Origin of the sequence: Proteus sp. TSJ240517, from assembly GCF_047921575.1 — a bacterium.
Lineage (GTDB): Bacteria > Pseudomonadota > Gammaproteobacteria > Enterobacterales > Enterobacteriaceae > Proteus.
The window spans coordinates 1-57,671 of record NZ_JBLRMH010000012.1; the positions used below are offsets into that span (position 1 = coordinate 1).

52 protein-coding genes and 1 tRNA gene (1 of these 53 running past the window's edge) are annotated in these 57,671 nt (G+C 37.4%); 32 read left to right on the top strand and 21 right to left on the bottom strand.

Going from position 1 to position 57,671, the window contains the following annotated elements; all coding sequences use genetic code 11:
• Nucleotides 1–163: 163 nt before the first annotated feature.
• The 11 genes from ACNARN_RS17365 to agaR form a co-directional block, all read right to left on the bottom strand.
• Complete coding sequence (locus ACNARN_RS17365; protein ID WP_198620901.1) at nucleotides 164–1,225, bottom strand: glycoside hydrolase family 88/105 protein; 1,062 nt, start codon at nucleotides 1,223–1,225, stop codon at nucleotides 164–166.
• A 17-nt stretch (nucleotides 1,226–1,242) separates the two neighbouring features.
• On the bottom strand, nucleotides 1,243–1,998 hold the full coding sequence (gene kduD, locus ACNARN_RS17370; RefSeq protein ID WP_109371232.1) for a 2-dehydro-3-deoxy-D-gluconate 5-dehydrogenase KduD: 756 nt from the start codon (nucleotides 1,996–1,998) through the stop codon (nucleotides 1,243–1,245).
• A gap of 78 nt (nucleotides 1,999–2,076) precedes the next feature.
• Complete coding sequence (gene kduI, locus ACNARN_RS17375) at nucleotides 2,077–2,907, bottom strand: 5-dehydro-4-deoxy-D-glucuronate isomerase (protein ID WP_109371234.1); 831 nt, start codon at nucleotides 2,905–2,907, stop codon at nucleotides 2,077–2,079.
• Nucleotides 2,908–2,950: 43 nt separating this feature from the next.
• Complete coding sequence (gene nagA / locus ACNARN_RS17380; RefSeq protein WP_416304770.1) at nucleotides 2,951–4,120, bottom strand: N-acetylglucosamine-6-phosphate deacetylase; 1,170 nt, start codon at nucleotides 4,118–4,120, stop codon at nucleotides 2,951–2,953.
• Nucleotides 4,117–4,551, bottom strand: coding sequence for a PTS galactosamine/N-acetylgalactosamine transporter subunit IIA (gene agaF, locus ACNARN_RS17385; RefSeq protein ID WP_109371238.1), 435 nt, complete (start codon nucleotides 4,549–4,551; stop codon nucleotides 4,117–4,119). The genes nagA and agaF overlap by 4 nt, the downstream gene beginning before the upstream one ends.
• Before the next feature lie 99 nt (nucleotides 4,552–4,650).
• Nucleotides 4,651–5,541 carry a PTS system mannose/fructose/sorbose family transporter subunit IID gene (locus ACNARN_RS17390; RefSeq protein ID WP_109371240.1) on the bottom strand — a complete coding sequence of 297 codons (891 nt, stop codon included), beginning with the start codon at nucleotides 5,539–5,541 and terminating at the stop codon, nucleotides 4,651–4,653.
• Nucleotides 5,531–6,298, bottom strand: coding sequence for a PTS N-acetylgalactosamine transporter subunit IIC (gene agaW, locus ACNARN_RS17395; protein ID WP_099074752.1), 768 nt, complete (start codon nucleotides 6,296–6,298; stop codon nucleotides 5,531–5,533). Before agaW ends, ACNARN_RS17390 begins: the two co-directional genes overlap by 11 nt.
• Nucleotides 6,299–6,345: 47 nt before the next feature.
• Nucleotides 6,346–6,840, bottom strand: coding sequence for a PTS N-acetylgalactosamine transporter subunit IIB (gene agaV / locus ACNARN_RS17400; protein WP_109371242.1), 495 nt, complete (start codon nucleotides 6,838–6,840; stop codon nucleotides 6,346–6,348).
• A 24-nt stretch (nucleotides 6,841–6,864) separates the two neighbouring features.
• On the bottom strand, nucleotides 6,865–8,055 hold the full coding sequence (locus tag ACNARN_RS17405) for an SIS domain-containing protein (RefSeq protein ID WP_160230601.1): 1,191 nt from the start codon (nucleotides 8,053–8,055) through the stop codon (nucleotides 6,865–6,867).
• A 12-nt stretch (nucleotides 8,056–8,067) separates the two neighbouring features.
• A complete protein-coding gene (kbaZ, locus tag ACNARN_RS17410) occupies nucleotides 8,068–9,348 on the bottom strand; it encodes a tagatose-bisphosphate aldolase subunit KbaZ (protein ID WP_109371246.1) in 1,281 nt (426 codons plus the stop codon).
• Between the two features lie 53 nt (nucleotides 9,349–9,401).
• The gene (agaR, locus tag ACNARN_RS17415) at nucleotides 9,402–10,181 is read right to left on the bottom strand and encodes a transcriptional repressor AgaR (protein WP_075673686.1); all 780 of its coding nucleotides are present in this window, start codon (nucleotides 10,179–10,181) and stop codon (nucleotides 9,402–9,404) included.
• A gap of 535 nt (nucleotides 10,182–10,716) precedes the next feature.
• Here agaR and ACNARN_RS17420 point away from each other — a divergent pair.
• The 7 genes from ACNARN_RS17420 to ACNARN_RS17450 all read left to right on the top strand — a co-directional run bounded on the left by ACNARN_RS17420 (nucleotide 10,717) and on the right by ACNARN_RS17450 (nucleotide 18,280).
• A complete protein-coding gene (locus ACNARN_RS17420; protein ID WP_198620899.1) occupies nucleotides 10,717–11,952 on the top strand; it encodes an anaerobic sulfatase maturase in 1,236 nt (411 codons plus the stop codon).
• Between the two features lie 40 nt (nucleotides 11,953–11,992).
• Entirely contained in the window at nucleotides 11,993–13,603 is a 1,611-nt protein-coding gene (locus ACNARN_RS17425) for a sulfatase (protein ID WP_416304771.1), read from the top strand.
• Between the two features lie 55 nt (nucleotides 13,604–13,658).
• A complete protein-coding gene (locus ACNARN_RS17430) occupies nucleotides 13,659–15,134 on the top strand; it encodes a DUF2264 domain-containing protein (RefSeq protein ID WP_198620897.1) in 1,476 nt (491 codons plus the stop codon).
• Between the two features lie 114 nt (nucleotides 15,135–15,248).
• Complete coding sequence (locus ACNARN_RS17435) at nucleotides 15,249–16,103, top strand: tagatose bisphosphate family class II aldolase (RefSeq protein WP_198625879.1); 855 nt, start codon at nucleotides 15,249–15,251, stop codon at nucleotides 16,101–16,103.
• Nucleotides 16,100–17,071: a sugar kinase gene (locus ACNARN_RS17440; protein WP_198630339.1), complete on the top strand. Its 972-nt coding sequence runs from the start codon at nucleotides 16,100–16,102 to the stop codon at nucleotides 17,069–17,071. The genes ACNARN_RS17435 and ACNARN_RS17440 overlap by 4 nt, the downstream gene beginning before the upstream one ends.
• Nucleotides 17,052–17,693, top strand: a complete 642-nt coding sequence (locus ACNARN_RS17445) for a bifunctional 4-hydroxy-2-oxoglutarate aldolase/2-dehydro-3-deoxy-phosphogluconate aldolase (RefSeq protein WP_198620895.1) — start codon at nucleotides 17,052–17,054, stop codon at nucleotides 17,691–17,693. The genes ACNARN_RS17440 and ACNARN_RS17445 overlap by 20 nt, the downstream gene beginning before the upstream one ends.
• Before the next feature lie 5 nt (nucleotides 17,694–17,698).
• Nucleotides 17,699–18,280 (top strand): DJ-1/PfpI family protein, encoded by a 582-nt coding sequence (locus ACNARN_RS17450; RefSeq protein WP_198620894.1) that lies wholly within the window; start codon nucleotides 17,699–17,701, stop codon nucleotides 18,278–18,280.
• Between the two features lie 85 nt (nucleotides 18,281–18,365).
• Here the strand turns inward: ACNARN_RS17450 and ACNARN_RS17455 are convergent, their stop codons facing one another.
• Nucleotides 18,366–20,072 carry a phospholipase gene (locus ACNARN_RS17455; protein WP_416304772.1) on the bottom strand — a complete coding sequence of 569 codons (1,707 nt, stop codon included), beginning with the start codon at nucleotides 20,070–20,072 and terminating at the stop codon, nucleotides 18,366–18,368.
• 454 nt (nucleotides 20,073–20,526) lie between these two features.
• On the opposite strand from ACNARN_RS17455, the gene ACNARN_RS17460 reads away from it, so the two are divergent.
• Complete coding sequence (locus ACNARN_RS17460; protein WP_109371264.1) at nucleotides 20,527–21,159, top strand: LexA family protein; 633 nt, start codon at nucleotides 20,527–20,529, stop codon at nucleotides 21,157–21,159.
• Nucleotides 21,160–21,795: 636 nt separating this feature from the next.
• Nucleotides 21,796–22,533, top strand: a complete 738-nt coding sequence (locus ACNARN_RS17465; RefSeq protein ID WP_416304773.1) for an ankyrin repeat domain-containing protein — start codon at nucleotides 21,796–21,798, stop codon at nucleotides 22,531–22,533.
• Between the two features lie 147 nt (nucleotides 22,534–22,680).
• Here ACNARN_RS17465 and ACNARN_RS17470 read toward each other — a convergent pair whose 3' ends face one another.
• The gene (locus tag ACNARN_RS17470; RefSeq protein WP_198620892.1) at nucleotides 22,681–22,974 is read right to left on the bottom strand and encodes a helix-turn-helix domain-containing protein; all 294 of its coding nucleotides are present in this window, start codon (nucleotides 22,972–22,974) and stop codon (nucleotides 22,681–22,683) included.
• A gap of 773 nt (nucleotides 22,975–23,747) precedes the next feature.
• Between ACNARN_RS17470 and ACNARN_RS17475 the strand changes: the two genes are divergently transcribed.
• Nucleotides 23,748–24,896, top strand: coding sequence for a type I restriction endonuclease (locus ACNARN_RS17475; RefSeq protein ID WP_198620891.1), 1,149 nt, complete (start codon nucleotides 23,748–23,750; stop codon nucleotides 24,894–24,896).
• An 82-nt stretch (nucleotides 24,897–24,978) separates the two neighbouring features.
• Here the strand turns inward: ACNARN_RS17475 and ACNARN_RS17480 are convergent, their stop codons facing one another.
• Nucleotides 24,979–26,394, bottom strand: a complete 1,416-nt coding sequence (locus ACNARN_RS17480) for an NAD(P)/FAD-dependent oxidoreductase (protein ID WP_100160198.1) — start codon at nucleotides 26,392–26,394, stop codon at nucleotides 24,979–24,981.
• Between the two features lie 1,192 nt (nucleotides 26,395–27,586).
• Between ACNARN_RS17480 and ACNARN_RS17485 the strand changes: the two genes are divergently transcribed.
• Entirely contained in the window at nucleotides 27,587–27,895 is a 309-nt protein-coding gene (locus ACNARN_RS17485; RefSeq protein ID WP_198620889.1) for a helix-turn-helix domain-containing protein, read from the top strand.
• A 147-nt stretch (nucleotides 27,896–28,042) separates the two neighbouring features.
• Here ACNARN_RS17485 and ACNARN_RS17490 read toward each other — a convergent pair whose 3' ends face one another.
• Together ACNARN_RS17490 and ACNARN_RS17495 are read right to left on the bottom strand one after the other, a co-directional pair.
• Complete coding sequence (locus ACNARN_RS17490) at nucleotides 28,043–28,582, bottom strand: hypothetical protein (RefSeq protein ID WP_198620888.1); 540 nt, start codon at nucleotides 28,580–28,582, stop codon at nucleotides 28,043–28,045.
• A gap of 551 nt (nucleotides 28,583–29,133) precedes the next feature.
• A tRNA-Arg gene (locus ACNARN_RS17495) sits at nucleotides 29,134–29,210 on the bottom strand.
• Nucleotides 29,211–29,399: 189 nt separating this feature from the next.
• Between ACNARN_RS17495 and folD the strand changes: the two genes are divergently transcribed.
• The 4 genes from folD (at nucleotide 29,400) to ACNARN_RS17515 (ending at nucleotide 32,761) form a co-directional block, all read left to right on the top strand.
• Nucleotides 29,400–30,272, top strand: coding sequence for a bifunctional methylenetetrahydrofolate dehydrogenase/methenyltetrahydrofolate cyclohydrolase FolD (gene folD / locus ACNARN_RS17500; protein WP_099074709.1), 873 nt, complete (start codon nucleotides 29,400–29,402; stop codon nucleotides 30,270–30,272).
• A 3-nt stretch (nucleotides 30,273–30,275) separates the two neighbouring features.
• Nucleotides 30,276–30,488 carry a ribosome-associated protein YbcJ gene (ybcJ, locus tag ACNARN_RS17505; protein ID WP_109371317.1) on the top strand — a complete coding sequence of 71 codons (213 nt, stop codon included), beginning with the start codon at nucleotides 30,276–30,278 and terminating at the stop codon, nucleotides 30,486–30,488.
• 650 nt (nucleotides 30,489–31,138) lie between these two features.
• The gene (gene fruK, locus ACNARN_RS17510; protein WP_196533997.1) at nucleotides 31,139–32,080 is read left to right on the top strand and encodes a 1-phosphofructokinase; all 942 of its coding nucleotides are present in this window, start codon (nucleotides 31,139–31,141) and stop codon (nucleotides 32,078–32,080) included.
• A gap of 237 nt (nucleotides 32,081–32,317) precedes the next feature.
• On the top strand, nucleotides 32,318–32,761 hold the full coding sequence (locus ACNARN_RS17515) for a hypothetical protein (protein WP_109371321.1): 444 nt from the start codon (nucleotides 32,318–32,320) through the stop codon (nucleotides 32,759–32,761).
• An 89-nt stretch (nucleotides 32,762–32,850) separates the two neighbouring features.
• On the opposite strand, the gene cysS is transcribed toward ACNARN_RS17515, so the two are convergent.
• Nucleotides 32,851–34,242, bottom strand: a complete 1,392-nt coding sequence (gene cysS / locus ACNARN_RS17520; RefSeq protein WP_198620840.1) for a cysteine--tRNA ligase — start codon at nucleotides 34,240–34,242, stop codon at nucleotides 32,851–32,853.
• Between the two features lie 375 nt (nucleotides 34,243–34,617).
• Between cysS and ppiB the strand changes: the two genes are divergently transcribed.
• The 7 genes from ppiB (at nucleotide 34,618) to ACNARN_RS17555 (ending at nucleotide 42,375) form a co-directional block, all read left to right on the top strand.
• Entirely contained in the window at nucleotides 34,618–35,112 is a 495-nt protein-coding gene (ppiB, locus tag ACNARN_RS17525) for a peptidylprolyl isomerase B (RefSeq protein WP_036934689.1), read from the top strand.
• A 12-nt stretch (nucleotides 35,113–35,124) separates the two neighbouring features.
• Nucleotides 35,125–35,847, top strand: a complete 723-nt coding sequence (locus ACNARN_RS17530; RefSeq protein ID WP_100160151.1) for a UDP-2,3-diacylglucosamine diphosphatase — start codon at nucleotides 35,125–35,127, stop codon at nucleotides 35,845–35,847.
• A gap of 134 nt (nucleotides 35,848–35,981) precedes the next feature.
• A complete protein-coding gene (gene purE / locus ACNARN_RS17535; protein WP_196533995.1) occupies nucleotides 35,982–36,503 on the top strand; it encodes a 5-(carboxyamino)imidazole ribonucleotide mutase in 522 nt (173 codons plus the stop codon).
• Nucleotides 36,500–37,567: a 5-(carboxyamino)imidazole ribonucleotide synthase gene (purK, locus tag ACNARN_RS17540; RefSeq protein WP_198620841.1), complete on the top strand. Its 1,068-nt coding sequence runs from the start codon at nucleotides 36,500–36,502 to the stop codon at nucleotides 37,565–37,567. The genes purE and purK overlap by 4 nt, the downstream gene beginning before the upstream one ends.
• A 123-nt stretch (nucleotides 37,568–37,690) precedes the next feature.
• The gene (locus ACNARN_RS17545) at nucleotides 37,691–38,968 is read left to right on the top strand and encodes a CynX/NimT family MFS transporter (protein WP_416304774.1); all 1,278 of its coding nucleotides are present in this window, start codon (nucleotides 37,691–37,693) and stop codon (nucleotides 38,966–38,968) included.
• Nucleotides 38,969–39,010: 42 nt separating this feature from the next.
• Nucleotides 39,011–40,036, top strand: a complete 1,026-nt coding sequence (locus tag ACNARN_RS17550) for a mechanosensitive ion channel family protein (protein ID WP_109371333.1) — start codon at nucleotides 39,011–39,013, stop codon at nucleotides 40,034–40,036.
• A gap of 176 nt (nucleotides 40,037–40,212) precedes the next feature.
• Nucleotides 40,213–42,375, top strand: coding sequence for an ornithine decarboxylase (locus ACNARN_RS17555; protein ID WP_198620842.1), 2,163 nt, complete (start codon nucleotides 40,213–40,215; stop codon nucleotides 42,373–42,375).
• Between the two features lie 87 nt (nucleotides 42,376–42,462).
• Here ACNARN_RS17555 and ybbP read toward each other — a convergent pair whose 3' ends face one another.
• Both ybbP and ybbA read right to left on the bottom strand, forming a co-directional pair.
• Nucleotides 42,463–44,904, bottom strand: a complete 2,442-nt coding sequence (ybbP, locus tag ACNARN_RS17560; protein WP_416304775.1) for a putative ABC transporter permease subunit YbbP — start codon at nucleotides 44,902–44,904, stop codon at nucleotides 42,463–42,465.
• Nucleotides 44,901–45,587: a putative ABC transporter ATP-binding protein YbbA gene (ybbA, locus tag ACNARN_RS17565; protein WP_416304776.1), complete on the bottom strand. Its 687-nt coding sequence runs from the start codon at nucleotides 45,585–45,587 to the stop codon at nucleotides 44,901–44,903. Before ybbA ends, ybbP begins: the two co-directional genes overlap by 4 nt.
• Here ybbA and tesA point away from each other — a divergent pair.
• From tesA to ACNARN_RS17590, 5 genes are all read left to right on the top strand, one after another.
• Nucleotides 45,558–46,187 carry a multifunctional acyl-CoA thioesterase I/protease I/lysophospholipase L1 gene (gene tesA, locus ACNARN_RS17570; protein WP_109371341.1) on the top strand — a complete coding sequence of 210 codons (630 nt, stop codon included), beginning with the start codon at nucleotides 45,558–45,560 and terminating at the stop codon, nucleotides 46,185–46,187. The genes ybbA and tesA overlap by 30 nt on opposite strands.
• A gap of 50 nt (nucleotides 46,188–46,237) precedes the next feature.
• Complete coding sequence (locus ACNARN_RS17575; RefSeq protein ID WP_416304777.1) at nucleotides 46,238–47,023, top strand: SDR family oxidoreductase; 786 nt, start codon at nucleotides 46,238–46,240, stop codon at nucleotides 47,021–47,023.
• A gap of 84 nt (nucleotides 47,024–47,107) precedes the next feature.
• Nucleotides 47,108–47,965, top strand: coding sequence for a co-chaperone YbbN (locus ACNARN_RS17580; protein ID WP_196533989.1), 858 nt, complete (start codon nucleotides 47,108–47,110; stop codon nucleotides 47,963–47,965).
• 37 nt (nucleotides 47,966–48,002) lie between these two features.
• Nucleotides 48,003–48,926: an SPFH domain-containing protein gene (locus ACNARN_RS17585; RefSeq protein ID WP_088494787.1), complete on the top strand. Its 924-nt coding sequence runs from the start codon at nucleotides 48,003–48,005 to the stop codon at nucleotides 48,924–48,926.
• A gap of 2 nt (nucleotides 48,927–48,928) precedes the next feature.
• On the top strand, nucleotides 48,929–49,417 hold the full coding sequence (locus ACNARN_RS17590; RefSeq protein WP_160230618.1) for an NfeD family protein: 489 nt from the start codon (nucleotides 48,929–48,931) through the stop codon (nucleotides 49,415–49,417).
• On the opposite strand, the gene cueR is transcribed toward ACNARN_RS17590, so the two are convergent.
• Nucleotides 49,371–49,784, bottom strand: coding sequence for a Cu(I)-responsive transcriptional regulator (gene cueR / locus ACNARN_RS17595; protein WP_109371351.1), 414 nt, complete (start codon nucleotides 49,782–49,784; stop codon nucleotides 49,371–49,373). The two genes, ACNARN_RS17590 and cueR, sit on opposite strands and share 47 nt — an antisense overlap.
• Nucleotides 49,785–49,916: 132 nt before the next feature.
• Here cueR and copA point away from each other — a divergent pair, with 132 nt between their 5' ends.
• Nucleotides 49,917–52,859, top strand: coding sequence for a copper-exporting P-type ATPase CopA (copA, locus tag ACNARN_RS17600; protein ID WP_198620846.1), 2,943 nt, complete (start codon nucleotides 49,917–49,919; stop codon nucleotides 52,857–52,859).
• Nucleotides 52,860–53,029: 170 nt separating this feature from the next.
• A complete protein-coding gene (locus ACNARN_RS17605; protein ID WP_198620847.1) occupies nucleotides 53,030–54,343 on the top strand; it encodes a TULIP family P47-like protein in 1,314 nt (437 codons plus the stop codon).
• 117 nt (nucleotides 54,344–54,460) lie between these two features.
• Here the strand turns inward: ACNARN_RS17605 and ACNARN_RS17610 are convergent, their stop codons facing one another.
• Nucleotides 54,461–54,622, bottom strand: a complete 162-nt coding sequence (locus tag ACNARN_RS17610; RefSeq protein ID WP_416304778.1) for a hypothetical protein — start codon at nucleotides 54,620–54,622, stop codon at nucleotides 54,461–54,463.
• A gap of 551 nt (nucleotides 54,623–55,173) precedes the next feature.
• Between ACNARN_RS17610 and ACNARN_RS17615 the strand changes: the two genes are divergently transcribed.
• The 3 genes from ACNARN_RS17615 to ybaK form a co-directional block, all read left to right on the top strand.
• Nucleotides 55,174–56,412 carry a YadA C-terminal domain-containing protein gene (locus tag ACNARN_RS17615; protein WP_198620848.1) on the top strand — a complete coding sequence of 413 codons (1,239 nt, stop codon included), beginning with the start codon at nucleotides 55,174–55,176 and terminating at the stop codon, nucleotides 56,410–56,412.
• Between the two features lie 118 nt (nucleotides 56,413–56,530).
• Entirely contained in the window at nucleotides 56,531–57,340 is an 810-nt protein-coding gene (locus tag ACNARN_RS17620; protein WP_349443387.1) for a TraB/GumN family protein, read from the top strand.
• Between the two features lie 34 nt (nucleotides 57,341–57,374).
• On the top strand, nucleotides 57,375–57,671 hold the 5' portion of the coding sequence (ybaK, locus tag ACNARN_RS17625) for a Cys-tRNA(Pro)/Cys-tRNA(Cys) deacylase YbaK (RefSeq protein ID WP_198620850.1). Its footprint extends 183 nt past the window's final position; 297 of the gene's 480 nt are visible here — the first part of the coding sequence; it begins with the start codon at nucleotides 57,375–57,377; the stop codon falls past the right edge of the window.

The window sequence follows — 57,671 nt, forward strand, 5'->3', positions numbered from 1 at the left end:
CAATAAGAGGTAACAAATTACTGTTACCTCTTATTTTATTAAATTAAATATAAAAAAAGCCGACCCCTATTTTTGGTCGGCATCCTAATAAGGAAAATATTACACGGAAGGCATAATAGAGCGTGTAAAAAAACGAAGCGTCAATATCAAGGGTCTAGCTATTTCACGAAAGTTTTAACACTTCACTCCCTGCTAATAAATAAGCACCAGCACCATAATCCATATTATGTTCAAACTTCACTTCACGAGGGTTAAATGCCGGAAGTTGAACCCAGCCTATCATGCCATTGTCATGAATACAGGTTTGTAATGCCGCCCATGCTCTATTTAATGCAGGAAAATAGACTTCTTTCTCTAATACTCCCTGATTAATTCCCCATGCTAGCCCATAACAAAATAGCGCTGTTGCTGAACTTTCAGGCGCAGGGAAATTATCAGGATCTAATAAACTGGTTCGCCAAAAACCATCTTCATGTTGATAATCTAGAATGGATGTCGCTAATTCTTTAAACAGTACAATATAGCGTTCACGACCATGATAATCATCAGGCATATATTGAAGAATACGAGGAACTGAAGCTAAAACCCAGCCAATACCACGGCTCCAAAATACTTTTTCACCGTTAGCTTCACGCATTTCATTTCCGTGACCATCAGGGATATAGCGATGATCACGGAAAATAAGCCCTGTTTCAGGATCACGTAAATGCTCAATCGCATCCCAATAAGCTGTGTGCATATAATCTAAATAACGTCGCTCACCCGTTATTTCTGATAATGCAGCAAACCCTGGAGGGGCCATAAAGAGCGCATCGCACCACCACCAATCTTCACGACCCGGCTTAGGATCATTAAGCATAATGTCGAATGCTTTAATGGTTGGCTCAATCACTTCAAGTTGCTCAAACAGCGGACTTATGGCGAGATAAGCTTGAGCACAGACATGATCATCCGCAAAACGTGCATTTGGTCCTGTTCGAAATCCTGTATGCAACGTGTAATTTAACACACCATTAAGATACTCTTCGTCTTGCGTTGCCTGCCATGCAGCACTTACGCAACTCCATAAAACACCGCGTTCCCAATCCGTATCCTTTATAAAACGAGTTTTACCACTACGGCGGCGAACACTGCGAACTTGATTAGCCGATTGGTAACGATACACTCGCTTCATATTTTGCAATACGATACCTTTTTGCAAAGCCTCTGTATTAGCGTGTTCCATCCTATTTCTCCATGAATTTAACGAGCTAACCAACCACCATCAACCGCAATTGTGTATCCATTAACATAATCACTGGCTTTAGAAGCTAAGAAAATCGCAGGACCTGCAACGTCTTCTGGGGTTCCCCAACGTCCTGCAGGAATACGTTCTAAAATAGCTGCATTACGTGCATCATCAGCACGTAAAGCAGCCGTATTATCTGTTGCCATATAGCCCGGAGCAATCGCATTAACGTTGATGTTGTATTGAGATAACTCGGTCGCTAATGCACGAGTTAATCCCATCACCGCAGATTTACTTGCTGTGTAAGAAGGTACACGAATACCACCTTGATAAGAGAGCATAGAGGCAATGTTAATTATCTTGCCACCCTCTCCTTGTTTCACAAATTGGCGGGCAACTTTTTGTGATAAGAAAAACAGTGTTTTCTGGTTAATATCAATAACATCATCCCAATCTTTTTCACTAAACTCCAAAAGATCTTCTCGACGAATAATGCCTGCATTATTGACCAGAATATCAAGACGGCCCATAACTGAAACCGCTTCATCTACCACAGCTTGTAATCCATCTTGTTTCATTAAATTTTGTGTAATGTAATGAAAACGACGACCCAATGCTTCGACTTGCTGACGCGTTTCGGGTGCATCTTGAATACCGACACCCACAATATCAGCCCCAGCTTGCGCTAAACCAACGGCCATACCTTGCCCTAGCCCTGTATTACAACCTGTGACAATGGCAACCTTGCCACTTAAATCAAATAAATTCATATCAGTAACCTCTCAGATGTGGCCTTATAGCCACACCTTTTTTATCTGTAGGGTAAGAAAAAATGTGACTATTCGTGGTTATTTCAGATCTTTCATTGCAACGTGATCCATATCGTGGAATACCTGATTTTCACCGACCATTCCCCAAATAAAGGTATAGGACGCAGACCCCACACCTGAATGGATTGACCAACTAGGGCTTATCACCGCTTGTTCATTACGAACCACTAAATGACGGGTTTCGGTTGGCTCTCCCATATAATGGAAAACGACATTGTCATCTTTCATATCAAAATAGAGATACACTTCCATACGGCGTTCATGGGTATGACATGGCATGGTGTTCCATAAACTACCAGGCTCAAGAACGGTCATGCCCATTGATAATTGACACGTTGGTAACACTGAAGGGTGTAAGAATTTATAGATAGTACGAACGTTACAGTTTTCTACATTACCAATTTTTTCTGGCGAAGCTTGTTGTTGCGTAATTTTACGCGTTGGATAAGTATGATGAGCAGGTGCGCAGTTCATATAAAAACGCGCTGGCGTTTCTACAGAATCACTGGTGAATTCAACAGATTTTGCGCCCATTCCGATATAAATGGCTTCACGAGGGCCAATCTCAAACACTTCTCCATCAACAATCACTTTACCTGCGCCACCAATATTAATGGCACCTAATTCACGTCTTTCCAAAAAGAAATCAACGCCTAATGCTTTACCTGCCATTAATGCTAAAGGTTGTGTTGTAGGAACAATACCGCCAACAATAATACGATCTATATGGCTATAAGTGAGATTCATTTCCCCTTCACAGAATAGGTTCTCAATCAGGAACTCCTTACGAAGCCCTTCTGTATCAAGCCTTTTAGCGTGTTCACTATGAATTGGCTGACGAATTTCCATTATAAATACCTCATTTTTACTGATGGGAGCATAAGCCAAAAGGCTATACATTTTCCCCGGATACAGAGTAAATATGATTTCCTCTGATGAATGTATCGGTGAGATGAAAACACTCATCCACCACAGCAAAGCTGGCTTGTCGACCCGCTTTGATATAACCCAATTGATCGCTGATACCGAGATATTCGGCAGGAATTGCACTCGCCATTTGTACCGCTTCCCATTCGGGCACATGCGCTAGTTGCACCATATTTCGCAATGCACTATCTAGGCTACAAGTGCTTCCCGCCAAAGAGCCATCTGCGGTTTTTGCCTGACCTTGAGTCACACTGACCGTTTGTGCGCCCAGTGTGTAATCACCATCAGGTAAACCACCCGCACGCATACAATCAGTAATTAAGGCAAGCTGCTGATATCCTTTCATGCGATACGCCAATTGCATCATGACAGGATGAACATGAATGCCATCAGCAATAAGTTCAGCTAAAACATTGTGATACAACACTGCACCACAACATCCAGGCTCACGATGGTGAAGCCCTGTCATACCGTTATATAAATGCACGCCACAATCAGCACCATGCAAAAATGCATCTGAAGTTTGCTCATAAGTTGCCGCGGTATGCGCCACACTTGGCTTAATACCTCGCTTGACCAACCAATCAATCGCCTCCATAGAGCCTTGTGCTTCAGGTGCAACAGCGACACGCAATAGCGTATCTCCCGCACTTTCGAGTAATGTTTCTAGCTCTGAAATTGTCGGCGCTTTGAGATATTTAACAGGGTGAGAGCCTCGATGACGCTCTGTAAAATAAGGTCCTTCTAAAAAGCTCCCAAGTAACAATGCACCCGAAGTTTGTGGCGTTGATAAGAACTCACGCACTTGTGATAACGCGTCACGAATATCCTCCATAGGCGCGGTAACGGTTGTACCCACCCATGCAACGACGCCCGTTTTAACAAGCGCATCCGCAATGGTTTGTAACCCTTGTTGAGTAGCATCCATTACATCCGCCCCTTCACGGCCATGAATATGAATATCCACAAAACCAGGTAATAACGATTTCCCTTTTAGGCGAATAATAGGGCAATCTGTCGGTGCCTCTGTGGTGATTGATTCAATATTTTCACCCTTAACACGGACATAACAGAGATAGCGAATACCTTCTGGCGTAAAGGTTCTATCGGCTAAAATGGCATATTGCTGACTCATAAGCCGTCTTCTTCATCAGCATCATTACTGTCTATTTGAGCCAATTGCTCGCGAATATCTTGAATACTGTCTTGACCAATTTCTCGTAGCGTTTGCACTAGTTCTGAGGTTGAACATCCTTCTCGTTCAAAAGCTGCATTCACAATCATGGGTAAATTGACCCCAGCTAACACTTCAACTGCGGGATTTTGCATCATAATTGCCATGGCACGATTACAAGGGGTTCCACCGGGTAAATCGGTTAAAAAGAGATATTGCTGGCATGACATTGAGTCGATCGCTTCACGCATTTTTTCTTCAAGCTCATCAGGAGAGATTGACTCAACAAAATCGATAAACGCGATATCTTCTTGTTCGCCTGCAATAGCCTTTACAGCAGAAGCCATGCCTGAGGCAAAATTAAGATGTCCTGAAACAATAAGACCTATCATGAGTGACTCCTTGCGGGCAGCAGAAGGCTCTCCTGCCCGTTTATAGCAAGTTAATAATGTATTTCGACTGACAATAACGGCGGTGAAAAAGGCTCTCTGTTATAAGAATCCTAATACGTGACCGATAACGCCAAAGGCTAAAGTTGAGAAAATCAATACCGGAGGTTTACCCCAAAAACCGGTGCTTTTAACCATTTTGTACATCAGGAAAACTAAGCACAGAGGCAGTAAATTCGGCATAATTTTGTCAAAGAGCGCGGTTTGTAATTCAACCACCTTCCCTCCCAGCTCTAGCGAGGCGGTGGTTTGCACCTTGATAAAGGTCGCGGAGAGCGCACCAATGACAAAGATCCCCATAATATTGGCGGCTTTAGCCAGTTTTTCAGTGGCATCACTCATATTGACCATCGCCGCCGTACCTGCGCGATAGCCCATGAACATCAGCCCGAAATACACTAAAAAGTGCACAATTTGGTATAAAAAGAAGAAAACAAAAGGCCCTGCAATTGATCCTTCCATTGCAATGGAAGCACCTAATGCTAATGTCAGTGGCATTAAGGTCATATGGTCAATAGCGTCACCAATGCCCCCAGTTGGCCCCATGCCTGCAACTTTCATCACGTTAACAGTAGAAGGTTTCTCTTTGTTTTCTTCCATTGCAACGGCTGTTCCTAATAGGAAGGTAAACAGCTTTGGACTTGCATTAAAAAACTGTAGATGGTTTTTTAATGATGTTGCATAGTCACGTTTGTTATTTCCGTGAATTTTTTTCAATGCTGGAATAATTGAGAACGCAAACCCACCACCTTGCATACGTTCAAAGTTGAAGTTACCTTCCATAAACAAGCCACGGAACGCACACTTCCAGAGATCGCCCTTAGTGATAACTTTTCTGACAGTGGTATCTTGGTATTCATCAATGCCATCAATCAAAGAACCCGTTTCTGGTTTATCCTGCGTTTTCAATGCGGTGCTGTTATCAGATACCATCTTCGAAATCCTCATTCTGCTGACTTGAATTTTTGTTATTACCACTAAAGAAGAAGTAAAGTGCTGCGGCTGACGCGCCTAAAATAGCGACCGCCATAATTGGAAGTTTCAGATAAGTCGTCATCACGAAGCCAATAAAGAACACACCTGCCACTTCTTTTGACCACATGATTTTTAGCAACATGGCGAAACCAATTGCAGGAACCATTTTCGCGCCAATACCTAAGCCTTCTAGCAAGACTTTTGGTGTATTTTCATCAATCCATTGAGCAGCATGTTCACCGAAATAAACCGTAACAAAAGCAACCAAAGCATAGAGTAATGAACGCACCGTAATCGTGATGATCAGTAGCCGTGAAATACCCGCTGCATCGGCTCTTTCTGCATATCTATCAGCTTTTCCCATGGTGAAAGCGGTTACAGCAAAGAAACCAATCACGAGCATTTGCATTAACACAGCAATAGGCATCCCAATTCCCATCGCAACTTCTGGTGATTGTTTTGTCATTACCGCAAAAGCAACCGCAGCGATTGTCCCTAATGTCACATCAGGTGGCTGAGCACCCGCATTGGGAACTAGTCCTAACCATGCGAGTTCTAACGTTGCACCCGCAATCAATCCAACCTGCATATCCCCCATAATCAGACCCACAACAGGCCCTGTGATTAATGGTCTGTGAATATTTAATGCAACGTCATACTTATCTATACCGCAAAAGAAGGCCCATAAAGCCACTAAAGAAGCTTCAAAAATCATAAATAATCCTCAAACCTGCTAATGCAGGTTTTTTGCTCAGGAAATTATCAGGCTGATGCGAGTGCTAACACATCAACAGGTGTCTGATCGGGAGTGTTTTGAATTGTGCAAGTCACACCATTTGCAACGAGCCTTTTAAACGCATCAATGTCTGTTTCATTGACTGACACGGTTTTCGCAATTTGGCGTTTCCCTTCATGAAAATGCATATTGCCAACATTACAATGAGTAATAGGCACGCCCCCTTCCACTAAACGGGCAACATCTGTCGGGTTATTACACAAAACAAAAATTTTCTGACGAGGTGATGCTTTACTAATAACATCAATGGTTTTTTGAATAGAGAAGAAGCGAACAGCATATTCACCACCAGCTGATGCCTTCATTCCAGCTTGCATAAATGCGGCATTGGGGCCTTCTGCTGCGTCATCATTAGCCACTAAAATCAGGTTTGCTTCCGTATGTTTACCCCATGTAATGCGGATTTGACCATGGAGTAAACGTTCATCAATGCGGGTCCAGACAATATTCGGTGTGTTCATGATTAGCTCTCTTATTATATTTTATTAATTTAAAGCAGACTGTGTGTCTTCTGTTTTAAGTGAGAACGGATAAATTGTGACGCCTTGTACAACACGGTTGATTTCTCCTGTCGGAGACGGGTTATCAGGCGTATTCCCTAGTGCAATGGAACTGTGAAATGCGAATGATTGCGCCAACATCAAGTATGGGAACAATAGCGCCACATCTGAACAGTTCTCTAGCGCAGGAATATAAACAAAACTCTCTTTTGAGAAAGTATTATCATTTCGTGCGGTGATCGCGATCACCTTACCTGATGCATTATCGTGAATAACCTCTCGTAATAAGTCAGTCTCATATTGACGAGTGTAAGGATCATTAGAGAAAAACATCACCACTAAAGTTTCTTTATTTACGATAGACTTAGGGCCATGTCGAAAGCCTAATGGAGTATCAAAACTAGCAACCACTTTACCTGCAGTTAGCTCTAACATTTTTAAAGCAGCTTCTTGTGCTAATCCTTGTAATCCGCCACTTCCTAAGTAAATAACTCGTTTAAATTTACCAGCGTATTTTTCGCGGATAATTTGATTCGCTTTATCAAACTGCGCTTTATAATCACTAAAAAATGGCGCGATTGAGTCACTAAAAACGTTATCACCTAAAAAGATGGTCACAGCCGCCATCATCATGGATGAAAAGCTAGAGGTCATCGCTAAAGAGCGGTCGTTTGATTCTTCTGGCATCAATAATGCCAATGCACTGCGGTTGTTTTGACAATACTCATAAAGTTTGCCATTTGGATTACACGTCAGTACTAAGTGATAACATTGTGATAGGCATTCAGTCGCAACATCTAACGCCGCCACACTTTCAGGGCTATTACCTGAACGTGCAAAAGAGATTAGTAATGTTGGAATGTCTTCCGCTAAATATTCTTGTGGATCAGCCACTAAATCAGTGGTTGCAATTGCATCTACTCGACGTTTTGTATGACCACTTAAAATGGGTGCTAACGCTTTTCCAGCAAAAGCAGACGTACCCGCACCGGTTAAGATAATTCGCGCATAAGGCAGTGAGAGCGCTTTATCTAAAAAGGCTTGGATCTCAGTACGATTTTCTTTCACTGATAGCCATGTTTTTTTCCAACATTCTGGTTGTTGCTCAATTTCTTTCGCAGTCCAAAATGCATTCAGTTGCTCTAATTGAGCGGTCTGATAACTTAAATATTCCATGGTTTCCCTCAATTAATGGACATAGCACGCATCGGCATAAACCGATAACACATCACGTATTTTCGCAATAACAAAAGATTCAGGTGATCCGTCAATCATGCCTTCTCTAAATTGGGTAAATTGATAAGGCAGATATTGGCTCAATAACGGCAATGGAATTGGTTTAACGGATAAGTTATCCATCAGTGTGTCGATGGCGGCATTAATTTCAGCATCAGGCCAGTAATAACGAATGCGATCACTAAAACTATAGACTCGAGCAAAGGCTTGTTGACGTTCATCACCATGATAGTATTTTTGCCAAAACCCTGGCTCACGGCACATCAGTTGTTCCATTTTTTCACGCAATTTAGAGCACTGATCTTGAGGGAATAATGTTTCTTCAATCGAGCAGAGTGCGTATAAACCTTCACGCATAGCAAAGGTTAAGGCAGGCCCAACTTTTAAAATGGCAAAATGGTCATGAACTAATTGTTTATAAGCCTCTTTGGTTTGGTAGTCCGTAGAGTGTGCTTCAAAAACAATGTGAGAATAATCGTTCACCACTTGGCTTAATGCCTGTGCTTTTTCAGGCTGGTAATCAATGATGCCAGTGTGATCAAACTCAACACCAGGTTGAACCACTAAACCAATCACGCGCTCCCAACAGTCAGAAACGCCCGCCTTTTGAAAAGCTTGGCGGTGACACTCTAATGTTTTACGCGCTGCGTCTGGTGAAGTTACTTCAACGGTATCAAGTTCTTCGGCAGCACCACCTGGAACGGGCACTTCTGTACCAACAACATAAACAATGTCACTAGAACCAAATGTTTCTTTTGCGGTATTTTCTGCAATCACCGCAAGACGTGCTGCGCGAGAGGCCACAATTTCGTCTGTTAACGGGATAGGATCATCAGCACAAGACATACTGCAATCAAGATGGATTTTTTTGAAACCTGCGGCAACATAATGTGCAATCAACACGTCTGCATTTGCCATCGCTTCTTTGGCATTAAGATGTTGCCAACGATTAGGCCCTAAATGATCACCACCAAGAATAAGTTTCTCGATAGGAAAACCTACTTTTTCAGCCTGTTCAATGACGTATTGGTAAAAATCAGCGGGGGTCATTCCCGTATAACCACCAAACTGATCAACCTGATTAGAGGTGGCTTCAATTAGCAGAAAGGAATCATTATCCAGCGCTTGTAATAGAGCTGCTTCTATTACTAAAGGATGGGCAGAACAAACAGAATAAATACCATTCTGTTTGCCTGATTTATGTTGCTGAACAATCTTTTCTAAAGGATGCATTAAATACTAACTCCATAATCAACACCGGCGGTGTTGCTAATGGAGTTAGCAAATTACGATGCCTTATCGTCGACGATAATCACTTCGATTTTGTGCTCTTTCAGTTCCTGAATATACTCTTCAGGGATACCTGAGTCGGTCACTAATATATCAATATCACCAAACTCTCTGATCATATGACAGCTGCGTTTACTGAATTTCGTAGAATCTGCAACCGCAATAATCGTTTCTGAGATATCACACATTAAACGGTTAAGACTGGCTTCCTGTTCATTGTGTGTGGTGATACCAACACGTAAATCGAATCCGTCAACACCTAGAAATACCTTATCAAATCGATAATTTCTAAGGCTATTTTCAGCTTGTGAGCCTGAAAAAGACAACGCACTTTTTCGCAATACACCACCGGTCATTAATACTTCCACACCTGAGGTATTTGCTAACTCCATTGCGACATCCAGACCGTTAGTCATGACCACTACATTTTCGCGCGACTTTAAATGTGTCGCGATTTCGCGAGTAGTTGTCCCCGAGTCAAGAATGACGGTGTCTCCATCCTTTATCAGCGTTGCGGCAGCTTTCCCGATTAATGTTTTAATGCCCGCGTTTTGCCCACGTTTTTCGTGGATACTCAATTCGGCAATAAATCCCGTATTAGGAATTGCTGCACCATGAGAGCGAACGATATAACCATTTTTCTCAAGAAAACTTAGATCGCTGCGGATAGTGACACTTGAGACTTTAAATAATTCAGCGAGATCTTCGACTCTGGCTTTACCTTGTTGGTTTACCATATCGAGGATTTCCATACGCCTCTCAACTGCCGCTTTCACTTTCGTCTCCTTACGAAACCAAAAGACTTTCTTTCGATTGGTTTCGAATGTAGTTTACTACGCCAATTTTTACCGACAATGCAAAAAAACAAAACTTTTGATCTCTTTCACAAAGTTTCGAATCATCATCGATTACTTACGATTATTTTCGTGTAGCTTCAATAATAGCCTTGAGGCCGCCAGTTTCCAATAAATAAAATGATATAACGCAACGCTATACTTATGATCACACCATATATAGCTAGATAAAACACAATAATATAGATTTAATATCACACAAACACACAATAAACAGCCTTAAACTCCATGTCATGCATTTCTTTTCGAAAAACAAATCAAAATAAATAGCTCAAATAGTCAATAAAACATGAAATAGTATCGAATCGAAAGTATTTTAATCGAAAATTTAAGTTCTCATCTTTCGAAATTAACTTTCATTTACTTTCGATATTTCGTATTTGTGATTTTAATCTCTTTTGTTTTGATAAATTTTACGTAATGTAACAGGATAAAAAAGAAACTCAGGAAATGACGAATGGCATTAAATCAACCTGCTTATTTTCATATGATGGCAAAACCCACAAGCTACCACTGTAATATTAAGTGTGAATACTGCTTTTATCTGGAAAAAGAAAATATTTTTCAAGATGAAGAAAAAGAGACAGGTCATACCGTCATGCCTGATGGTGTCCTTCGTCGTTATATTAAAGACTATATACAGTCACACAGTGGCGACCAGGTTGATTTTTCTTGGCAAGGAGGAGAACCAACACTTGCTGGATTAGCCTTCTTTGAGCAAGTCGTTAAATACCAAAAGCAATTTGCTAACGGCAAGACAATTACAAATAGCGTACAAACCAATGCAATCGCCATTAATCGCCAATGGGCACAATTTTTTGCGGATAACCATTTTCTATTAGGCGTTTCCATCGATGGTATTGAAGCAGTTCACGATAAATATCGTATTTCAGTCAATGGTAGCCCTACTTTTGAACGAGTAAAGCGTGCAATTAAGCTACTAAACGAATATGGCGTCGAATTTAATACACTCACAGTAGTTAACGACCAAAATTGGAATAAAGGAAAAGAAACCTACCAAGCCTTAAAAGAATTAGGTTCAACATTCTTTCAATTTATTCCCATTGTCGAAGTCGATAGACGCTTTCCTCATACTCATGGCGGACATTATGCCCCTGGCCCCAATGCACAACTGGCCCCATTTTCTGTTCCAGCCGAAGGCTACGGACAATTTATGACAGAAGTGTTTAATGAATGGATACGCCAAGGCGATATTGGAAAAATATATATTCGTTTATTTGATAGCTTATTAGGCACATGGATGGGATATCCTGCATCAACATGTATTCAATCGAAAACCTGTGGTCAGGCGTTAATCATTGAGGCAAATGGTGATGTTTATTCTTGTGATCACTATGTTTATCCCGCCAATAATTTAGGCAATATCCATCAAAATAGCCTTGCTCGCTTAGCAACATCAAAACAGCAACAGCGCTTTGGTCAAAATAAATACGATAAACAAACCAGCCTTTGTAAACAGTGTGAAGTGCAAAGCTTATGTTATGGCGGTTGCCCTAAACATCGCATTATTGCTATTGAAGGTGAAAAACATCGTCATAACTACCTATGCCGTTCCTATAAACAAATATTTCATCATACAGCGATAGGTATGCAGTTAATGCAGCAATCTATTTCACGAGGAGGTCTCGCCAGCGATGCACTTCCCGCAATGAAAAAAAACTACATAAAGTAGCCCTATTTTTATTTTATCTTGTTTATTCTGGAGACAATTCGTGACCTTACCTTCTGTTAGAAAAAGCTTACTCGCTGGGCTCATTGCTACATCGTGTTTAAGTGCCCCAATATCTGCCAATGCAGGTGGAACACCTGAAAAACCGAATGTGCTGTTGATCGTGATGGATGATTTAGGCACCGGACAGCTTGACTTTGTGCTAGATACCTTAGATGTGGATGCGTTAGCACAAAGACCGACACCTCCTCGTTATGAAGGAGATATCAACAAAATGGTAGAAGCTGCACGCATTGCCATGCCCAATGTCAGCGATATGGCGGTAAATGGCGCAAAAATGACTAATGCATTTGTTGCACACCCTGTTTGTGGTCCTTCTCGAGCAGGTATCTTTACTGGGCGCTCTCCTGCAAGCTTTGGTACTTACAGTAATGACGATGCTATTTTAGGTATTCCAAAAGATATCAAACTATTGCCTTCACTTTTCCAAGAAAATGGCTATGCCACCGCCAGTATTGGTAAATGGCATAACGCAAAAGTTATTCGCAAACCGAAAATTAATGAAAGTAAGCAAACTCGTGATTATCACGACAATATGATCTCAACGCCAGAAGCGGGTTATGCCCCTCATGAACGAGGTTTCGATTATGACTTTAGCTATTACGCATCAGGAGTAGCTTTATGGAATTCACCTGCATTTTGGCGTAATGGTGTCAATGTTCCTGCTCCGGGTTACACCACTCATCTTTTAACGGATGAAACCCTAAAATTTATTGATGAACATAAAGATAAACCTTTCTTTATCAATCTTTCATATAGCGTTCCCCATATTCCATTAGAACAAGCTTCTCCTGCTAAATATATGGAGAAATTTGATACAGGAAATGTTGAGGCAGATAAATACTTTGCTGCATTAAATGCAGCCGATGAAGGTATTGGTCAAATTATTGCGAAATTAAAAGAAAATGGTGAGTTAGAAAATACACTGATCTTTTTCTTATCGGATAATGGTGCTGTTAATGAGTCACCAATGCCAATGAATGCGATGGATAGAGGCTTTAAAGGGCAAATGTTTAATGGTGGCGTTAGAGTACCTTTTATTGCTTATCAACCTGGCACTATTCCAGCTGGAACAAAAAGTGATGAGATGATCTCCGCACTTGATATTTTACCGACGGCACTACAAACAGCAGGTATTGCGATCCCTGACAATCTAAACGTTGAAGGGAAAAATATCATGCCTTTACTTAAAGGTGAAACAACAAAGTCCCCGCATAACTATCTTTATTGGGCCGGCCCTGGTACTAAACATTATAGTGAAGAAAACCAAGAGTTTTGGCACGGATATCACCAATGGATAACCTATCAACGTAAAACACCGCCTACAAATCCTAATTTAGAAAAACTCTCTAAAGGTGCTTGGGCTGTACGTGATGGTGAATGGGCGCTCTATTTTTATGATGATGGAAAAAATCATCCTCAACTTTTTAACGATAAAAAAGATCCTGCTGAATCAATCGATCTTGCTAAACAAAATCCACAAAAAGTGGCAGAGCTAAAAAATGCGTATTACCAGTGGATCAAAGATAAGCCAAAGCCCGTTCTTTGGGGACAAGATCACTATCAAATACTAGTGGATTCTGCAAAACCTTAATATTCAACTTCCGTTCTGTTTCGCAAGGATGCGTCTTTTTTTCTGAGATACGAAAATGGCTATTGAAATTGCATCTTCAGCACGTCCCAAACTCCCTTATGAGCACCCAAACGTAGAAATCTACCAACGCTTATTTAAGGAAAATATCATTCGACGATTAGTCAGAAAATCAGCTTATCGTCGCTATGATAAAACGATCACTGACTTTTTTAATGATGAAAGTCAGTCGCTTTTCTCTTTATGTGAAATGCTGACACAGTATGTCACACAGGCTTTTCATCATTACCAAGTCTGGGGTTACTCTCATGCTTATTATCCCGGAAGTCCAGGGCAACAAACGGCAAGAACGGATGCTCTTGAAGGTGTTAGCAGGGTACTTCCTCTACTTGCAACATGGATAGTTAGCAGCAAGAAAAGTACATTGATGGGATTAAATCATCAAGCTTTCAACTTACCTTTAATGATCAAACAAAGCTTTATTCATGGCACTGATCCACTTCATAAAGGATATTGGGGGAAACTTGAAGATTACGATCAACGAATTTGTGAAGCATCTGATTTAGCGCTCACTCTTTGGATAAGCCGTGAATGGGTGTGGGATACATTAACACCCGCAACACAACAACAAATTATTACTTGGTTTGAGCAAGTTAATCACTGTGAAATTGTTGATAATAACTGGCATTTCTTCCCTCTTACCGTCCAATTTGTCATTAAAGCACTCACAGGGAAAGACACGATTGCCCATTGGCGATATGAACGATTAAAAGAGTTTTATGTTGGTGACGGATGGTTTCGTGATGGAGCAAAAGGTAATTATGATTACTACAATGCGTGGGGCTTTTACTATTCATTGTATTGGTTAACGCAAATTGATCCTCAATTTGATACAACATTTATTACTCAATCACTTAATACCTTTAATCAGCATTACCTTTATTTTATGACTCCCAAAGGTATTCCTTTCTTTGGTCGAAGTGCCTGCTATCGCCTTGCGGTTTCTGCTCCATTATTAGCGGGTGTCGATTTACATTGTCCTTCAGTAAAAGTAGGCGAGGCAAAACGCGCCTTTGAAAGCAGTTTACGTTATTTTATTTCTCAAGGGGCATTAAAAAATGGCGCCCCGACTCAAGGCTTATTTACTCACGATCCTCGTTTAGTTGATAACTACAGTGGACCTGCCAGTAGTTTTTGGTCATTACGTGCCGTGATTATTGCGCTTTATTGTGCTGATCGTATCAATTTATGGCAAACACCTTCACTTCCATTACCTATCGAAAAAGATAACTTTCGTTTCGAAATTCCTGCTATTCAAGCTTTAGTGACTGGAGTGAAAGCAACACAAGAGGTAAACGTCATTTTTTGCGAAGATTATACAACTCAGCAAACACCATTAACCCGCCGTTTAGAAAAACAAACCTTAGCACAAAAAGTCGCTGAAACCGTGATAGGACAGTCAAGACGACCGAAAAATAATTTATTACGCAAAGGGATCACCAGTTATAGCTCTAAAATGGCACATTTTTTCTAATCACCTTTCATTTGCTTTCAGTGCGAAGGCAATAAAAATGTGATTTAGATCTTTTACCTTTCTATTTCTTTCGTTTATTATAATTCGTAATTAAACGAAAGATGAGAGGCAAACATGTATCTGGTTTCTACTCGTAATATGCTCAATAAAGCACAGCGTGAAAATTATGCTGTGCCTGCTTTTAATATTCATAACTTGGAAACCATTCAAGTTGTGATGGAAACAGCCGCTGAGATGGCATCACCTGTTATCTTAGCGGGTACACCAAGCACGTTTGCTTATGCAGGTAGTGATTATTTGATCTCTATTTGCCAGCAGGCCGCAGAACAATATCGTATCCCTGTTGCCCTACATTTAGATCACCATGAAGATATTCCTGATATTTGTCATAAAGTCATTTCTGGTGTGCGATCTGCCATGATTGATGCCTCTCATTTTCATTTTGAAGAAAACATTCGTATCGTTAAAGAAGTGGTTAATTTCTGCCATCATTGGGATTGTACCGTTGAAGCTGAATTAGGTCGTTTAGGTGGGCAAGAAGACGACTTAGTCGTTGATGCTAAAGATGCGCTTTTCACCGATCCTGATTCAGCAGTACAATTTATCAAAGCAACGGGTATTGATTCATTAGCGGTTGCAATTGGTACCGCGCATGGCATGTACAAACATGAACCTCATCTCGATTTTGATCGTTTAGCCATTATTCGCCAAAAGACTGACATTCCTTTAGTTCTTCATGGTGCATCGGGTATTCCTGATGCCGATGTACGCCGTTGTATTGATTTAGGTATTTGCAAAGTTAACGTTGCAACCGAACTGAAAATTGCTTTCTCTGACGCTATCAAGCAATACTTTTTAGATAACCCTGATGCAAGTGATCCTCGTCATTACCTTGTACCAGGCAAAGCCGCAATGAAAGCTGTGGTTGCAGATAAAATTCGTGTCTGTAAAAGTGATGGAAAACTGTGAAAACCAATAAAACTGTCGCCATTATTGGCGAATGTATGATAGAGCTGAGTGGTCAACCGTTCTTACCACAACAACAACGTTTTGGTGGCGATACACTGAATACCGCACTCTATTTATCGCGACTATCGCCTTCATTACATCCGCTTTATATGACAGGACTAGGCACTGATACTTACAGTGCCTTAATGCAGAAAGCATGGGAAAACGAGGGGATAGACTGCCAATCTGTTATTACTATTCCCGAAAAACTTCCTGGTCTATATGCTATTGAAATTGATGCTCATGGTGAGCGCAGTTTCCACTATTGGCGAAATGATGCTGCCGCACGTTATATTGCGACCGATAAGCGTTTTTTAGACAGTTTCGATGCGCTTCCTGATGATAGCGTCATTTATCTTAGCGGTATTTCTCTTGCTATTTTAACGCATGAAGGAAAAATCGCTTTACTCACCTTATTAGCGCAACTTAAACAGCGTGGAATGACGCTCATTGTCGATTCTAATTATCGACCACGTTTATGGGATTCAATACCTCATGCACAAGAGTGGTTTGAAAAGCTGTATCGCATTAGTGATATTGCTTTAGTCACTGGTGATGATGAGCAAATACTTTGGCAAAAACCAGCGCTGACAGAACAAGACATTACACAACGCCTTCATCAATGGGGTAATCAGAACGTCATTGTCAAATTGGGTGCTAATGGCGCTTACTGGTCTGATGGCAAAAATGCTGGCTATGTTTCTCCCAAACCCATTGATTCCGTTATTGATACCACCGCCGCAGGTGACTCTTTTAATGCTGCTTTTATTGCTGCTTGGCTACAAAATCAAAGCCTATCGACCTGCTGTTTATGGGGAAATACCTTAGCTGGACTCGTCATTCAACACCATGGCGCCATCATTCCTCATGAAATTACTGATTCATTCTACACACTAATCAAGGATAACCATGACACAGTCAATTGTTGATACTCTTTCATCACTGAAAGTGATCCCCGTGATCCAAATTAATCGCGCTGAAGATGCAATCTGGCTTGGTGAAATTCTAACCCAAAATCAACTACCTGTTGCTGAAATTACCTTTCGTACACCGGCAGCAGCCAAAGCCATAAAGCTAATGCATGAGCACTTTCCTGAGCTTATTTTATGTGCAGGAACAGTATTAACCGCACAACAAGCTGATATGGCAAAAGAAGCTGGAGCAAGCTTTGTTATTTCTCCGGGTTATAACCCAAGTACCGTTGATTACTGCCTTAATAACGGCATTGATATTGTGCCAGGCATTAATAATCCAAGCCAAGTCGAAGTTGCTCTTGAAAAAGGCTTAACCTTACTTAAATTCTTCCCTGCAGAAGCCTCTGGCGGTGTAAAAATGCTAAAAGCATTAGCGTCACCTTACGCCCAAGTCCAATTTATGCCTACAGGCGGCATTAGTTTAAATAACGTGAGTGATTATCTTGCTATTCCACAAGTTGTTGCTTGTGGAGGAAGCTGGATTGCCACAGCAGATACCATTGATAAACAAGATAAAGAAACCATTGTTAATCATATTCAAAGTATCCACTCATTACTAAAAACACATAAGGGATAAATAAAATGAAACAGGTTGCCGTTTTATTAGCTGATGGATTTGAAGAAGGTGAAGCTGTTGTTTTTATTGATATCATGCGCCGTCTTGATATTCATGTTGATGTACTTTCTTGCATGGATAGCTTGGTATTAAATACTTATTTTGAAACTAAAATCAGTGCTGATTTCCTATTAGCAGATAAATTCACACATAGCTATGACGCAATAATGATGCCGGGTGGCCCTAAAGGCACAGATCGTTTATGCGCTAACGAGCAAGTTATTCAATTTATTAAGCGCCATATTGCTGAAGATAAATATATTTGTGCACTGTGCTCTTCTGGTGCCAAAGTATTAGCGGCACATCATCTTCTTGAAGGTCGTAATTACAGTACTGGCGATAAATTAGCAGATAAATACGATGATGGTCATTATCTTGATCAAGATGTTGTGGTTGATGGAAAGTTTATCAGTGCAAAAGGATTAGGTGTAAGTTTTGAATTTGCCTTTACGGTGGCTAAGTATTTATTAAGCGACAATACAGAAAAAGTAGACTGGCAAGCCAATCATATTTATTTCAAACACTGGCCATTAGATTATCTTAAATAAATACGTTATTTTATATTTAAATAAAAAGGGGATTAACTCCCCTTTTATATTCAATCACTTTTATGACTAAATGAGTTGATTAAACTTATTTATGTTTAAAAGCGTGAGGTTCAGAATAACGCCATAATTTATCCCAATACTCTTCAATAAATGTCCTTACGGCTTCTTCGCCTTCAACAAGATAGTTAAATTCTGACAAATACCCTGGGTACATATTATCGGAACCAACAATATACAATTCATCATCAATAATAGTCACTTTTGCGTGGTTTCCCGGTGCAGGAGCGACTTTAGGGTAAATACCGCTCGCATTAACCAATGACCAGAATGGGTGACCAATATCTCCTTGTTTCGGTGGATCTTCGCTTAGTGGTGCTTCTTTTAGTGTGGCGGTATAAGATGATTCATCTGCACCAGGCCATTTATAAGTTTTACCTTCCGTTTGTAGTGCTTTTGGCACTTTATCGGTAAAGAAGAATGGCGCTATTTTAATACGACGTAATGCTGATTCACGAATTTTATCAGGATCAGGAATAACGGCATCTGTATCAACATCATGAGTCAGATAATATTTAAATAATTCAAAGGTTCTTTGTGCTCCAGAGCCAAATGAATATTGGTCGCCATTAGCACCGGCGGCGGCATCTAATAGTGAAACAACAATTTCAACTTCTAACTCTGGATTTTTTAATAACGCTTCAATTATCCAATGGCAGACAGGATGATCTTTCCATTTTTTCTTCCATGCACTCACTACATCTTGTTGAGACATACGAATTTTTTTCTTAGCATTTTTTATAAGGTATTCCTTCATTTTCTCGGAACCTTTCTTATAATCAACTCGCATATCAGGCCCTTCCCAATATTTTCCTACAGAGAAAATACGGTCAGTTTTGAAAAAGCCTTCATCTGGCGATTGAGCTAAGTTTTGTTCATTTTTCTTTTTAATTTCTCTTAATACACTGCTCTTTGTTAATGGATCGATAATCTTATAGCTTGCTTTTTTAGCGACCCATTCATTTTTTTTACTATCAAAATATTCTTTCGTAATTAAATCGTTACCTACATCCCACATTTTATTTAAAAATAATTGGGAATGAAGTGCTGATTCGCCAATAACCTTAACAGAAACATCATGAACTGGTGGATAACTTTTAAAAAGATCCATATTTAAATTATGACCACCAACGAAAGCTTCACAACCATCAACAGCAATAATTTTTGTATGGTTCCATGTCATTCGAGTATCTAATTCAGAAATAAAATCTTCAGGTAATACTTTTTTTTCTAACGAGACTTTTAGACCATCAATAATACGATAAAAGCGACCAATCCAAATATCTGGAATACATTCCCAATATTTTCCGCGTTCTTTGATTAATTCAATAAGATCTTTTTTCAATGCCAGATATTCAGGCGTTCCACTAAAATAGTATTTAACACCATTTAATAAAACTGTTGGTGTCTGTGCAAATAAAAATCGAATTTGTGTGCGATCTTTACGTCCTTTCTTTTCAGAAAAAGATTTATCAATTGCAGCAAGAATAATTTTACGCCACTCTTCATCAGGGGCATTAAGTGATGAAATATCACAGCGATACAGCATTTTATCTAAGATAGATGTAATGGCTTGTTCAAACTCAGCCTCACGCTCTATCGCTTTTGGCATAATTTCTTTACCAAATGGCATTCCCCATACATGAGGCGTATCAAAAATCTTCACATAGTTATTTTCAGATGTTTCATTGAAAAAACCTTTTAATTCTTTTTTTAATCCATCAATAAGTTTCATAATATTCCTTTATTTTAAAAATAGGGCGTCCATATTATTTAAATAAACATTTAAATAATTAGCGCTTCAATTAATATAGATAGAATGTTTTCATTCCTAAAAAAGCATCACTTATCATAAACATGATGATTTAATATAAATTCAATTATTTTTTATAACGACCACCGCCTCCTTCCGCTTAAAAAGACCAAACCAGAAATTTATATTTTAGGCATTATTAATAATAAAACCATTCTTATTTAGAATAGTAATCTAACAATAAATAATTGTTATTATTAAACTACAAAACTAGTTATATCGATATTTATTAGCCTATAAATGATTCCTTATAAATTATCATTTTTTGATTTACTCTTTTTTAGATAAGTTATTTAACAGGTATAACTGTATTAAATAACAGGTTTATCTGTTTGTCAAATACAGTTTTATCTGTATTATTTTAATAGGGGGAAACATGAGTCTTGCAAATAGAGTTAAATCCAGAAGAGATGCCTTGGGGCTTACTCAGACTGAAGCAGCTGAAAAAGCTGGCATCAGACAACAATCATGGGCTTCAATAGAAGATGGTTCAACAAAAAAACCTCGTAATATTATTAGCATTGCAAGAGCTTTAGAGTGTGATGCCGGTTGGTTAATGATGGGTGATAATATTCAACCTGTTCATGATATCAATACGAAAAAATTACCACTAATAAGCTACGTTCAAGCGGGAAACTTAGTACATAGTGTTCCTATTACAGATTGTGATGGTGAATTTGAGTATATTCTGACAGATCAAGAACTCTCACAAAGTGCTTTTGCATTAAAGATAGAAGGAGACTCAATGGAACCTGATTTTAAATCAGGAGATGTAATCATTGTCGATCCTGAGATAAAACCACATCCGGGAGAATTTATTGTTGCGGCTAATAATGAAAGAGAAGCAACATTTAAGAAATATAGACCAACTCGTATTGATGCTAATGGCAATGAACATTTTGAACTTGTGCCATTAAATAGTGATTATCCAACACTTAGCAGTGAAAACACGCCATTAATGATCATTGGTACGATGATTGAGCATCGTATTTATCGTCGTAAACGATAACGATTATTCCCAAAAATAACTCCAATAATAACTAGCTCAATTATTGGGGTTTATCTCAAAAAACAGTTTTATCTGTTTTTACTCTCTGGAAATTTGACTAAAACTTTATGGATAGAAACCATCCAAGGTTCTATAATAAGATTAATCAAAAATAACTTGATGGTAAAACGACCAAAAACTTTAAATATTAAAAATAATGAATATAATGAGAGCAACATTATCTATCATTTATATAGATTACTAAGTTAATTTTTTGATTAATGACAATTAAACTGCATTAGTAGCTATTTTAAAAGTAACTAATTATTGCAATAAGAGAACAAGATAAAAAATAAAAGATTAATTAAATATAGATTTTTCACTTTTCAATATTTTATCTTTACGTAAAAAAAATACTCATATAAAGAGATAAAAATGCGTATTTTCCATCCTATTTTAATAAAAACAAGTAAAGATACTTATTTATTTTATCAAATAGGAAAAATAGATTACTAAGATTTATCTTTATTGAAAATACGTATTAACAAGACACATCTTACTTACATTCTGTTTCAATTACCAACACTAATAAATATTAATTTTTAATAAACTAATTGTAATAAGTTTTGTTAATTATTTCGATTTTAAGGTGTTTAAATGAATATAAAAATGTTTGTTATTTCATTGGCATTAGTTTCTTTTGGCGCACAAGCATTGATTATTAATGAGAATAATCCATTCGAATATCAATCTTTTAAATCAAATTATTCTGATATGATTGAGTTGGCTAATAAATCACGTTTACCACATAGGATATTCTATACCTCACCAAGTACAGGTAAAAATGCACTATGGTTTGATGCTGTTAAACATGGTGATTTAAATGAAGTCAAAAAGATGCTTGCCAATGGTCAAAATATTGAAGCGAAAGATACTGGAAGTTTAGAGCAAACAGCTCTGGGATGGGCTGCGTTTATTGGTGATGAAGAAATGGTAGATTATCTCATCTCTCAAGGCGCGAGCCTTTGGGCTACGGATAAAGACGATGTTTATAATGTTTTTAAATCAGCCGTATTAGGAAATAATATCAATGTGGTAAAAAAAATTCACGACCTAATGAGAAGCGATATTGAACTCAATAACCAAAGAGTAGAAAGCGATGGTGAAACATTTATTATGATTGCAGCCAGTAATAATCGTCTTGATACCGTAGAATACCTTATTTCTGAAGGTGCTGATGTTAATCTTGTTACAACAACACAAGATAATTCATTATTTTCTTATAATCACAGCGCATTAAGTTATGCTTGCCAAAATAATCTTAAAGATATGCAGAAACTATTGATTAGAAACGGTGCTATAAATCATATAACAGGTACAACACTCTGCCATTAAATACACAAAAGCCATCCTATAATAAGATGGCTTTTGTGCTATTAGTTATTGAGTTTTGAGAAATAGAATTTTAATTAAAACAACTAGAAAACGACTCAATATATTTATCAGAACTCAATATCAACAAGTAATATACCAATGTGATTTTTAAACGATTTTCTTTTTTCTAAATATAACTATTTCACTTGGTTGAGTTATCGACTGCTTATCCTCAAAAACCATAAAGTCTGTTTTCTTAGCCTCTAAGATAAGACTTTGAGGTGTAACACCAAGTATATAAGAAATAGTAATCAATTGATCTACTGTTATTTTTAAATGTCCATTTTCTAATTGAGAATAATGTAGCATACTTATCCCCAACATTTCAGACATCTCATTTTCTGTTATTTTCAATTGTCTTCTTATCATTTTTATTCTATTCCCAACTTTGGTGTTAATCATCCCTTTACTCTCCTTCTTTCATTAGATGATTACATCGATAAAATACCGAATTATAGTTTGTAAACTATCAATCCATAAACTGAAAATACTTAACTATTAGTTATTAACTAATCGTAATATTACTTATTCTCACGAATTCTGTTAATAAGGTTATTCCGATATTTCAAATTTAAAATAATTTACATTTCTATATGTTATTTTAAACTAAATTAATATTAGAATAACAATTTGGAACTGAGTATCCGAGAATGAATGGTGTTATCATAAAGTTGAATAGAATGGCTTATTTTAATTTTAAATATATTTAAATGACATTGATAACCTATAAAAAATATCTATATATTTAATTAGAATATCATTTTATAAAGAATAATTCTGTATTGTTTTAATATATATAAATAGTATCCTAGGAAAATGAATCCCCCTGATTGAAATAATCTGAAAAGACTACTCACTTATAATTTAAGAACAAAATTCATATCTATTTTTAATCTTTTAAAAAATAATTTTAATGGATTTGTTCACTATCAATCTTATTTATTGATAACAAAAATACTAAAAACATATAAATACTTATTTTTTATCAAGAAGTTCACTTACTTACTATAAGTGTGAGCTTATCGATATTGATTATTTTTATTTTATATTAAAATTTATTAAGGAAAGAGTTATCTGACTTCTATTTAGGTGTGTTTTATGCATAGTAACAATTAGAATGTCATTGATATACATAATATTATTTTTTATTCAGCAAATAATTATTAGGATGAATAATGGAAAGTTTTAAATTAAAGCTAAAAAATCACATGGATCATGTCAAAAACGTAGGGCAACATTGCTCGACGGAAGAAACAACTAAGCAAGCACTGATATTACCTTTCTTAGATATCCTTGGTTTTAACCCTTATGACCCTCAAAAAGTTAAGGCTGAATATGGTGCTGATTTCCCTGGTGTTAAAGCAAATGAACGAGTTGATTATGCATTGTTCTGCCAAGATGTTCCGGTAATGTTTATTGAAGCAAAAGGATATTCTGAAAAACTAGATAATCACTGCCCTCAATTATCACGATATTTTAACTCTACACCAGAAGTTACAATATCAGCTATAACTAATGGCTTAGAATGGCGCTTTTTTACCGATTTAAAACAAAAAAATGTAATGGATCCAACACCTTTCTTAAGAATAAGAATGGATGAAGTCAGCGATTCAGATGCAAGCCAATTATTCAGGTTCAGACATGATAAATTTAAACCAGAAGCATTAAGAACCTTGGCTGAAGAAAGTGTATATTTATCTGCTTTTACTAAAACTATTAGTTCAAGCTTACGTGACGTAGATAATGAATTTGTCAGATATGTAGCTAGTCGATCAAACATTGAGAGACAATTAAATCAAAGGTTCATCGACTCTATAACACCACTTGTAAAACTAGCTGTCGAACGTTCTGTTAGTGCAATGGTTGTATCTGGTCTATCAAATAAAGCCATGACAATAGACGATCCCACTGAAATAAAAGAAAATAACGATAGTAATCAGAAAAATACTGAATTTGTAAATATTGTAGATCCCAACAACCCTAATATTATAACAACAAAAAACGAATTAACATTATTTGAAAAAATTAAGCTTATCGTAGGATCTGAGGAGATCCAATACAAGGATACAGAATCTTACTTTGGTATATTATATCAAGGAAAATCCAATAGATGGATTGTTAGATTTTATGATAAAAATAACCCTTATATTATTGTCCCTATTGAAATTACAAATGTTTTAGCTAATGAAGTGTCTAGAGCTGGACTATCACTAGTTAATAACAGAATAAATATTAATGATCCAGAAGATATATTAAGAATAACAGGGATCATTTTAGATTCATTTGAATATGTCAAAAATGATGATAATTTCAGGAAGAAATAACTAGTAAAAAAACTCAAATTTAAAAAGCCCCCCAATAATTGTATAACTAATTACTGGGGGGCTTTTTATGAATAACACAAAATTAGAATCTGTAAAGACTAAATGGTTTTGGATCTAAAACTGGTTTTTTGCCCAGTAATAAATCAGCGGTTAATTCTGCTGATACAGGGCTCTCTGTCATACCCCAGCCAGTTGCAGTATTAATGACTAAGCCTGGATACTCTTTAACTTCTGAGATAATTGGGTTTTCATCTGGTGCGATAGCCATTGCACCACTCCATTGATCAATTAATTTCGATTCTTTAAAGGCTGGGAATTCTGCTTTTAATTTCTCTAATGAGGCATTTAACTCAGGTAAATCTGGTAATGCAGTCATATTTCTGAATTGCTCAAACGGAGAAACTTCATCTAAATTCCAATGCGTTGATTGCATAAATGAATTGATTAATTGTTCATTTAAAGAAATATGCACTGGGAAATCAGGTAATGCTAATAATGGCAGATATTTATAGCCATAAGTGAAGGATTCTTTCACTACTGGCGCCACAATAACACGAGGAGAAGTTGCATAAGTACCATCAGCTTGTTCACGGAAGAAAATGCCACCTGGTAAAGCGACGTTGCCACCCGGTGCCGTTGGTGAACCACTGATTAGCTGTTGAGACTGATAAGCAGGCAGTGTTGGAACATCAACATTAAGATTTTGCATAAATAGGCGTGACCAAACACCACCAGCAACAACAACTTGAGAAGTTTTGATTGCACCTTTCTCTGTTACAACGTCAGAAATTACACCAGCTTGTGTTTCTAAGCCACGAGCCGCACATTGAGTGTAAATTCTAACACCCATTTTTTTAGCGTATTCAGCCATAACGAAGGTTGCAACTTCTGGATCGAAGCTACCAGAATCTTCTTCAAAGCCAGCAATTTTCCAATCTGTTGTCGCACCACGAAGACGTTGATTTAATTCAGCACCTTCAATAATTCTGGTTTTAAATGGAATATCTGAGCCAACATTTTTACTTCTTTCATCAATCCATTTTCTTACGTTAACTAAATCTTCTTCATCAAGAGGAACTTCAACGCGGCCTTGTGTACGATAAGTAGTATCAATACCTACTTTCGCATTCATTTCACGCCAGCGATGTTTGCCCAAATGGTGTAATAAGAACGTTTCATCTGGCATTTTATAGCTAATTGCCTGACCATAGAATCTCGAAGATTGCTCACCCGCGATATTACCTTTCTCAACAATGACAACAGATAAACCACGTTCTACAAGGTTAATTGCTGTCATAATACCAAGGATACCAGCACCAATAACAACAACATCAGCTTGTTTTGGTAAAGCACCTTCAGTACCTTCAACAAAGCCATGTCTTGGCGTACCCGGAACAAAGCGCCCTTCGCGAGTTAACATTGGTGTCAAAATACCCGCACCAGCAGCGACAGCCACCACTGTTCCACCAATGATAAATTTTCTTCTAGATATCGCCATTTTACACGTTCCTTTTACTCAATGAATTATTAGCATTAAAACAATCACGCTATCTTATTTCATTTGTAAAGTATTAGTAAAGTATTTGTAAATCTTTTCGTCTGTTTTTTTCTTAAAAATCCGTACTATTTAATTTACTTATGCAAAGAAGGGGATTAATCATCATTTTGTTTTTTATCGATTATTTAAGTACATCAAGTAAAATGAAAGCATATTCAGCTAGTTATTTTTTTGGTTTTTTTGTCAAAATATAAAATTTTTCACTATTAAAGATCTACTGCCTATTTGTTAAATATGGGTTTATGACACATTCAAATTGCAAATAAAATAATTTGATTAACAAATAATCCACAAGATCACTAATATTACTAAGTTAATAAATTGAGCACATAAAAAGGGGATAGTGATAAGAAATATAACGATGGATTGGTTATTTGATGTTGATTCAGAGGAAAATAAGGTAGTAGTTAAAATGGTTACACTTAAGATTATATTTATCTCTATATAACCAAATTTTAAGTGTTCATTTTTACACCAATACCAAAATAAATCTTTTTTTGATTGCTTTTATAAAAATAGTATTATTTTTTCTTTATAAATCAACATTGTTACAATTTGAAATAAAATACATATTTTTGGTGTCGGTAAAACAGAAACCGTTATTCAAATTAAGAATAATCATTTGATATTCTAGGTACTGATTTAATCACAGATAAAGGTGTTGCAACAGCCTTATTACGTCAACATGGTATAAAGGTGTTCTCTGAAAATCAATTAGAGGAATTAATTGGTTGGGTAGAAAATTGGGATAAAGAAAATACTATTTTATGATAAAAATCTGAATAATTAATAGTTTAACTAAGTAACAATTTGAATAATATTAACTTATTTTCATCCAATACAAATCATCACCCATAGTTTCACACAGGTTCCTCAAAATGGAGCCTTCCATTCTTACCAACCTCCTATTAACTCATATTATTCTTAATTAACACTCCTATTTCGTCATTAACAAACAAAAATACTGTTAAAGACTAATGTAATTTATCTAATTATTTGATTTTGGTAAAACGGTTTAAATCTTTTAATAAATAAAAACTGATAGATACCAACTATCAATAATCTATTTTTGATCGCCCATATCGATCTCTAAGTGTTTTTACGGTAATCTCTTTTAAAAAGAGGGGTTGATATGAGTTCAATTAATATTGTTGTAGGTCAGCGAATTAAACAAAAAAGAAAGCAATTAAAAATAACAGGTATCGAGATGGGGAGAAGGCTTGGTATCAGTCAGCAACACTATTCACGTTTGGAAAATGGGCATCTGAAAATAACCGTCGATCAGCTTATTGCTATTGCTTTAATATTAGGAATATCGCCACAAAGTTTGTTGGTTTCACCCGAAATAATGTCACCAATGCTAAGTGCTTGGGCTGAAACAACTTTATCATCAAATGAGATTGTTGTATTACGAAATAAGAAGCGCCGCAATCTTAGATAAAGATACAGTAATATTGTTTAGCGCTATCTGATTTAATATTTTAATTACTTCAGTTAAAGCACATCGAAAATTTTCATCTTTTTTATTTAAGTAAAAAACCATCTATTTATAAAATCAATCGCTTGATTTTTTTGTTAAAACAAAAGATTAATTGTTAATTTCTTTAACGATTGAATATTTTAATAGAATTTCTGGAGCATTAGATAATTTGCGATTAGATCCTTCCATTAAATAAGCCGCTATTTCTTCTGATGATAAATCATCAACTTCTTCAAGATTAAAATACTCATCAGGCCAATAAATAAGATCTGAAGAAAAGGCTTTAAAGTTTATCTCGAGTAAATTTATTGCATAAGATTGTTCAGATTCACTGCCTTCAGCTAAACATATGAAATCAACAATACTAATCAACTCGTTATAAGTCAGATCATCTAAATACTTCACCTGGTTAAAAGCTATTTTTGTAAACTCTTTTGCACTTGTCCACGAATTGTAGTCACGAAAATCTGAAAATTCACAAGGTGTTACTACTTGTGCATTCCATTTTATTATCATGGTGTTAAGTTCGGGATCATTTTCAGTTGCACCATTATCGATTTTAACAGTTATCTTTAGTAGTAAATCGATCAATTCATTGAGTTTAGTTTTGCTGACTTTTTTTGGTTTTAATCGGTTAGGTAAAGGCATTTTTTATTCCATTTATATTATTTGCATTAAATCTGTATATTTTAATCTTTTTATTTAAAAGTCATTATAACGCATTAATTTATTTAATAAATAACCAAATGGATTATTGAATCATGACTAATACTTAGAAAAAATAATATAATAAATTATTTATTTTATATTCTGATTTTAAAATTAGCTATTAACATTTTATTTTAATAATTACTTAATCATATCATCAAGAATATTAATGACATTATTTCTCAAATTCGCCCTCTAATTTTATCTACTGTAATAACTATATTTAATACATCAATATTTAAATCCATAACGGAGTTCAATTTGAAGTAATAACACCAAAAAAGTAGAGAGGGTTAGAAAAAAAGTAAAGCAGATGAAAGTGCTTAGTGGAAAGATTACCAAGAAAATCTGCGAGTATTTATAGGGTGATTTATTTATGCCTAACTGAACATGTGAGACAAATAGACAGCATTTTCGGAGCTAGCGTCCCAAATACGTCCCACTTAAGAAAAGTAGAGAATTTAAAATGAATGTAATCGTTTGATTTAAAATGGTACGCCCTACAGGATTCGAACCTGTGACCTACGGCTTAGAAGGCCGTTGCTCTATCCAACTGAGCTAAGGGCGCCTAGAAGAACTTAGACGTCAGCAAGAGTGCTGATAACGGGTGTGAATTATACGTTCAACATTCTGAGAGTCAACGCTTTTTCAACGATATCAAACTATATGGTCAAAATATGGCAAGTATTCGACTGACAGATTGCTCTTGATCTGACAAAATAGACCAATACCGTAATTGAATAATTTGGATGTATAGATGTCAGCAAGAATTATAGATGGGAAATCGATTGCGCAGACCATCAGAAGCGAAGTTGCAGAAAAAGTAAAACAACGTATTAATGCAGGAAAACGAGCGCCGGGTTTAGCTGTTATTTTAGTGGGTGATAACCCAGCATCACAGATTTATGTTGGAAGTAAACGCCGCGCTTGTGAAGAAGTAGGCTTTATTTCTCGCTCTTATGATTTACCAGATACTACCAGTGAAGCTGATTTATTAAATCTGATCGACCAGCTTAACGAAGACAACACCATTGATGGTATCCTCGTTCAGCTCCCCTTACCTGCCGGAATTGATAATGTTAAGGTTTTAGAACGCATTCATCCTGATAAAGATGTCGATGGCTTTCACCCTTACAATATCGGCCGCCTATGCCAACGTGCACCTAAATTACGCCCTTGCACACCTCGCGGTATTGTCACTCTACTAGAGCGTTGTAATATTCCTATGAATGGCTTAAATGCCGTTATTATTGGTGCATCAAATATTGTTGGTCGCCCAATGAGCTTAGAGCTATTACTTGCGGGTTGTACAACAACAGTTACCCACCGTTTTACTAAAGATCTACGTTTTCATGTTGAGCACGCGGATTTAGTCGTTGTGGCGGTAGGAAAACCTAACTTTATTCCTGGTGAGTGGATTAAACCGGGTGCAATCGTGATTGATGTCGGTATAAACCGTCTTGAAAGTGGTAAAGTTGTCGGAGATGTTGATTTTGAAGCAGCATCTCAACGTGCGGGCTGGATTTCTCCCGTCCCTGGTGGTGTAGGTCCAATGACAGTCGCCACACTTATTCAAAATACTTTGCAAGCATGCGAAGAATATCACGACCCTGAAACAGGAAATAATTAATCGATGGAAACATTTCAATTAGATGGGCACGACTATGTCGAGCTTTGTGATTTATTAAAACTTCAAGGTTGGACTGAGAGCGGAGCTGCTGCTAAAAGTGTCATTGCTGAAGGTTTGGTGAGTGTTGACGGTGAAGTTGAAACCCGTAAACGCTGTAAAATTGTTGCTGGAAAAATTGTCACCTTTGGTGAGTTTTCCGTTAGCGTCAGCAAATAATCAGCAAATTAATTAATATTGAAAAAGCGTCGCTATCTCAGCCTCGCTTTTTTTCTTTTTAACCCTTTTTTACCTTCAATGCGCTTTTTCTTCCTCTTTTTTCTTATTTATTCATATTAAAAAAAATAAATCAGCATAACCAATTGAATAAAAACAAAATTATAAAATTTGATTTAATATATTTAAATTTAGATCATCATTTTTAAGCTTATCTATGGTTATAATCTCCTCTTGCAGTTCAGCAGATTGTACATTTTATAAAAAAATAGATAAAAAGAAGTGCTATAAGTTATTATTTTATATATGGATAACACTTTTTAACCATTACTGTAAAACTTCAGCAACAAACCTTTTTATTGATACTTTTATCCGTTTATTCATGTTTAAATGCACTAAAATGTGATTTAGATCTAATTTATTTCTACTTTCATTAGGCAAAAGAACATTGTTTGTACTAAATTACAGGTTATAATTTGAAACGATTCAGCTTAATGATACTATTTTAGTTGTTATTTTGTGATATTTAAGTTTTTTTGCCCTTTATCTAACAGGAGATTTTATGCTCGGCTTACCCACTCAAGGTATCTCTGTCTTTGCTAAATTACAGCAAAAATCGATGCCTGTTCTTTTATTTAAGGTAAGGAACTAGCATGAAACACAGAGTAGCAACCATCACACTTAACCCTGCATATGATCTTGTTGGTTTAAGTAATCCTATTGAACTTGGTGAAGTTAATCGTGTTAAAACGGCTGGCTTCCATGCTGCGGGCAAAGGCATCAATGTGGCTAAGGTTTTAAAAAGCCTTGGCGTTGATGTCACTGTTGGCGGTTTTTTAGGCAAAGAAAACCAAGATGGATTCCAAAAAGAATTTAGTGAATCTGGTATCGCTAATCGTTTTCAAATGGTTGAAGGTCGTACTCGTATTAATGTCAAACTCACAGAACCCAATGGCAAAGTGACTGACTTCAACTTTTCTGGTTTTGAAATCACAAAACAAGACTGGACTCGCTTTGTTAACGACACGCTAAGTTGGGCGGGTCAATTTGATATGATTTGTGTCAGTGGTAGTGTTCCTCCTAGCGTTGATCTCAATGATTTCACTGCATGGATGACTCGCTTGCGTAGCGAATGTATGTGTTTGATCTTCGATAGTAGCCGAGATGCTTTTGTCGCGGGATTAAAAGCCTCCCCTTGGCTTGTTAAACCTAATCATCATGAATTAGAAATTTGGGCAGGTAGACCCTTACCTGAACTTTCTGATGTTGTGCAAGCGGCACAAACATTACGTCAGCAAGGTATTGCTCACGTTGTGATTTCATTAGGTGAACAAGGCGCGATGTGGGTTAATGCATCGGGTGCATGGATGGCGAAACCACCTAAATGTGATGTTGTGAGTACAGTCGGAGCTGGAGATTCAATGGTTGGTGGCTTAATTTATGGTTTAATGATGCGACAAACCAGTGAACACACCTTACGTCTTGCTACTGCCGTTTCTGCACTTGCTGTAAGCCAAACCAATGTTGGTATTCATGATCGCGAACAATTAGCAAAAATGATGGCTGAAGTCGAATTAACCCCTCTAAAATTATAAGTAATAACACTCAGTGGTAAATTGAATAATATTAAGTAGAATTACCACTGCTTCAATTAAATATATTAACGCTAGGTTATAAAAAATCCAAAATAGAATCTCTTTAATTGATTAATATTTATTTATTATTAAATCAAACTTTATTTTTTCTATTTATTCGATAAACTTCACTTTAATAAAATTTAATAAAGATATTCTAAAGCCAATAAAAACTTATTTCTGTTTTTAGGAGAAGTTATGGAAAGGCCCATAGTACTTTTATGGATACAAGTTATTTCAGTATTATTTTTGGGTGTAAGTTTATTTATATTAGTTGCTGGGGCTCCGATTTATTTATTAGCAATGGCAATGGGTGGAGGCCAAACAATGCTAGTGGGATTGTTTATCATGCTGTGTCTAATTATAACAATGATAATGCAAGTTACAGTATGGATAAAACTAGCTAGAAATAGTAGAAATGCTTACTCTTTTTTAAAAATTTCATGGGTATGTTTATCTATTTCGCTCTTTTTTATACTTAGTATTTCGATGTCATTAACAAATATGTCTGAAGTTAGCTTTGTTGTTTTTTCTATTATCGTTATCTTAACACATCGACTCTTTTTCTCTGAAAATGTAATTGCTTATTTTGAAGATAAACAAAAAGATAGCGAAAGAGAAACAAGTATTATTAGTCAATAAGTTAATCATCAAACAAAAAAATATCGGATATTAAATATCCGATATTTTTATATTAAACACGCATTAAGTGTTATTACTCAATTGTCGTATTAGTTATTACGACGCCAAACTGTTCCTTGAGGACTATCTTCTAAAACAATCCCCATCGCTGTTAACGCGTCACGAGCAACATCAGCTGCCGCCCAATCTTTATTTTTACGAGCATCATTACGCTGTTGAATTAATGATTCAATTTTTTCAACTTCACCAGCATCATCCGCTTTAGCACCACTTTGTAAGAAGTGCTCAGGCTCTTGCTCTAACAAACCTAATACTTTAGCAAGCTTACGTAACACTGCGGCTAAGCCATTCGCCGCATTCATATCAACCGATTTTAGACGATTAACTTCACGCGCTAAATCAAACAAGACTGAATAGGCTTCTGGTGTATTGAAATCATCGTTCATAGCGTCAATAAATTGCGCTTCAAACGCTTCGCCACCTACTGGTTGAGCATTTGCATCAGTGCCACGTAATGAAGTATAGAGGCGCTCTAATGCAGTACGAGCCTGTTTTAAGTTTTCTTCAGTGTAGTTAAGTTGGCTACGATAATGGCCTGATAATAAGAAGTAACGCACTGTTTCAGCATCGTAATAAGCCAATACATCACGAATAGTAAAAAAGTTATTAAGTGATTTAGACATTTTTTCTTTGTCTACCATCACCATACCAGAGTGCATCCAGTAATTAACGTAAGGACCATCATGGGCACAAGTTGATTGCGCTATTTCATTTTCATGATGAGGGAACATTAAGTCTGAGCCACCACCATGAATATCAAAATGATGTCCTAACTCTTTACCATTCATCGCAGAACATTCGATATGCCAACCAGGGCGACCGTCTCCCCACGGAGATTCCCAGCTTGGCTCACCCGGTTTGGACATTTTCCATAAGACGAAATCCATTGGATTGCGTTTTACGTTAGCCACTTCAACTCGAGCACCGGCTTGTAGTTGCTCTAAATCTTGGCGAGAAAGTAAGCCATAATCAGGATCAGTATCAATAGCAAACATGACATCGCCATTGTCAGCAACGTAAGCATGTCCACGTTTAATTAGCGCTTCTGTTAATTCAATAATTTCTGCAATATGGTGTGTTGCACGTGGCTCTGAATCAGGGCGAGCAATATTTAATGCATCAAAGTCTTTGTGCATTTCAGCTAACATACGAGTGGTTAATTGCTCACATGTTTCATTATTTTCAATCGCACGTTTGATGATTTTATCATCTACATCCGTTACGTTACGAACATAGTTAACATCGTATCCTAAGTAACGCAGATAACGGGTTATGGCATCAAAAGCCACAAAGGTACGTCCATGACCAATATGGCATAAGTCATAAATAGTGATGCCACACACGTACATACCTATTTTTCCTGCATGGATAGGTTTAAATTCTTCTTTTTGGCGAGTGAGAGTATTAAAAATCTTTAGCATCAGTGGACGTTCCCGTTTTCAACTGTACGTGTTTATTACGTTTTTATATAAAAGAAAATAACAACTACTATAACATGATATTAATCAGGATATTGGATCTTGAAGGCAAAGCAAACTCAAGATTAAGGTTTTTATCTTACTCTGCTTAGCGCTTATTTTCACTGTTCAATCGTTGATAGCGAACAATCAAACTTCTATTATTTGGCTAAATTTTGGCGAAAAGTGTTTTTTCCTTCTATTACTGATTTATTTAGCAAGAAAAAGTAGAGCGAGAAAAAGATGCATACTGACTAAATTAGGCAACTGTGATATAAAAACGGGACTGTTGTTTATGCCCAAATCTGGGTAAAGCTAAAATTATATTAGGATCTGAATATGGTTACTTTTCATACCAATTACGGCGATATCGTGATTAATACATTTGCAGACAAAGCACCTGCAACCGTAGAAAATTTTTTAGACTACTGTAAAGAAGGATTCTACGATAACACTATTTTCCACCGTGTCATCAATGGTTTTATGATCCAAGGTGGTGGCTTTGAACCGGGTATGAACCAAAAAGCGACCAAAGCACCTGTAAGAAACGAAGCAAACAATGGCCTAGCAAACAACCGCGGTACATTAGCAATGGCTCGTACAAACGATCCACATTCTGCTACTGCTCAATTCTTTATCAACGTTGCAGACAACGATTTCTTAAACTTCCGTGCTGAAAACGCAAATGGTTGGGGATATTGTGTCTTTGCTGAAGTTGTTGAAGGCATGGACGTTGTTGATAAAATTAAAGCGGTTTCCACTGGTCGTAGTGGTTTCCACCAAGATGTTCCTCGTGAAGATATCATCATTAAAAGTGTCACGGTTAGCGAATAAGCCTCACTTTTTATGTGTACGCTTTTTATTGCAGACCTGCATCTAAGTGAACATGAACCGGCAATCACTGCCGGTTTTCTTCGCTTTTTAAAAGAACAAGCCATTCATGCAAAAGCACTTTATATCTTAGGTGACTTTTTTGATTTTTGGATAGGTGATGATGATCCCAATCCTTTACATCAACAAATTGCTCAAGCTCTGATGACGCTAAAAAAAGCAGGAGTGCCTTGCTATTTTATTCATGGAAATCGTGATTTTTTAATTGGCTCTCGTTTTGCAAAAGAGAGTGGTATCACCTTACTTCCACAAGAAAAAGTGCTCGAAATTGAACAGCACCGTATCTTAATTTTACATGGTGATACGCTTTGTACTGACGATGAAGCTTATCAACGCTATCGTAAAAAAGTACACAATAAATTTATTCAGCGCCTATTCTCACTACTACCTCTATTTATTCGACTGCGTATCGCTGACAAAATGCGCTCACGTAGCCAGCACGAAAATCAGTACAAATCAGATGCCATTATGGATGTGAATCCACAGGCTGTGATAGATACTTTTAAACATTTCAATACAGAATGGATGATCCACGGTCATACACATCGCCCAGCAATTCATACAGTCAACATTGATGACAAAATACATTATCGTGGTGTATTAGGTGCTTGGCATACTGAAGGTTCTATGTTTAAAGTGACTGCTGAAAAAATAGAATTGATTCATTTCCCCTTTTAAGTTGTTTCGCTTATTTTCTTCATAAAAAGGCTGTTTTTTCTTTACGCAAACGTTTTCCTGTGCGTGTTAGCGTGATACTATCATGCTCAGTTTATTAGGCTATATCCGTTTATGCTTACAGGAGCAGTTAAGTAATGTCTTCTCAAGTTGGTCTAAATACCTCTTCCGCTCGTATCGCCATTGTAATGGGCTCTAAAAGTGACTGGGCAACAATGTCTCATGCCGCTGATGTACTAGACGCACTACAACTTCCTTATCATGTTGAGATTGTCTCTGCACACCGTACCCCTGATAAGCTATTTAGCTTTGCAGAACAGGCAAAAAGTAATGGCTTTGATGTCATTATTGCAGGAGCGGGTGGTGCAGCCCATTTACCGGGTATGCTCGCAGCAAAAACACTCGTTCCTGTATTAGGTGTTCCTGTTCAAAGTGCAGCATTAAGCGGTGTTGATAGCCTTTACTCTATTGTGCAAATGCCAAAAGGTATTCCCGTAGGAACATTAGCAATTGGTAAAGCAGGTGCCGCCAATGCTGCTTTATTAGCCGCTCAAATTTTAGCGTTACACTCACCTGCTATTTTTGAAGCACTAACAGCATGGCGCACAGCACAAACTGACGATGTATTAAATAACCCAGATCCAAGGGAGGCACTATGAAGCCAGTTTGTGTTCTTGGAAATGGTCAATTAGGGCGAATGCTAAGACAAGCTGGTGAGCCTTTAGGAATTGCGGTTTATCCAGTAGGATTAGATGCAGAGCCTGAAGCTGTTCCCTATCAAAAAAGTATAATCACAGCTGAAATTGAGCGCTGGCCTGAAACTGCACTCACCAAAGAGTTAGAACGTCATACTAACTTTGTAAACCGTGATATTTTTCCATTACTTGCTGATAGATTGCCTCAAAAACAACTTCTCGATGAATTGGACTTAGCAACAGCACCTTGGCAACCATTAACGTCACCAACACAATGGTCTGATATCTTCGCTCAACTGGGTGATTTTATTATTGTAAAGCGCCGTATTGGTGGTTATGACGGCCGTGGTCAATGGCGCATTCATCCCGGTGAAGAACAGCAATTACCTGCTGAAATTTATGGTGAATGTATTGTTGAACAAGGTATTCCCTTTTCAGGTGAAGTTTCACTAGTGGGCGCGAGAAATAGCAATGGTGACTGTGTTTTTTATCCATTAACACACAATCTTCATCAAGATGGCATCTTACGCATGAGTGTTGCATTACCAACCCCTGCATCGGAACTACAACAATCAGCAGAAAAAATGCTAACTGCCATCCTTAATAAACTCAATTATGTTGGTGTAATGGCGATGGAGTGCTTTATCGTTGATAATAAATTACTTATTAACGAATTAGCTCCTCGAGTTCATAACAGTGGTCATTGGACACAAAATGGAGCCTCAATTAGCCAGTTTGAATTACATCTACGTGCAATTTTAGATTTACCCATGCCAAAACCTGAGGTTTGCCAACCGGCAGTCATGGTTAATTTGATTGGTACTGATGTCAATCCTCAATGGCTTTCATTGCCATTAGTTCATTTACATTGGTATGAAAAAGAAGTGCGCCCTGCACGTAAGGTTGGGCATCTCAATCTTGTGCACCGCGATAATCTCCCTCTGAAAGAGACACTCAAATCATTAAGCTCAATGCTCGATGATGCCTATCAGTACCCTATCAAATGGGCTTTAGAAAAATTAAGCTAGCAGTCCGACTCATAAAGTTAGAGAATAATAGCCTTTAAACGAACAGACCTCAGATAAAGAGGTCTGTTATTCGCTATTTTCTCCTGATTATTCAGGTTACTGCACCCATTTGATGGAGTCAGGATGCAAGTCAAGCAACAGATTTTTGGGCCCGCTTATCAGTGGAGTATGCTGATATTATTAGGTTTTGTGTATTTTTTAGCTACCGCAACCACATTTACCTCTTTAGGTGTTGTTCTTCCTAGTATGATAAACGAGCTAGAGTGGAACTGGACTCAAGCAGGCCTTGGCTTTACGTTATTAGGATTAACCTGCGGCCTTGCAAGTTTTTTACCTACATTACTTATCCGTAAATTAAGTGTTCGCCTTACACTACTTATTGGGTTGATCATTTTTGTCAGTGGTTTCTATTTTCTTTATGAAACATACACCATTGCACGTTATTTTCTTGGTACTGCACTGCTAGGTATTGGTTTTACGCTACTAGCTACTGTACCTAGCACTTATGTTATTTCTCGCTTATTTGAAAAACAGTCCTTTGCCTTTGGTGTCTATTTTACCATTGGTGGATTAGGTGGTGTTGCTGGACCTTGGATCTACTTTTTAGCAACCCATTTATGGCATACATGGCGAATGCACTGGCTTATTTCAGCAATCACACTCACTGTCGTTACTCTTCTCACCATTTTATTTTTACGCGAAGGTAGTAAAGAACAAGAACACGCAAAAAAAATTAGCCAACTTCAAACCACAAAACGTATCTATCAAACTAAAGAGATTTGGACAGCTCGTCATGCTTTAAGAACATGGCAATTTTATGTTATTGCTGCGACTTACACGGCCTTTTTATGGTGTGGGATCACAGTCAATAGTTTTGCTGTTGCACATATTATTGAAAATGGTTTTGGTGAAACTATTGCCGCGACACTATTAAGTAGTATGGCATTTATCAATGCTTTCTCGCGCTTAGCGGGTGGAGCTATTGGTGAATGGTTAGAACCTAAAAAATTACTTATCGCAAGCTTAAGTATTATCATCATAGGGTTACTTGCGCTAAGTATGGCTAATTCTTGGGTTTACCTGATCTTATTTACGGTTTGTGTCGGTATTGGTTATGGCATGACGTTTTTGGCATCAAGTATATTGCTTGCTAACTATTTTGGTCGCTCACCTTACCTTGAGCTATTTTCAGTGATGAATTTAATTTCAACACTGGCTTGTTTAGCTCCCTTCTTTGCTGGAGCAATCAAAGATATTTCAGGTAGTTTTACACCGGCATTCTTGATTTTAACCATACCTGTTTTACTGATTTTAGCGGTCACTCTGTTTATGAAACCACCCGTTTATCCTAAATTTCAGCATGCCAGTAAGCAGCAAGAAGAACCTAAAGTAACTAGGTAATTAAACCTATATAAAAGCATTTTCTAAGGAGATGTTAAGCTGATGAATGATGCATTAATAATAAAATACTCAATAGGTATAGGCATTGCTTTAGCCTGTTTTGTCGGTTTTTTCGTTGTATCTCTTTTTCATGATAAGAAGAAAAAGCGCCGTAGAAATATTATTATTCATATCAGCCAAGCGGTCTTTCTCTGTAGTTTAGTCATTATCTTAAGCCAATATTGTGAAATGGCTGTCGTTGATTTTAATCTCCATTTTATCTCTTTTAGGATGATTAATTTCTTTACCTATGTCGCTATCGCGTTAATTTTAATGCGTAAATTTTTCTTATTGATTAATTTATTAGAGAAATCACAAATTAATAAAGGGAGCGATCCTACTTCAGCTCGTATTATTTCCCGCATATTTAAAATCACCCTTTTCGTCATTATCATCTTACTGTTTGGTGAGCATTTTGGTATGAGCTTATCTGGTTTAATGACCTTTGGGGGATTAGGCGGTATTGCCATTGGTATGGCAAGCAAAGATGTGATGAGTAACCTTTTTTCAGGGGTGATGCTCTATTTTGATCGCCCTTTTAATATCGGGGATTGGGTACGTTCTCCTGATCGTAATATTGAAGGCACCGTGGTAGAAATCGGTTGGCGTATTACAAAAATCATTACCTTTGATCATCGCCCCCTTTACATTCCAAACTCTGTTTTTTCCTCTATTAGCGTAGAGAATCCCGGTAGAATGACCAATCGACGCATCGAAACAGAATTAGGTTTACGTTATGAAGATTCAGATAAAATAGGTGCCATTGTTGAGGACATTCGCACTATGCTGATGCAAAATGATAAAATTGACACTCAACAAACCTTATTAGTTTATTTTAATCAATTTGCAGACTCTTCACTCAATATCATGGTGTATTGTTTTACCAAAACGACAGTCTGGGCGCAGTGGCTTGAAGCTCAACAAGAAGTCTATTTGAAGATGATTGATATTGTGCATAAACATGGCGCTGATTTTGCTTTCCCATCTCAAACTGTTTATATCGAAAAGTCTTCACCTATCGCGCAATAATAGAAGATAGATAAGTTTATTTTCTCATAGACTTATCCATTCACCCACTTATTAAAATGGTGATTTATGCACTCAAAACGCATAAATCACCTTAGTTATCTTTTAATTTATTTCAATCACATTCACAACCACGTATATTGTTCGCCAATTCTTCCATTGATAAAAACGCGAGTATAATGAAAAAAATGAAGTTGGCATGTCACCCTACTCTTTCACACTATTTTTATTGTGAACGTCCGATAGTTGATATTGTTGATGCAAATTTAACGCAAGTATCAGCAGTAGTGTTGTCATTGTCAGATATTGAGTCTGGCGAATTAGATCGCATTTATCAAACAGGCTTTCAACTACCCGTATTTATTGCAGTTAATCTCAATGATGCAATCAATGCTGAATTGCTTAATCAGGTTTCAGGGGTTGTGATTACGGATAAAAGTGCACATCAAAAAAATAGTACGTTAATTAATAAAGCGGCACAGCAATATGAAGAGAGTCTGACCACACCATTTTTTTCACGCTTAGTGAATTATGTTGCCGAAAAGAACGTCGCTTTTGATTGCCCAGGTCATCAAGGCGGGGAATTTTTTCGTCGTCATCCTGTTGGCGAACAATTTTATCAATATTTTGGTGAGAATCTATTTCGCTCTGATCTCTGTAATGCTGATGTGGCAATGGGTGATTTGCTTATTCATGAAGGAGCACCTTATGATGCCCAAACTTTTGCAGCGCAAGTGTTTAATGCCGATAAAACCTACTTTGTTTTAAATGGAACATCCTCTTCTAATAAAGTTGCTTTAAATGCCTTATTGGCACCAAATGATTTAGTGCTATTTGATAGAAATAACCATAAATCCAATCATCATGGCGCACTAATTCAAGCAGGAGCAACACCTGTTTATTTAGAGACGGCTCGCAATCCCTTTGGCTTTATTGGTGGCATTGATGCTCATTGCTTTGAAGAGCACTATTTACGCCAACAAATTGCAGAAATTGCGCCAGAACGCCAATTCGATAAACGCCCATTCCGTTTAGCGGTTATTCAACTGGGCACTTATGACGGTACGATTTACAACGCAAGGCAAGTGGTTGATAAAATAGGTCATCTTTGTGATTATATTTTATTTGATTCTGCATGGGTGGGCTATGAACAATTTATTCCAATGATGAAACAGTGTTCGCCTTTGTTACTAACGCTTAATGAAGACGATCCTGGTATTCTCGTTACTCAATCAGTTCATAAGCAATTAGCTGGATTTTCACAAACCTCACAGATACATAAAAAAGATGCTCACCTTAAAGGGCAATCACGTTATGTTAATCATAAACGTATGAATAATGCTTTTATGATGCATGCATCTACCAGCCCATTTTATCCCCTTTTTGCGGCTCTTGATGTCAATGCAAAAATGCATTCTGGCAAAAGTGGTGAAGCAATGTGGATGAGTTGCGTAAAACAAGGCATTGAAGCCCGTAAATCATTACTAAAACAGTGCCAATTTATTAAGCCTTTTATTCCTGAAATCATCGATGGAATTGCTTGGCAAGATCACGACACAGATGAAATCGCTCACGATCAGCGTTTTTTCAATTTTATTCCTAATGATAATTGGCATTCATTTGAAGGTTACGCCGCCAATCAATATTTTGTTGATCCTTGCAAATTAATGCTTACAACGCCAGGGATCGATCCTCATACAGGGGAATATGAATCTTTTGGTGTGCCTGCATCTATTTTGGCAAGTTATCTACGTGAACACGGCGTTATTCCTGAAAAAAGCGACCTCAATTCAATCTTATTTTTGCTGACTCCCGCAGAGCATCAAGCGAAGTTTGAGCGCTTAATTTCTTTGATTGTTCAATTTGAAAAGCACTTAGTTGAAGATGTGCCATTAGAACAAATATTGCCTTCTGTTTGTCGTCAATATCCATCTCGTTATCAGGGTTATACATTGCGCCAACTCTGTCAGGAAATGCATGATATTTGTGTCAGATACAATATCAAGTTACTGCAAAAACAGATGTTTAGAAAAAGTCACTTTCCTAAGCGAGCACTAAGTCCACAACAAGCTAATATTGAGTTTGTTCGTGGTAATATTGAATTGTTACCTTTAAATAAATTAGCAGGCCGAATTGCTGCTGAAGGTGCTTTACCTTATCCGCCGGGTGTTTTATGTGCTGTACCTGGTGAAATTTGGGATGGTGCTGTTTTACGTTATTTTCAGGCTCTTGAAGTCACTATTAATCAACTTCCAGGCTTTTCAACTGAACTTCAAGGGGTTTATATTTATGATGAAAATGATGGCAATAAGCGAATTTATGCTTATGTTATAAAAGAATAATTATCTTATCTTTCCCTATAAAAAATGCTGATGTTTAATAACATCAGCATTTTATTTAACTCTATTTATAAGCCTTATTTATTTCAACTATTCGCCTTGAATTCGTCGATACTGCCCTTTATCTTGCAACAGCCTGACGCCTAATGTACTGCCACATAATGAAAGTAATAATGCCGCAACAATAGGTACGGTGATCCACATTCCCCATTGTGGTTGCCAAGGGAAATCAAACACCGATATTTGTAATAAACTTAATGCGACCTCAGCACCAATCGCCGCAGCTAATCCCGCCATTAAACCTAATAATGCAAATTCAGCCCAAAGAGTCCGTCTTAATAATGATTTACCAGCACCTAATGTTCGATACACCACCAGCTCAATGCGTCGTTGTGTCATTCCTACCTGAATTTGAGCAACTAACAATAACGCACCACAAATCATGACTAATCCAACCATAATCTCTAATGCTCGACTGACTTGCTGTAAGATTTGTTGAACTTGCTGAATTAATGCGCCTGTATCTAACACGCTTACGGTTGGAAATTGCCGATTAAGCGCAGTAATTAATGTGCCTTCACCATTGTAATAAAAGCTACTCATCCATTTTTCCGGCTGATTACTTAATCCTTCTTCAGAGAAAATAAAGAAGAAATTAGGGCGCATATTCTCCCAATCAACATGGCGAATACTCGTAACAATGGACTTAAATTCACGAGTATCACCGACAAATGTTAGTTCATCACCCAACTTGATTTCGAGTTGCTCTGCAACGCCTTGATCAAGAGAAACACCATTACCGACAGGTGGCCAAGTTCCTTCAACAATGACGTTATCTTTAGGTAATTCACTGTGCCACGTTAAGTTAAGCTCACGACGAACCGTATTATTGCCAGCATCACGTTTATCAGCCCACTCTTTGGCATTATGTTCATTAACCTGTGTTAAACGCGCTAATACCACAGGGAATGCATCCGTAGGTTCAACCTTATATTGTGCCAATAAGGTATTAATTTCTTGAACTTGAGGTGCAGACATATTGATTAGAAAATAGTTAGGACTATCTTCGGGTAATTGCTTTTGCCATTTTTCCAGTAAATCACCTTGAATAAGGACTAAAAGCGTTAACAACATAAATGAAAGTGCGAAAGCAGCAAGCTGAGTCATCGTTTGAAAAGGTTGTCGCAATAAACGAGTTACTGCTAAACGCGCACTGAGTTGGCGAAATTTAAACTGCTTTAATACCCATAATCCTAACCAACCAATTATTCCAAGTAAAAAAGCAATAACAACAACACCAAATAGAATTGACCAGAGTAAGACGCCTGTTCCCGCAAAAAGCGTTAAAGCACCGACAATAATTAAGCCCACTATCGGTAAATAATAACGAAGAGGCCATATAGGGGCCGTAGTATCACTTCTTAATACTCGAGAAGGTTGTGTTGCCATTAATTGATAGTAAGGCCTTAATCCTGTTAATAAAGCAATTAACAGTAAAGAGCCCACAGACCATATCCATGGCAAAAAGCTCGCCTCAGGCAAACTTTTTGGTAAGACTGGCGCTAAAATTTGTAGCAGTATTGCCTCAAAAACAAGCCCGACTAATGAGCCAACAATAATTGCGCCAATGAGGATCACTCCCCATTGTCCAACAATCCACTTTCTCAATGCACGTTTATCTGCACCTAACGTTTTTAATACCGCAATTAAAGTATGACGACTACGGCAATAATGAGCCATTGAAACGGCAACTGCCGATATAGCAAGCAATAACGTTAATAGCGCTGAAAGCAAAAGAAAGTTTTTCGCACGCTCCATTGATTGTGAAAGTGCTCCACTATCTTGTTTTAAACTATTCCAACGCTGATCGGGTTTTAATAGTGGGTCGAAGCGTTGCTGATAACTATCAATTACAGACTCATTACCTGCAAACATATAGCGATAAGTCAGACGGCTTCCGGGTTGCACTGCTCCAGTTGCTTCAACATCATCAAGATTAATTAAAATACGGGGGGCTATTTGAAAAGGATTAAACCCGCTGTCTGGCTCTTGAATTAATACACCACCAATAGTAAATGAGGCATCGCCTACATCAATTTTATCGCCAACTTTTATATCAAGTAATTCAAGTAATCTGGCACCAACAAGTGCAGTTCCTTTTTCAGGTTTTAACCCTGCGGGCTCTGTTTCTAACTCACCATACAGTGGATATAATTTATCCACAGCTTTCACCAGCGCAAGCTGAGGTGTATCGCCTTCAGGAGCATAAGACATCGTGGTAAATTGCATTTGGCGACTGAGAGTTAACCCTTCCTTATTCGCCTCTGTAAGCCAGTTTTCATCAACGGGATAAGATGCACGTAAGACTAAATCGCCAGCAATTAAATCACGACTTTGAGCGTAAATACTTTTATCAATGCGATCACCTATACGCCCTAAAGCAAGCACACAAGCAACCGCTAGCGCTAAAGAGAGCCAAACAATTAATAGTGCAGGAGAACGCCATTCACGCCAAAACCAACGCCAAATCATGACTCCTCCTTAAGTTGTCCATCTACTAATCGTAATCGTCTTTGGCAACGAGCTGCCAGCTCATTATCATGAGTCACTAAAATTAAGGTTGTTGCATAATCTCGGTTAAGAGAGAACAGCAAGTCAGCAATTTTATCGCCTGTTTTACGATCAAGATTCCCTGTTGGCTCATCAGCAAAAAGAATAGCTGGCTGAGTACAAAATGCTCTTGCTAATGCAACGCGTTGTTGCTCACCACCAGACAGTTGTGCTGGCATATGGTATAAACGTTCGCCTAATCCTAACAGCTTAAATAAATCAACTGCACGCGCATGACTGTGCTTTTCTGATTCGCCTTTTAATAATGCGGGCAACTGCACATTTTCAAGTGCATTCAATGTTGGGATCAACATAAATGATTGAAAAACAAAACCAACATGTTGAGCGCGTAATTTAGCTCGCTCTTCTTCATTCATTTTTGTGAGATCTTCACCCATTAAATGCACGCGGCCAGAACTACCATCATCTAATCCAGCAATGATCCCTAACAGGGTCGATTTACCCGATCCTGACTCACCGATTAACGCAATTGTTTGTGCAGGCTCGACAACTAACTCAACACCCTGCAATATAGAGATCTGACTATCACCTTGTCCTACTTGTTTGGTTAACCGATGAACTTCAAGAACCTTTTCCGTCGACATACATTTTTCCTTATCGTTATGATGATGTTTAGCTTTAAGGCAATTGCTGCTGATACCTTTTTAATCTTTGGTGACAGCTTGAGTGCAGGATATCGTCTTCCAATTGAAAGTGCATGGCCACAACGCCTTGCTGATAAATGGAAAACAACCTACCCTGAAATTAATGTTGTTAATGCAAGTATTAGTGGTGAAACTGCCTTTCAGGGGAAAAATAGGCTTCCTGATTTATTAAAACAGCATCAACCTCGTTGGGTTTTAATTGAATTAGGTGCAAATGATGGCTTACAGGGATACCCTGTTGCACAAACAAAAGAGGCATTACAAAACATCATTACACAAGTAAAAGATGCCGGTGCAACGCCACTTTTTATGCAAATAATGATTTCACCTAATTATGGTAAACGTTATACACAATCATTTTCAGCGATCTATCCAAAACTCGCTGAAGATAATGCGCTTCCTCTACTTCCTTTTTATATGGAGCAAATCGCTGATAAGCCTGAGTGGATGCAAAATGACAGCATACACCCCAATGAAGATGCTCAGCCTTTTATTGCTCAGTGGATGGATGAAACATTATCCCCTTACTTAACACGTTAGACTATTCTGACAGTAGTTGACGTAGATTAAACGAGATTAATTGTAAAATTATGCAAAAAACGGTATTGATTACAGGAAGTTCCAGTGGAATAGGGCTCTGTGCCGCCAAAGCACTAAAGAAAAGAGGCTATCGAGTTCTTGCGGCTTGCCGTAAAGGTGAAGACCTTGAACGCATGGAAACACTGGGATTAGAACCTATTCATCTTGATCTTGATAATCCAAAAAGTGTTGAAAATGCGGCACTAGAAGTTATTCGCCTAACAAATGGTCGTTTATATGGATTATTTAATAATGGCGGATTTGGTGTTTATGGTCCATTAGATGCCATTACTCGTCCACAAATGGAAAAACAGTTTTCTACTAATTTTTTTGGTTTACATCAGCTGACTACATTACTTCTACCAGCAATGTTACCGCACGGTGAAGGCAGAATTATTCAAACGAGCTCTGTAATGGGGATTATCTCAACACCCGGTCGAGGTGCTTACGCAGCGAGTAAGTATGCTGTAGAAGCATGGTCTGACGCATTAAGAATGGAAATTGCTCATACTGGTGTCAAGGTGAGTTTAATAGAGCCTGGTCCAATACGTACTTGCTTCACCGAGAATGTTGCTCAAGCAGAAAAAGATAAACCAGTAAAAAATCCTGGGATTGCGAGTCGTTTCACACTAACGCCTGAAGATGTAGTGAAAAAGCTTATTCATGCTTTAGAAAGCCCAAAACCTAAGATACGTTATCCCGTAACCCTATTAACTTATGTTGTCAAAATACTAAAACGCTTTCTACCTGACACACTAATGGATGCAATTTTAAGTCGCCAAAGTGGCAAGGCTTGATTTTTCGGGTTTCACCCTTACTTATTAATAAAATAGCTTTATAAATCGCATCTATATTTAAAACTCTCAAAAAGGGGCAAGTTAATGTTAGCAACTGCACATATTGTTGATGTAAATGAATCAAATATTCAACAAGTTATAGAACAATCGATGACTAAACCGGTCATGATGTATTTCTATTCAGAACGTAGCCCTCATTGTGCAGAGCTTGGCGCAACATTAGATAAACTGGCAGCCGAATTTGCTGATCAATTTATTTTAGCTAAATTGGATTGTGATGTTGAACAAATGATTGCCTCACAATTTGGTCTACGTGCTATTCCAACTGTTTATATTTTACAAGAAGGTCGCCCAGTTGATGGCTTCCAAGGCCCTCAACCTGAAGAAGCAATTCGCCAAGTGTTAGCAAATGTATTACCCAAACCAGAAGAATTAAAAGCGGCACAAGCGGCGCAATTACTTTCTGAAGGAAAAGCCGAGGAAGCTCTACCTTTGCTTAAAGAAGCCCATCAACTCGCACCTAAAAACAGTGAAATTACCCTTGCGTTAGCGGGCGCTTTAATTTCTTTAAATAAAAATGAAGAAGCTCAAACGCTGTTAATTACCATCCCATTACAAGATCAAGATAGTTACTACCATAGTTTGTTAGCGCAAATTGAATTACAAAAACAGGCTGCTGATACGCCTGAAATCCAACAATTGCAGAGCGATTTTAATCAACAACCTGAAAATACCAATCTTGCCATTCAACTTGCACTAAAATTACATGAAGTTGCTCGTAATGAAGAGGCGTTAGAGTTGCTATTTAGCTTTATCAAAAAAGATCTAAATGCAGGTGATGGGCAAGTTAAGAAAACCCTGATGGATATTCTATCAGCCTTAGGTACTAATGATAATTTGGCGTCTAAATATCGTCGTATGGTGTATTCTTTACTTTATTAATTTTATTTTCTTATTCAAGCAGACTTAGGACAGGTATATGGAAATAGTCATTGGTATTATCATCTTATTCGCTATTATTTTAGTTTTATGTGGTGTTAAAACCGTTCCACAAGGTTATCAGTGGACTGTCGAACGTTTTGGTCGTTACACTCGAACTCTGACTCCAGGACTCCAAATTCTCGTGCCATTTGTTGATCGTATTGGTCGCCGTATCAATATGATGGAACAAGTACTGGATATTCCTTCTCAAGAAGTCATTTCTCGTGATAACGCCAACGTCAGCATTGATGCAGTCTGCTTTATTCAAGTTATCGATCCTGTAAAAGCCGCGTATGAAGTTAATAACCTTGAACTTGCGATTATTAACTTAACACTCACTAATATTCGTACGGTGTTAGGCTCAATGGAACTTGATGAAATTCTTTCTCAACGTGACCAAATCAATAGCCGCCTTTTACTGATTGTTGATGATGCAACAAACCCTTGGGGTATCAAAATTACCCGTATTGAAATTCGTGATGTCCGCCCACCAAAAGAATTGATTTCTGCAATGAATGCGCAGATGAAAGCTGAACGTACTAAACGTGCCGACATTCTTGAAGCTGAAGGTATTCGTCAAGCGGCTATCTTAAAGGCTGAAGGTGAGAAACAAGGACAAATACTGAAAGCAGAAGGTGAGCGCCAATCTGCGTTCTTACAAGCAGAAGCCCGTGAACGTGCGGCAGAAGCAGAAGCCAAAGCAACACAAATGGTATCTGAGGCCATTGCAAAAGGTGATATGCAAGCAATTAACTACTTTGTTGCTCAAAAATATACTGATGCACTGTCTCAAATTGGTTCAGCTAATAACAGTAAAGTTATTATGATGCCATTAGAAGCAAGTAATCTCATGGGTGCGATTGGCGGTATTTCTGAATTACTCAATACCAAAAAAAGTGACTCTGGCAACAAGAGCAATTAATTATGATTGAATGGATTAGTGCTCAACCTGCACTTTTCTGGCTTTGTCTTGGTGGCTTGCTGTTAATTACAGAAATGTTAGGAACAGCAGGATACCTTTTATGGTCAGGAATGGCGGCTCTGTGTGTATCGTTGATCACATGGATATTGCCTATTAGCTGGCCTATTCAAGGTATTTTATTTGCGATATTAACAGTTATTAGTGCTTTACTTTGGCACCTTTGGCTTAAACGCAGAAAACTATCAAAAGAAGCTGAAAACTTAAATCAGAAAACGCATCAACTGATTGGTGTTCATGCTGTTTTATTATCAGATACTGAAAATGGTTTTAGTCGCGTAAAATTAGCTGATGGCAGTTGGCGTGTTTATTCAGACACGCCATTACTTGCTGGCGATAAGGTAACAGTAACCGCAATTGATGGTATTACCTTACAAGTGATTGCGCTTAAATCGGCTGTTTCTGGTGATGACAACACCCTGACAAATGATTGATGATGGGGCAATCTGCACCATCATCTCCGGGGCACTCGCTGGCTAATAACAGTAATCGCTGGCGAATGGCATTAAGCTCATTAATTGTTTTCTCAATTTCGGCCACTTTTTTTAAGGTGGCTTCTTTCACGTCAGCACTATGACGTGAAGGATTTCTTAGCAACATCAATAAAGCACGGCACTCTTCTAAATTAAAGCCCACCTCTCGTGCTTGTCGTAATAATGTCAACTCTTCGATATGTTGAGCCTGATAATAGCGATAGCCGTTTTCACCTCTTCCCGGTGGCGTTATCAAGTCTTTTTCTTCATAAAACCGAATAGCTTTAGCTGTTAATCCTGTTTTATTTGCGATTTCACTAATATTCAAAATTCCCCCTTGACCTTCCCCTTGCGGAAAGGTTTAGCCTTTATCTCAATAAGAAAAAACCTTTAAAGAAAGCAAGTTACCGAATATTGCGCAATAATAGAGGTAACGCTTTTATGTCGGAGATAAATTAACATGGCAAAAACTATAATACTCGCACTACAAGGACTTTCCTGCTCCCACTGTGTTAACAGTGTAAAAAAAGCACTTGATGCTCGCAATGATATAGAGCAGGCAATTGTGACTATTCAATACGCTAAAATTGACAGCGATGCAACTGCTGAAAGCTTAATCAAAACAATTGAAGATGCAGGCTATGAAGCAAGTGTAGCAACACAACCCGATGTAAAATTAAGCCTAAGTGGGCTTAACTGTATGAAGTGTGTCGGTAAAACTGAAAAAGCATTATTAGCCATTGAAGGCGTTGCCGCAGTTAATGTGACAAAAGAGTCAGCTGAAATTTTTGGTGATGCTACGGCAGATACTTTAATTGCAGCGATTACGGCGGAAGGTTTTCAAGCAAGCCTAGCGCCCACTGACAACGTAATTAATTTAACTCTATCTGGCTTAAATTGTGGTCACTGTGTCGGTTCAGTTAAAAAAGCACTAGAAAATACTGCAGGTGTTGAAACAGCTGAAGTTGAATTAACACATGCAAAAGTGACTGGTTCTGCAACCGCTGAAACCTTAATTACTGCCATTACAGAAGCAGGTTTTGAAGCACAACTAGCAGGTACTGATTTCCCAAAAACTGAGCCGCTGACGCAAACGCATGCGCAACTGGAAGCATCGTCAGCGGCTGTTTGTGATATTCCAGTTGAGAATGCTGATATTAATAATGGCGCTGAAATTGATACTGACGATGACAGCAGTGTTCAGCTTTTAATTGATGGCATGACCTGTGCAAGTTGCGTAAGCAAGGTTCACAAAGCATTACAATCTGTTGATGGCGTTGAAAATGTGCGTGTAAATCTTGCTGAACGTAGTGCATTAGTGACTGGTGAAATCGATCATGACGCACTTGTGACTGCTATTGAAAAAGCGGGTTATGGCGCTGAAATTATTCAAGACGATGTAAAACGCAGAGAACGTCAGCAAGAAGTTGCTGTTGCCAATATGAAACGTTTTCGCTGGCAAGCTGCATTAGCCTTAGTTGTTGGTATCCCCGTAATGATTTGGGGAATGATCGGCGACAATATGATGCTGACAGAAGCCAATCACAGCATCTGGTTAGGCATTGGTATTGCAACGCTGTTTGTGATGGTTGTTGCTGGTGGTCATTTCTATCGTAGCGCATGGCAGAGTTTAAAAAACCGTAGTGCAACAATGGATACCCTCGTTGCGTTAGGAACAGGAACAGCGTGGCTCTATTCCATTACCGTGAACTTATGGCCAGAAGTGTTCCCTGCCCAAGCGCGACATCTCTATTATGAAGCCAGTGCGATGATCATCGGTTTAATCAATCTGGGTCATATGCTTGAGCAAAGAGCACGCCAGCGTTCATCCAAAGCACTGGAACGGCTATTAGATTTAACTCCGCCAACAGCAAGAGTCATAACTGAAAACGGTGAAGTTGAAATGCCATTAGCTGATGTTAAACAAGGAATGACCTTACGTTTAGCAACAGGTGATAAAGTGCCGGTTGATGGTGAAATTATCCAAGGTGAAGTATGGATGGATGAGGCAATGCTGACAGGCGAGCCAATTCCACAACAAAAAACTGTGGGTGACACTATTCATGCGGGAACAACGGTTCAAGATGGCTCAGTTCTATTTAAAGCGGCAGCGGTGGGAAGTAAAACAACACTTGCTCGTATTATCAAATTAGTTCGCCAAGCGCAAAGTAGTAAACCTGAAATAGGCCAGCTAGCGGATAAAATTTCAGGTGTATTTGTACCTGTTGTCGTTGCTATCGCTCTTATTGCTGGTGCTATTTGGTATTTCTTTGGTCCGTCGCCACAAATTACCTATGCACTGGTGATTATCACAACCGTTCTTATCATCGCTTGCCCTTGTGCTTTAGGTTTGGCTACTCCTATGTCGATTATTTCAGGTGTAGGTCGTGCGGCTGAATATGGCGTGTTAGTTCGTGATGCAGACGCACTACAACAAGCGAGCAAACTAGATACTTTAGTCTTTGATAAAACAGGAACACTGACAGAAGGTATGCCTCAGGTCACTGAAATTCATACTTTCAATCAAGTAGATGAAACTCAAGCACTTGCATTGGCAGCATCGTTGGAAAATGGTTCTAATCACCCATTAGCTAAAGCCATTTTAACGCGAGCTGAAGGCATTGATTTACCTGAAATAAGCCAATTCCGCACTCTTGCAGGAATGGGGTTAAGTGGCGAAATTAACGGAAAAACAGTGCTTTTAGGCAACCCTAAATTGATGCTTGAATCAGGTATTGATATTAGTGAAATTAATTCACTTATTGACACTCAAGCAGCGAAAGGTGTTACTCCAGTCTTATTAGCTCAAGAAGGTAAGATTGCCGCCCTTCTCTCTATCCGTGATCCTCTAAGAGAAGATACTGTAAGTGCATTACAACGTTTACATAATCAGGGCTATCGCCTAGTGATGTTAACGGGTGATAATCCAATTACTGCAAATGCAATAGCAAAAGAAGCAGGTATTGACCAAGTTATCGCAGGTGTCATGCCAGAAGGTAAAGCACAAGCGATAACAGAGCTTCAAGCACAAGGTCGTCGTGTTGCAATGATTGGTGATGGTATTAACGATGCGCCAGCACTAGCAAAAGCAGATGTCGGTATTGCAATGGGTGGAGGTAGTGATATTGCTATTGAAACAGCAGCTATCACATTAATGCGTCATAGTTTGCATGGTGTTGCCGATGCGGTTGAGATCTCAAAAGGTACACTACGTAATATGAAGCAGAATTTATTCGGTGCCTTTGTTTACAATAGCTTAGGTATCCCTATTGCAGCGGGTATTTTATATCCTTTCACTGGCACACTGTTAAATCCAGTGGTTGCGGGTGCTGCAATGGCGCTGTCTTCCATTACTGTTGTTAGCAATGCAAACCGTTTATTGCGTTTTAAACCTAAGCAATAAACTAAGTAAGCTTTAATTAAAAAAAACACCGCTTTTTTACTTATTAGTAAAAGCGGTGTTTTTACACTTCAATCAACTGAAAATAAAAATATCTCTATTATTATTCATTCTATAAATTTTCACTTAAAAATAATAAGGTAAAAGACACCTTATATAATAAAGGAAAATCTATGAATAATTACAGATGGGATGTTATATACGCTTGTTCAGGTAATTATATAAATAAACAATTATCTAATAATAAAAATCAACTTATTCAATCTTTTGAATATGAAGATTCGGAAATTAAAATCACAGGAATTTTTGACTCATGGAAAATTGTTTCTGGTGGTAGTGGTAATTTACTTCAATTTGAAACTCCTATTAAAACAGGGGTGCTTTTCATTAAGCAATTCAATGAAACAATTACTCTTAATAATGTGATTCCCTTAATAGAAATGCAATTAAAGTTAATTAAAGGGAGTGATCAAACCGTACTTTATAAACTTGTTTTTAATTGTTTAATAGAAGGGAAAAACAAAGGTGATATGACTTTTGGTGCAGTCACTGTGATTAACCCAGATGTGAGTGGAAACTTAGGAAAATATCTTCGATCTCACCCGCAAGAAGCCTCTTTAGGTGCAGCACTACTCACTATTGGTTTATCTCGTGTTTTTATACAAAATGCAGAGCAACTTAATTTTGTATTTGCCAATATATTACCTTCACCAACAGGAGAAAATGCAAATTGGTTGACACCTAAAAAACTTACCTATGCCTATCAACAGCCTGTCAGTGGTGCTTTAGGTGGTATTGCCATTTTAGGTATGTTAGAGAATGTATCGATCACTAATTTACCTCGTAGTTTTGATACCAATTTATTATTTAATAAAGATTTTGGTTTTATATTATCGGCGAGGGCTTTTCTATTAAATGTTGTTATACCTTCATTGCCTTTAAGTTTTCAAGGGAATTCTACTTTTTATGATTTTCGTTTAGAAAATAATGTAATAAATTTAAATAATAATTTTAATCTTAATGCAGTCAAAGTTGATTTAATTTATTACACACCAACAGTCACCGACATTAATTTTCATATTGAAGATAATAAAATGTGGTGTTATGTTTCAACACATACAAATATCACTGGATTAACCGGAGCTTATATTATAAATACTGTCACATCAATTAATCCATCCTCATTTAATGTATCAACAAAAACATTGTCTTTTAATTCTGATCCAAATAAATCAGCAACAAAAAATGAACATATTCCATGTTGGGAACAAGGACTAGGTGCTTTAACATTTGGCATTATGAATATTGTAATTGAAGCCATCAGCCTTTCTATTGAAAACTCAATGGGTACACTCACCTCATCAAAAACAGCTCAATCATTAAGGGAGCTAGCGCCAGGACTCGTCAGTTGGAATGGTCAGCAGAATATGACGATTGATGCGGGTGGGTTAGCCGATAATGTTTATATGCAAGGAAAATTAAATTAAGGAAAACATTATGAATAACTCAGTGAGCACATTTGGTTGGGATACGGCTTATCTCGCTTCTTTTCCTATTGTAAATAAAGCAATAATGGTACAAAAAAGCTTTCCAAGCACTTTTGACTATAAAGACGCTACTGATATTACGATATCGGGACATTGGGACATTGGGACATTGGGAGTCATGGCAATTAATCCCAGCTGGTGCTGGAGGTGATGTTCAATTGAAAATGAAGCAGGTGCAGAAGCCACCATTTCAGGTTCAATTACGGGTTCTATTGGCATCGCTAAAGCCGTAACTCAACAAGAATATGATCAAATTCCTGCTTTAAACACTTTTTCCACTAATTGTATAGGTGCAACACAATGGACTTCTTTATCAAATTACACCTTACTTGGTGCCAATTTTCAGACTAGCCTAGTTATGGGGATCTCAATGGATGTAGATAATTAATCCAATCATTTATTTTTTGATGATACTGTGATACCAACAACCTAATTATATGAAAGATAAATCATCTCAAAGAGAAGATTTATCTTTTTTCCAAAGATTAAATACTGAATTATCAATCAATTAAAAAAAAGCCGATATTTCTATCGGCCAGTCAAAGAGGAATTTCTCATTATACAAGAGAGTCATTACTCCGCCCTCTTAGCGCTAGAATAGCAATATATTATAAATATTTCATTATTTTTTATTATTCATAAAATAAATATAACATTGACATAAAAATCACTCTAATAATAAGGGTGTTTATTTATATTAAATAAAAAATTAGCATTCAGAATATATTAGTGAAAAATCAACATCATTTTATTTTTAAAAGGATTTAAAATTGAAATATAAAAATATTTTTATCGCAACAGTATCTATCATTTATTCTTCCTGTGTTTTTTCAAACACAGTAAATACCCCCCCATTCTCTGATGTAATCACGCCAGAAAATGAAGAGCGAGAAAATAAAAAAAGCTATTTAGCATCAACGGTTTTTAATCAGATAGTTGATAGTAATTTAATTAATATAGTAAAAGGAACAAATAAAGATAAAGAAGCCTATGGTATTGAATTAAATAGTAGCGTAGCTAAAGATTTAGAAAAATACTTAAGAAATCGAAATTTAACCGATTCTGCCGATCTTATAAAGCAAAATATCGTTAATAAAAATGGTTATATTTATATTCAATCTAGCAATAGTGATTTAAAAATGGGAATGGTGGGTTATTTATCAGAAAAAGATTTATTGACCGAAAAAAACCGTAATGAAGTTATTAATATAATCAAGCATGCGGAAACAATGATCTACAGTACTCAAGATAGTGCATTAACATTAGATGATCTAGAGTCTCCCGAGAGACTACATAAAATAGTCGATAATCTCAATACCAAAAACCGTTTTCTATTGTTATTAGAAAAAAACACAAAACAAGATCTAGCCCAGATGAGTAAGTTACAAGAGCAAGATACTAGAATGCTAAATAATTCAATTTTAGATAATAAGAAAAGATTATCAGAAAACATTAAAAATAATGAGACTAAAATTCAAGAACAAAAGTTAATTATTGATAACAATAATGAATTAACGGAAAAAAATAAAAATGATATTGATACAAACACGCAAATTATAAATAGTAACACTGATAATATAAGAGCGAACAAAAGTGACATTGACAATATTACGAAAGACTATATAGATAATCTAAATATTAATGGAAATAATATTTCATTAAAAAGCCATTTTGCAACGCTCTATACTGAACAATCAATCTCAAGAAATGAATTTAAAACATTAAAAAGTGACTTTGAATATTTTAAATCTGACACTCAAAACCGTTTTTATAAAGTCGAAAAACGTGCTAACCAAGGTATTGCCTCTGTTGCGGCAATGAGTAATTTACCTTTTACCGATACAGCAACATTTAGTACAGCCATTGGTATTGGTAATTATCGTAATGCCACAGCCCTCGCTTGGGGTATGCAATATCGTATTAATGAAAATGTTAAAGTCAGAGCATCAACAGCATGGAATGAGACAAATAGTTGGGTCTCTGCGGGGGGTGTAGGCATTAGTTGGTAGTCATTCAGCCTAAAGTAAAAACAGAGAAAGCTAAGTAAAGCTTCGTTTTCTCTGTTTCATTCAATTAAAAATCCGTTATGCTGAGGTTTAGTGATCGACACTTAAAGGAGCGTATCAAATGACGGGTATTTTTCAGAAAGTTAAAAACTGGATAGGGATAAAAAACGCTCAGCATTATCCTTACCCTGCCGTTGATATTACGCTACCAAATAATATCTCTTTACACCTTGTAGGCAGTATCCATATGGGTGTTCCCACAATGTCACCACTCTCCAATGTGCTTATTAACGAAATAAAAAATGCAGATGCGATTATTGTTGAAGCGGATATCTCAACGGATGTACAACCTTTTGATCAAGCCTCTCTCTTTAGAGAACCATTAGAAACTCGTTTAAATGAAACACTTTTTTCTCAAATTCTTCAACACTGTGAAGATCTCTCGCTTTCTCTTTATCAAATTGAAAATAAACCACTTTGGCAAATTGCGTTAATTTTACAATCAACCCAAGCCATGCAACTTGGATTACAACCGCAATATGGTATTGATTATCAAGTCATTCAGCATGCAAATAAACACCAAAAAAACATCATAGAGCTTGAAGGTATTGAGAGTCAGGTCGCACTATTATTGGATTTTCCTCATGATGGTCAGCAATTACTCGAGGATACGCTAAGAAATTGGCACGATAATGCACGTACATTGCAAATCATGATCAATTGGTGGTTAAATTATAATAGTAGAGAGAAACAACCGCCTTTACCGAATACCTTTAGTAAAGCTGTATTTGATATTTTGATGGAAAGCCGTAACCAAAAATGGGTAAGCACGTTATCAACATTACCCGCAGGTCGTTATGTGGTAACTGTCGGCGCCCTTCATTTATTTGGCGAAGAAAATTTGATCGATTTATTAACATCCCAAGTATAAAGATATTGTTCTAACCTTGTAAGTAGGAATAACTATGACTCCCGCTGTAAATTTACTGGAAAAACAAAAAATCAAATTTACCCTTCATCCTTATGAGCATGATGCTAATGTCCATAATTTTGGTGATGAAGCGGTCGAAAAACTCGGTTTAGATAACCGCCAAGTATTCAAAACACTTTTAGTGGCCTTAAATGGAGATGCTAAGAATCTTGCCGTTGCAGTAACACCGGTTTCTGGTCAGTTAGATTTAAAACTCGTTGCTAAATGCTTTAAGGCTAAAAAAGCAGATATGGCAGATCCCCAAATTGCACAAAAGGTCACGGGTTATTTA

Coding starts and splice junctions, on each gene's coding strand:
- ybbA (WP_416304776.1), bottom strand. CDS start 45,587: ATGTCGACGGAAAAGGTTCTTGAAGTTCATCGGTTAACCAAACAAGTA.
- ACNARN_RS17365 (WP_198620901.1), bottom strand. CDS start 1,225: ATGGAACACGCTAATACAGAGGCTTTGCAAAAAGGTATCGTATTGCAA.
- ACNARN_RS17580 (WP_196533989.1), top strand. CDS start 47,108: ATGTTAGCAACTGCACATATTGTTGATGTAAATGAATCAAATATTCAA.
- ybcJ (WP_109371317.1), top strand. CDS start 30,276: ATGGAAACATTTCAATTAGATGGGCACGACTATGTCGAGCTTTGTGAT.
- agaV (WP_109371242.1), bottom strand. CDS start 6,840: ATGAACACACCGAATATTGTCTGGACCCGCATTGATGAACGTTTACTC.
- ybbP (WP_416304775.1), bottom strand. CDS start 44,904: ATGATTTGGCGTTGGTTTTGGCGTGAATGGCGTTCTCCTGCACTATTA.
- folD (WP_099074709.1), top strand. CDS start 29,400: ATGTCAGCAAGAATTATAGATGGGAAATCGATTGCGCAGACCATCAGA.
- purK (WP_198620841.1), top strand. CDS start 36,500: ATGAAGCCAGTTTGTGTTCTTGGAAATGGTCAATTAGGGCGAATGCTA.
- ACNARN_RS17470 (WP_198620892.1), bottom strand. CDS start 22,974: ATGATTAACACCAAAGTTGGGAATAGAATAAAAATGATAAGAAGACAA.
- ACNARN_RS17550 (WP_109371333.1), top strand. CDS start 39,011: ATGAATGATGCATTAATAATAAAATACTCAATAGGTATAGGCATTGCT.
- purE (WP_196533995.1), top strand. CDS start 35,982: ATGTCTTCTCAAGTTGGTCTAAATACCTCTTCCGCTCGTATCGCCATT.
- ACNARN_RS17545 (WP_416304774.1), top strand. CDS start 37,691: ATGCAAGTCAAGCAACAGATTTTTGGGCCCGCTTATCAGTGGAGTATG.
- ACNARN_RS17390 (WP_109371240.1), bottom strand. CDS start 5,541: ATGGTATCTGATAACAGCACCGCATTGAAAACGCAGGATAAACCAGAA.
- agaW (WP_099074752.1), bottom strand. CDS start 6,298: ATGATTTTTGAAGCTTCTTTAGTGGCTTTATGGGCCTTCTTTTGCGGT.
- kbaZ (WP_109371246.1), bottom strand. CDS start 9,348: ATGCATCCTTTAGAAAAGATTGTTCAGCAACATAAATCAGGCAAACAG.
- fruK (WP_196533997.1), top strand. CDS start 31,139: ATGAAACACAGAGTAGCAACCATCACACTTAACCCTGCATATGATCTT.
- ACNARN_RS17515 (WP_109371321.1), top strand. CDS start 32,318: ATGGAAAGGCCCATAGTACTTTTATGGATACAAGTTATTTCAGTATTA.
- ACNARN_RS17585 (WP_088494787.1), top strand. CDS start 48,003: ATGGAAATAGTCATTGGTATTATCATCTTATTCGCTATTATTTTAGTT.
- ACNARN_RS17475 (WP_198620891.1), top strand. CDS start 23,748: ATGGAAAGTTTTAAATTAAAGCTAAAAAATCACATGGATCATGTCAAA.
- kduI (WP_109371234.1), bottom strand. CDS start 2,907: ATGGAAATTCGTCAGCCAATTCATAGTGAACACGCTAAAAGGCTTGAT.
- ACNARN_RS17620 (WP_349443387.1), top strand. CDS start 56,531: ATGACGGGTATTTTTCAGAAAGTTAAAAACTGGATAGGGATAAAAAAC.
- nagA (WP_416304770.1), bottom strand. CDS start 4,120: ATGAGTCAGCAATATGCCATTTTAGCCGATAGAACCTTTACGCCAGAA.
- ACNARN_RS17485 (WP_198620889.1), top strand. CDS start 27,587: ATGAGTTCAATTAATATTGTTGTAGGTCAGCGAATTAAACAAAAAAGA.
- ppiB (WP_036934689.1), top strand. CDS start 34,618: ATGGTTACTTTTCATACCAATTACGGCGATATCGTGATTAATACATTT.
- kduD (WP_109371232.1), bottom strand. CDS start 1,998: ATGAATTTATTTGATTTAAGTGGCAAGGTTGCCATTGTCACAGGTTGT.
- cysS (WP_198620840.1), bottom strand. CDS start 34,242: ATGCTAAAGATTTTTAATACTCTCACTCGCCAAAAAGAAGAATTTAAA.
- ACNARN_RS17460 (WP_109371264.1), top strand. CDS start 20,527: ATGAGTCTTGCAAATAGAGTTAAATCCAGAAGAGATGCCTTGGGGCTT.
- ACNARN_RS17420 (WP_198620899.1), top strand. CDS start 10,717: ATGGCATTAAATCAACCTGCTTATTTTCATATGATGGCAAAACCCACA.
- ACNARN_RS17445 (WP_198620895.1), top strand. CDS start 17,052: ATGACACAGTCAATTGTTGATACTCTTTCATCACTGAAAGTGATCCCC.
- ACNARN_RS17405 (WP_160230601.1), bottom strand. CDS start 8,055: ATGGAATATTTAAGTTATCAGACCGCTCAATTAGAGCAACTGAATGCA.
- ACNARN_RS17455 (WP_416304772.1), bottom strand. CDS start 20,072: ATGAAACTTATTGATGGATTAAAAAAAGAATTAAAAGGTTTTTTCAAT.
- ACNARN_RS17530 (WP_100160151.1), top strand. CDS start 35,125: ATGTGTACGCTTTTTATTGCAGACCTGCATCTAAGTGAACATGAACCG.
- ACNARN_RS17435 (WP_198625879.1), top strand. CDS start 15,249: ATGTATCTGGTTTCTACTCGTAATATGCTCAATAAAGCACAGCGTGAA.
- ACNARN_RS17605 (WP_198620847.1), top strand. CDS start 53,030: ATGAATAATTACAGATGGGATGTTATATACGCTTGTTCAGGTAATTAT.
- ACNARN_RS17555 (WP_198620842.1), top strand. CDS start 40,213: ATGAAAAAAATGAAGTTGGCATGTCACCCTACTCTTTCACACTATTTT.
- ACNARN_RS17490 (WP_198620888.1), bottom strand. CDS start 28,582: ATGCCTTTACCTAACCGATTAAAACCAAAAAAAGTCAGCAAAACTAAA.
- ACNARN_RS17575 (WP_416304777.1), top strand. CDS start 46,238: ATGCAAAAAACGGTATTGATTACAGGAAGTTCCAGTGGAATAGGGCTC.
- agaF (WP_109371238.1), bottom strand. CDS start 4,551: ATGATAGGTCTTATTGTTTCAGGACATCTTAATTTTGCCTCAGGCATG.
- copA (WP_198620846.1), top strand. CDS start 49,917: ATGGCAAAAACTATAATACTCGCACTACAAGGACTTTCCTGCTCCCAC.
- ACNARN_RS17480 (WP_100160198.1), bottom strand. CDS start 26,394: ATGGCGATATCTAGAAGAAAATTTATCATTGGTGGAACAGTGGTGGCT.
- ACNARN_RS17430 (WP_198620897.1), top strand. CDS start 13,659: ATGGCTATTGAAATTGCATCTTCAGCACGTCCCAAACTCCCTTATGAG.
- ACNARN_RS17610 (WP_416304778.1), bottom strand. CDS start 54,622: ATGCCAATAGAACCCGTAATTGAACCTGAAATGGTGGCTTCTGCACCT.
- ACNARN_RS17465 (WP_416304773.1), top strand. CDS start 21,796: ATGAATATAAAAATGTTTGTTATTTCATTGGCATTAGTTTCTTTTGGC.
- ACNARN_RS17590 (WP_160230618.1), top strand. CDS start 48,929: ATGATTGAATGGATTAGTGCTCAACCTGCACTTTTCTGGCTTTGTCTT.
- tesA (WP_109371341.1), top strand. CDS start 45,558: ATGAACTTCAAGAACCTTTTCCGTCGACATACATTTTTCCTTATCGTT.
- ACNARN_RS17450 (WP_198620894.1), top strand. CDS start 17,699: ATGAAACAGGTTGCCGTTTTATTAGCTGATGGATTTGAAGAAGGTGAA.